This is a genomic window from Streptomyces sp. NPDC024698 (assembly GCF_055559015.1).
In genome coordinates this window covers 380,310-436,385 of sequence record NZ_JBVHLK010000003.1, presented here as the reverse complement: position 1 = coordinate 436,385, position 56,076 = coordinate 380,310, and the positions used below count along the sequence as shown (strand labels likewise).

Annotated in this window: 52 protein-coding genes and 1 pseudogene (1 of these 53 cut by a window edge); 27 read left to right on the top strand and 26 right to left on the bottom strand. The window is 72.3% G+C overall.

The annotated features are described in order from the left end of the window. Positions 1-1,187: the 3' portion of an ABC transporter ATP-binding protein gene (locus tag ACZ4AA_RS09810; protein WP_467598276.1), read on the top strand. Its footprint begins 646 nt before the window's first position; the window shows 1,187 of its 1,833 coding nt (coding positions 647-1,833); its start codon lies beyond the left edge, outside the window; its stop codon occupies positions 1,185-1,187. 44 nt (positions 1,188-1,231) lie between these two features. Next, positions 1,232-2,071: pseudogene (gene mltG / locus ACZ4AA_RS09805) on the top strand (endolytic transglycosylase MltG); the annotation flags it as partial. Between the two features lie 209 nt (positions 2,072-2,280). Here mltG and ACZ4AA_RS09800 read toward each other — a convergent pair. Then, entirely contained in the window at positions 2,281-3,354 is a 1,074-nt protein-coding gene (locus tag ACZ4AA_RS09800; RefSeq protein ID WP_467598273.1) for an NAD(P)-binding domain-containing protein, read from the bottom strand. Between the two features lie 164 nt (positions 3,355-3,518). Between ACZ4AA_RS09800 and ACZ4AA_RS09795 the strand changes: the two genes are divergently transcribed. Continuing rightward, on the top strand, positions 3,519-3,941 hold the full coding sequence (locus tag ACZ4AA_RS09795; protein WP_467598270.1) for a secondary thiamine-phosphate synthase enzyme YjbQ: 423 nt from the start codon (positions 3,519-3,521) through the stop codon (positions 3,939-3,941). A 107-nt stretch (positions 3,942-4,048) separates the two neighbouring features. Here ACZ4AA_RS09795 and ACZ4AA_RS09790 read toward each other — a convergent pair whose 3' ends face one another. The 3 genes from ACZ4AA_RS09790 to ACZ4AA_RS09780 form a co-directional block, all read right to left on the bottom strand. Continuing rightward, the gene (locus ACZ4AA_RS09790) at positions 4,049-5,629 is read right to left on the bottom strand and encodes a multicopper oxidase family protein (protein ID WP_467598267.1); all 1,581 of its coding nucleotides are present in this window, start codon (positions 5,627-5,629) and stop codon (positions 4,049-4,051) included. Between the two features lie 411 nt (positions 5,630-6,040). Beyond that, complete coding sequence (locus tag ACZ4AA_RS09785) at positions 6,041-7,810, bottom strand: SpoIIE family protein phosphatase (RefSeq protein ID WP_467598264.1); 1,770 nt, start codon at positions 7,808-7,810, stop codon at positions 6,041-6,043. A gap of 51 nt (positions 7,811-7,861) precedes the next feature. Further along, positions 7,862-8,542, bottom strand: coding sequence for a class I SAM-dependent DNA methyltransferase (locus ACZ4AA_RS09780; RefSeq protein ID WP_467598261.1), 681 nt, complete (start codon positions 8,540-8,542; stop codon positions 7,862-7,864). 563 nt (positions 8,543-9,105) lie between these two features. Here ACZ4AA_RS09780 and ACZ4AA_RS09775 point away from each other — a divergent pair. Both ACZ4AA_RS09775 and ACZ4AA_RS09770 read left to right on the top strand, forming a co-directional pair. Beyond that, a complete protein-coding gene (locus ACZ4AA_RS09775) occupies positions 9,106-10,170 on the top strand; it encodes an NAD(+)/NADH kinase (RefSeq protein ID WP_467598258.1) in 1,065 nt (354 codons plus the stop codon). 163 nt (positions 10,171-10,333) lie between these two features. Then, positions 10,334-10,963, top strand: a complete 630-nt coding sequence (locus tag ACZ4AA_RS09770; RefSeq protein WP_467598255.1) for a dihydrofolate reductase family protein — start codon at positions 10,334-10,336, stop codon at positions 10,961-10,963. Positions 10,964-11,024: 61 nt separating this feature from the next. On the opposite strand, the gene ACZ4AA_RS09765 is transcribed toward ACZ4AA_RS09770, so the two are convergent. Both ACZ4AA_RS09765 and ACZ4AA_RS09760 read right to left on the bottom strand, forming a co-directional pair. Next, the gene (locus ACZ4AA_RS09765; RefSeq protein ID WP_467598252.1) at positions 11,025-11,663 is read right to left on the bottom strand and encodes a TetR/AcrR family transcriptional regulator; all 639 of its coding nucleotides are present in this window, start codon (positions 11,661-11,663) and stop codon (positions 11,025-11,027) included. A gap of 299 nt (positions 11,664-11,962) precedes the next feature. Further along, on the bottom strand, positions 11,963-12,439 hold the full coding sequence (locus ACZ4AA_RS09760; RefSeq protein WP_467598249.1) for an Lrp/AsnC family transcriptional regulator: 477 nt from the start codon (positions 12,437-12,439) through the stop codon (positions 11,963-11,965). A gap of 240 nt (positions 12,440-12,679) precedes the next feature. On the opposite strand from ACZ4AA_RS09760, the gene ACZ4AA_RS09755 reads away from it, so the two are divergent. After that, positions 12,680-14,179, top strand: a complete 1,500-nt coding sequence (locus ACZ4AA_RS09755) for an FUSC family protein (protein ID WP_467598246.1) — start codon at positions 12,680-12,682, stop codon at positions 14,177-14,179. A 366-nt stretch (positions 14,180-14,545) separates the two neighbouring features. After that, entirely contained in the window at positions 14,546-15,592 is a 1,047-nt protein-coding gene (locus ACZ4AA_RS09750; protein ID WP_467598244.1) for a lactonase family protein, read from the top strand. Between the two features lie 136 nt (positions 15,593-15,728). Here ACZ4AA_RS09750 and ACZ4AA_RS09745 read toward each other — a convergent pair whose 3' ends face one another. The 4 genes from ACZ4AA_RS09745 to ACZ4AA_RS09730 form a co-directional block, all read right to left on the bottom strand. Beyond that, positions 15,729-16,649 carry a sirohydrochlorin chelatase gene (locus ACZ4AA_RS09745; protein ID WP_467598241.1) on the bottom strand — a complete coding sequence of 307 codons (921 nt, stop codon included), beginning with the start codon at positions 16,647-16,649 and terminating at the stop codon, positions 15,729-15,731. A 145-nt stretch (positions 16,650-16,794) separates the two neighbouring features. Further along, positions 16,795-17,826, bottom strand: a complete 1,032-nt coding sequence (locus ACZ4AA_RS09740; RefSeq protein ID WP_467598238.1) for an N-acetylglucosamine kinase — start codon at positions 17,824-17,826, stop codon at positions 16,795-16,797. 47 nt (positions 17,827-17,873) lie between these two features. Beyond that, positions 17,874-18,551, bottom strand: a complete 678-nt coding sequence (locus ACZ4AA_RS09735) for a uracil-DNA glycosylase (RefSeq protein ID WP_467598236.1) — start codon at positions 18,549-18,551, stop codon at positions 17,874-17,876. 256 nt (positions 18,552-18,807) lie between these two features. Beyond that, a complete protein-coding gene (locus tag ACZ4AA_RS09730; protein WP_467598233.1) occupies positions 18,808-19,893 on the bottom strand; it encodes a WD40/YVTN/BNR-like repeat-containing protein in 1,086 nt (361 codons plus the stop codon). 284 nt (positions 19,894-20,177) lie between these two features. On the opposite strand from ACZ4AA_RS09730, the gene ACZ4AA_RS09725 reads away from it, so the two are divergent. Beyond that, the gene (locus ACZ4AA_RS09725; RefSeq protein WP_467598230.1) at positions 20,178-20,756 is read left to right on the top strand and encodes an Rv1733c family protein; all 579 of its coding nucleotides are present in this window, start codon (positions 20,178-20,180) and stop codon (positions 20,754-20,756) included. Positions 20,757-21,096: 340 nt separating this feature from the next. Here the strand turns inward: ACZ4AA_RS09725 and ACZ4AA_RS09720 are convergent, their stop codons facing one another. The 3 genes from ACZ4AA_RS09720 to ACZ4AA_RS09710 form a co-directional block, all read right to left on the bottom strand. Next, positions 21,097-23,163, bottom strand: a complete 2,067-nt coding sequence (locus tag ACZ4AA_RS09720) for a HEAT repeat domain-containing protein (RefSeq protein ID WP_467598228.1) — start codon at positions 23,161-23,163, stop codon at positions 21,097-21,099. A 310-nt stretch (positions 23,164-23,473) separates the two neighbouring features. Further along, positions 23,474-25,342 (bottom strand): phosphatidylglycerol lysyltransferase domain-containing protein, encoded by a 1,869-nt coding sequence (locus ACZ4AA_RS09715; protein WP_467598225.1) that lies wholly within the window; start codon positions 25,340-25,342, stop codon positions 23,474-23,476. Positions 25,343-25,531: 189 nt separating this feature from the next. After that, the gene (locus tag ACZ4AA_RS09710) at positions 25,532-25,882 is read right to left on the bottom strand and encodes a hypothetical protein (protein ID WP_467598222.1); all 351 of its coding nucleotides are present in this window, start codon (positions 25,880-25,882) and stop codon (positions 25,532-25,534) included. A 206-nt stretch (positions 25,883-26,088) separates the two neighbouring features. Between ACZ4AA_RS09710 and ACZ4AA_RS09705 the strand changes: the two genes are divergently transcribed. Together ACZ4AA_RS09705 and ACZ4AA_RS09700 are read left to right on the top strand one after the other, a co-directional pair. After that, the gene (locus tag ACZ4AA_RS09705; RefSeq protein ID WP_467598219.1) at positions 26,089-26,913 is read left to right on the top strand and encodes a hypothetical protein; all 825 of its coding nucleotides are present in this window, start codon (positions 26,089-26,091) and stop codon (positions 26,911-26,913) included. A 131-nt stretch (positions 26,914-27,044) separates the two neighbouring features. Beyond that, positions 27,045-27,746: a sigma-70 family RNA polymerase sigma factor gene (locus ACZ4AA_RS09700; RefSeq protein ID WP_467598217.1), complete on the top strand. Its 702-nt coding sequence runs from the start codon at positions 27,045-27,047 to the stop codon at positions 27,744-27,746. 128 nt (positions 27,747-27,874) lie between these two features. On the opposite strand, the gene ACZ4AA_RS09695 is transcribed toward ACZ4AA_RS09700, so the two are convergent. Next, a complete protein-coding gene (locus ACZ4AA_RS09695) occupies positions 27,875-28,954 on the bottom strand; it encodes an NADH:flavin oxidoreductase/NADH oxidase (protein ID WP_467598214.1) in 1,080 nt (359 codons plus the stop codon). 166 nt (positions 28,955-29,120) lie between these two features. Between ACZ4AA_RS09695 and ACZ4AA_RS09690 the strand changes: the two genes are divergently transcribed. Continuing rightward, a complete protein-coding gene (locus ACZ4AA_RS09690) occupies positions 29,121-29,477 on the top strand; it encodes an ArsR/SmtB family transcription factor (protein WP_467598209.1) in 357 nt (118 codons plus the stop codon). A 73-nt stretch (positions 29,478-29,550) separates the two neighbouring features. Here the strand turns inward: ACZ4AA_RS09690 and ACZ4AA_RS09685 are convergent, their stop codons facing one another. Then, positions 29,551-30,900, bottom strand: coding sequence for an FAD-dependent oxidoreductase (locus ACZ4AA_RS09685; RefSeq protein ID WP_467598206.1), 1,350 nt, complete (start codon positions 30,898-30,900; stop codon positions 29,551-29,553). 228 nt (positions 30,901-31,128) lie between these two features. Here ACZ4AA_RS09685 and ACZ4AA_RS09680 point away from each other — a divergent pair, with 228 nt between their 5' ends. Next, on the top strand, positions 31,129-31,599 hold the full coding sequence (locus tag ACZ4AA_RS09680) for a DUF6214 family protein (RefSeq protein ID WP_467598948.1): 471 nt from the start codon (positions 31,129-31,131) through the stop codon (positions 31,597-31,599). Between the two features lie 85 nt (positions 31,600-31,684). Here ACZ4AA_RS09680 and ACZ4AA_RS09675 read toward each other — a convergent pair whose 3' ends face one another. From ACZ4AA_RS09675 to ACZ4AA_RS09655, 5 genes are all read right to left on the bottom strand, one after another. After that, positions 31,685-32,362 carry a TetR/AcrR family transcriptional regulator gene (locus ACZ4AA_RS09675; RefSeq protein WP_467598203.1) on the bottom strand — a complete coding sequence of 226 codons (678 nt, stop codon included), beginning with the start codon at positions 32,360-32,362 and terminating at the stop codon, positions 31,685-31,687. Between the two features lie 180 nt (positions 32,363-32,542). Then, complete coding sequence (locus ACZ4AA_RS09670; protein ID WP_467598200.1) at positions 32,543-32,770, bottom strand: hypothetical protein; 228 nt, start codon at positions 32,768-32,770, stop codon at positions 32,543-32,545. 187 nt (positions 32,771-32,957) lie between these two features. Then, a complete protein-coding gene (locus ACZ4AA_RS09665) occupies positions 32,958-33,662 on the bottom strand; it encodes an HAD family hydrolase (RefSeq protein WP_467598197.1) in 705 nt (234 codons plus the stop codon). A gap of 113 nt (positions 33,663-33,775) precedes the next feature. Next, positions 33,776-34,711 (bottom strand): M56 family metallopeptidase, encoded by a 936-nt coding sequence (locus tag ACZ4AA_RS09660; RefSeq protein WP_467598193.1) that lies wholly within the window; start codon positions 34,709-34,711, stop codon positions 33,776-33,778. Between the two features lie 124 nt (positions 34,712-34,835). Next, complete coding sequence (locus ACZ4AA_RS09655; protein WP_467598190.1) at positions 34,836-35,384, bottom strand: DUF5134 domain-containing protein; 549 nt, start codon at positions 35,382-35,384, stop codon at positions 34,836-34,838. Between the two features lie 232 nt (positions 35,385-35,616). Between ACZ4AA_RS09655 and ACZ4AA_RS09650 the strand changes: the two genes are divergently transcribed. Beyond that, positions 35,617-37,260, top strand: a complete 1,644-nt coding sequence (locus tag ACZ4AA_RS09650) for an FUSC family protein (protein ID WP_467598187.1) — start codon at positions 35,617-35,619, stop codon at positions 37,258-37,260. A 278-nt stretch (positions 37,261-37,538) separates the two neighbouring features. Continuing rightward, a complete protein-coding gene (locus ACZ4AA_RS09645) occupies positions 37,539-38,042 on the top strand; it encodes a MarR family winged helix-turn-helix transcriptional regulator (protein ID WP_467598945.1) in 504 nt (167 codons plus the stop codon). A 31-nt stretch (positions 38,043-38,073) separates the two neighbouring features. On the opposite strand, the gene ACZ4AA_RS09640 is transcribed toward ACZ4AA_RS09645, so the two are convergent. After that, positions 38,074-38,838 (bottom strand): VOC family protein, encoded by a 765-nt coding sequence (locus ACZ4AA_RS09640; protein WP_467598184.1) that lies wholly within the window; start codon positions 38,836-38,838, stop codon positions 38,074-38,076. Between the two features lie 186 nt (positions 38,839-39,024). Further along, entirely contained in the window at positions 39,025-39,411 is a 387-nt protein-coding gene (locus ACZ4AA_RS09635; protein WP_467598183.1) for a VOC family protein, read from the bottom strand. A gap of 181 nt (positions 39,412-39,592) precedes the next feature. Here ACZ4AA_RS09635 and ACZ4AA_RS09630 point away from each other — a divergent pair, with 181 nt between their 5' ends. Further along, positions 39,593-40,156, top strand: a complete 564-nt coding sequence (locus tag ACZ4AA_RS09630; RefSeq protein WP_467598180.1) for a GNAT family N-acetyltransferase — start codon at positions 39,593-39,595, stop codon at positions 40,154-40,156. Positions 40,157-40,184: 28 nt separating this feature from the next. Here the strand turns inward: ACZ4AA_RS09630 and ACZ4AA_RS09625 are convergent, their stop codons facing one another. Then, positions 40,185-40,868 (bottom strand): glycerophosphodiester phosphodiesterase, encoded by a 684-nt coding sequence (locus tag ACZ4AA_RS09625; RefSeq protein WP_467598173.1) that lies wholly within the window; start codon positions 40,866-40,868, stop codon positions 40,185-40,187. Positions 40,869-41,389: 521 nt separating this feature from the next. Here ACZ4AA_RS09625 and ACZ4AA_RS09620 point away from each other — a divergent pair. The 4 genes from ACZ4AA_RS09620 to ACZ4AA_RS09605 all read left to right on the top strand — a co-directional run bounded on the left by ACZ4AA_RS09620 (position 41,390) and on the right by ACZ4AA_RS09605 (position 45,302). After that, a complete protein-coding gene (locus ACZ4AA_RS09620; RefSeq protein ID WP_467598169.1) occupies positions 41,390-42,787 on the top strand; it encodes a DUF6421 family protein in 1,398 nt (465 codons plus the stop codon). A gap of 41 nt (positions 42,788-42,828) precedes the next feature. Next, a complete protein-coding gene (locus ACZ4AA_RS09615; protein ID WP_467598164.1) occupies positions 42,829-43,584 on the top strand; it encodes an SDR family NAD(P)-dependent oxidoreductase in 756 nt (251 codons plus the stop codon). Next, complete coding sequence (locus tag ACZ4AA_RS09610; RefSeq protein ID WP_467598161.1) at positions 43,581-44,654, top strand: threonine aldolase family protein; 1,074 nt, start codon at positions 43,581-43,583, stop codon at positions 44,652-44,654. The genes ACZ4AA_RS09615 and ACZ4AA_RS09610 overlap by 4 nt, the downstream gene beginning before the upstream one ends. A gap of 75 nt (positions 44,655-44,729) precedes the next feature. After that, complete coding sequence (locus ACZ4AA_RS09605) at positions 44,730-45,302, top strand: transglutaminase domain-containing protein (RefSeq protein WP_467598158.1); 573 nt, start codon at positions 44,730-44,732, stop codon at positions 45,300-45,302. Positions 45,303-45,341: 39 nt separating this feature from the next. On the opposite strand, the gene ACZ4AA_RS09600 is transcribed toward ACZ4AA_RS09605, so the two are convergent. Together ACZ4AA_RS09600 and ACZ4AA_RS09595 are read right to left on the bottom strand one after the other, a co-directional pair. After that, a complete protein-coding gene (locus ACZ4AA_RS09600; protein WP_389401701.1) occupies positions 45,342-46,070 on the bottom strand; it encodes a lysophospholipid acyltransferase family protein in 729 nt (242 codons plus the stop codon). Positions 46,071-46,255: 185 nt separating this feature from the next. After that, positions 46,256-46,672, bottom strand: coding sequence for a DUF4395 domain-containing protein (locus ACZ4AA_RS09595; RefSeq protein WP_467598153.1), 417 nt, complete (start codon positions 46,670-46,672; stop codon positions 46,256-46,258). Positions 46,673-46,747: 75 nt separating this feature from the next. On the opposite strand from ACZ4AA_RS09595, the gene ACZ4AA_RS09590 reads away from it, so the two are divergent. The 5 genes from ACZ4AA_RS09590 to ACZ4AA_RS09570 all read left to right on the top strand — a co-directional run bounded on the left by ACZ4AA_RS09590 (position 46,748) and on the right by ACZ4AA_RS09570 (position 51,511). Beyond that, positions 46,748-47,161 carry a TlpA family protein disulfide reductase gene (locus ACZ4AA_RS09590; protein WP_467598150.1) on the top strand — a complete coding sequence of 138 codons (414 nt, stop codon included), beginning with the start codon at positions 46,748-46,750 and terminating at the stop codon, positions 47,159-47,161. Positions 47,162-47,449: 288 nt separating this feature from the next. After that, on the top strand, positions 47,450-47,959 hold the full coding sequence (locus tag ACZ4AA_RS09585) for a flavin reductase family protein (protein ID WP_467598147.1): 510 nt from the start codon (positions 47,450-47,452) through the stop codon (positions 47,957-47,959). 231 nt (positions 47,960-48,190) lie between these two features. Next, on the top strand, positions 48,191-48,976 hold the full coding sequence (locus ACZ4AA_RS09580; protein ID WP_467598144.1) for an electron transfer flavoprotein subunit beta/FixA family protein: 786 nt from the start codon (positions 48,191-48,193) through the stop codon (positions 48,974-48,976). Positions 48,977-49,075: 99 nt separating this feature from the next. Further along, the gene (locus tag ACZ4AA_RS09575) at positions 49,076-50,038 is read left to right on the top strand and encodes an electron transfer flavoprotein subunit alpha/FixB family protein (protein ID WP_467598141.1); all 963 of its coding nucleotides are present in this window, start codon (positions 49,076-49,078) and stop codon (positions 50,036-50,038) included. Between the two features lie 168 nt (positions 50,039-50,206). Continuing rightward, positions 50,207-51,511 carry a DUF6986 family protein gene (locus tag ACZ4AA_RS09570; protein ID WP_467598138.1) on the top strand — a complete coding sequence of 435 codons (1,305 nt, stop codon included), beginning with the start codon at positions 50,207-50,209 and terminating at the stop codon, positions 51,509-51,511. 200 nt (positions 51,512-51,711) lie between these two features. Here the strand turns inward: ACZ4AA_RS09570 and ACZ4AA_RS09565 are convergent, their stop codons facing one another. Next, positions 51,712-52,776 (bottom strand): LacI family DNA-binding transcriptional regulator, encoded by a 1,065-nt coding sequence (locus ACZ4AA_RS09565; protein ID WP_467598135.1) that lies wholly within the window; start codon positions 52,774-52,776, stop codon positions 51,712-51,714. Between the two features lie 254 nt (positions 52,777-53,030). On the opposite strand from ACZ4AA_RS09565, the gene ACZ4AA_RS09560 reads away from it, so the two are divergent. The 3 genes from ACZ4AA_RS09560 to ACZ4AA_RS09550 all read left to right on the top strand — a co-directional run bounded on the left by ACZ4AA_RS09560 (position 53,031) and on the right by ACZ4AA_RS09550 (position 55,778). Beyond that, a complete protein-coding gene (locus ACZ4AA_RS09560) occupies positions 53,031-53,984 on the top strand; it encodes an ROK family protein (RefSeq protein ID WP_467598132.1) in 954 nt (317 codons plus the stop codon). Positions 53,985-54,386: 402 nt separating this feature from the next. Then, positions 54,387-54,584, top strand: a complete 198-nt coding sequence (locus ACZ4AA_RS09555) for a hypothetical protein (RefSeq protein WP_467598128.1) — start codon at positions 54,387-54,389, stop codon at positions 54,582-54,584. A gap of 153 nt (positions 54,585-54,737) precedes the next feature. Continuing rightward, positions 54,738-55,778: an NUDIX hydrolase gene (locus ACZ4AA_RS09550; RefSeq protein WP_467598942.1), complete on the top strand. Its 1,041-nt coding sequence runs from the start codon at positions 54,738-54,740 to the stop codon at positions 55,776-55,778. Positions 55,779-56,076: the final 298 nt, after the last annotated feature.

Genomic DNA, 56,076 nt, shown 5'->3' with positions numbered 1-56,076 from the left:
AGAAGCAGATGGCGGTGATGGCCGCGACCGTCACCGAGTCGCTCTCCGTCAGCGGCATCCTGCTCGGGCGCACGATGGGCCGGGCCGACTCGCTGACGAAGTCCTTCGCGGAGGAGTCCGAGGGCCTTGTCGACCTCGAGGTGAGGTCGAACATGGCGGGACGCTGGCGCATGTCCGTCATCGGCATCGTCATGGCCGGCATGCCCGCCGTCATCTACTGGGCCGCGGGCGTGGCCCTTCAGCTCGGCGGCCCCTCCATATCGGTCGGCACGCTCGTCGCCTTCGTCTCGCTCCAGCAGGGCCTGTTCCGGCCGACGGTCAGCCTGCTGTCCACCGGTGTGCAGATCCAGACCTCGCTCGCGCTCTTCCAGCGCATCTTCGAGTACCTCGACCTGCCCATCGACATCACCGAGCGCGAGAACCCCGTCCACCTGGACCAGGTCAAGGGCGAGATCCGCTTCGAGGACGTCGAGTTCCGCTACGACGACAAGGGCGCCCCGATCCTCGAAGGCATCGACATCACCGTCCCGGCCGGCGGCAGCCTCGCCGTCGTCGGTCCCACCGGCTCCGGCAAGTCCACGCTCAGCTATCTGGTGCCCCGGCTGTACGACGTCACGGGCGGACGGGTGACCCTGGACGGGGTCGATGTCCGTGACCTCGACTTCGACACCATCGCGCGCGCGGTCGGCGTCGTCTCCCAGGAGACGTACCTCTTCCACGCCTCGGTCGCCGAGAACCTGCGCTTCGCCAAGCCGGACGCCACCGACGAGGAACTGCACACCGCGGCGCGAGCCGCCCAGATCCACGACCACATCGCGTCGCTGCCCGACGGGTACGACACGGTCGTCGGCGAACGCGGGCACCGGTTCTCCGGCGGCGAGAAGCAGCGCCTCGCCATCGCGCGCACGATCCTGCGTGACCCGCCCGTGCTCATCCTCGACGAGGCGACCAGCGCCCTGGACACCCGAACGGAGCACGCCGTCCAGGAGGCCATCGACGCCCTGTCGGCCAACCGCACCACGCTCACCATCGCGCACCGGCTGTCCACGATCCGCGGCGCCGACCAGATCGTCGTCCTGGACTCGGGTCACGCGGTCGAGCGCGGCACGCACGAGGAGTTGCTGGCGGGGGAGGGGCGCTACGCCGCACTCGTCCACCGGGACGCCCAACTGGAGCCGACAAGATGACGATATGCCGGGTTTGCGGGCAATAGCGCGTTACCGTGCCCGTTATGCAGACGAACACTCCGCCACGGAGCACGATCCGACTGACGCGCCGGGGCCGGGTCGCCCTCATCGCGACCGGCGCCGTCGTGGCGGCCACCGCCGTGGCGGTGCCGCTGCTGAGCACGGGGGACGACGACGGGCGGCCGACATCGCTCGTCGTCCCGGAGGGCTGGCGTTCCGGACAGGTCTACGCGGCCGTCGACAAGGCCCTCGGAATTCCCGCGGGCACGACCAGGAAGTCCCTGGCGAAAGCCCACCTCAAGCTCCCGAACGACGCCGGGGGAAACCCTGAGGGCTACCTCTTCCCGGCGACGTATCCGATCGGCACGAAGGCGACTCCGGAGTCCCTGCTCACGTCCATGGTCGACACCGCCGGGAAGAAGTTCAACGGGGCGCCGATCGCGGCGGGCGCGCAGCGCAACGCCATGAACGTCTATCAGGCGGTCACCGTCGCGAGCATCGTGCAGGCGGAGGCGGCGACAGCGGCGGACATGGGCAAGGTGGCCCGGGTCGTCTACAACCGTCTGGAGCGCGGTATGCCGCTCCAGATGGACTCGACCCTCAACTACGCGCTGAACCGCTCCACCTTGAGCACCAGTGAGGCCGACACCAGGCTCGACAGTCCCTACAACTCCTACCGGCGCATGGGCCTGCCGCCCACCCCGATCGCCAACCCCGGCGAGGCGGCGATGCGTGTCGCCGTCAACCCGCCCGCGGGCGACTGGCTCTACTTCGTCACGGTCAAGCCGGGCGACACCCGCTTCACGTCAAGTTACGAGGAACACCAGCGCAACGTGGCCGAGTTCAACCGGCTCCACCACAAGGGCGCGTCCCCCGCCGCCTCGGCCACGGCCTCTCGGCCGGCGTCTCCCGCGGTCACCCGGGCGGCCACTCCCACGGTCTCCCCGGCCACCAGCCCGGCAGTCCCGTCCGCGGCCTCGGCCGCCACCGCTCCCGTCGCGTCACCCACGGCTCCGCCCGTCGCCTCGACGGCCGTCACACCCGCGGAGACCCCCACCGTCATTCCCACGAACTGACGGCCGCGCGCGGGGCGTCACACGGCGACCGGTTCCTTCGCCAGCAAGTGACGGATGTCCCGTACGGCTGCCCGGCCGGCCCGGTTGGCGCCGATCGTGCTCGCCGATGGCCCGTAGCCGACCAGATGGATGCGCGGATCCGCGACCACGCGCGTCCCCTCGACCCGGATGCCGCCGCCCCGCTCGCGCAGCCGCAGCGGCGCCAGATGGTCGATCGCGGCCCGGAACCCTGTGGCCCACAGGATGACGTCGGCCTTCACGCGGGTCCCGTCCGCCCACTCCACGCCGTCCGGGGTGACGCGGTCGAACATCGGCCGCCGGTCCAGCACGCCGTCCGCCAGCCCCTGCCGGATCGCGTCGTTCAGCGGCAGCCCGGTGACCGAGACCACGCTGCGCGGCGGAAGGCCCTGCCGGACCCGTTCCTCGACGAGAGCGACGGCGGCCCGCCCGAACTCCTCGGTGAAGGGCCCCTCGCGGAAGACCGGGGGACGCCGGGTGACCCAGGTGGTCCCGGCGGCATGACCCGCGATCTCCATCAGATGCTGGGTGCCGGACGCACCGCCGCCCACGACGATCACGCGCCGCCCGGCGAACCACTCGGGTCCCGGGTACTGCGCCGTGTGCAACTGCCGTCCCCTGAAGGTCTCCTGGCCCGGGTAGCGGGGCCAGAACGGGCGGTCCCAGGTGCCCGTCGCGTTGATCAGCGCCCGCGTCGACCAGCTGCCTGAGTCGGTCTCCACGAGCAGCCGCCCGCCGCTCCCCTCCCGGACAGCCCTGACGTCGACGGGCCTTCGCACCCGCAGGCCGAAGGCGCGCTCGTACGCCTCGAAGTACTCCGCGACGACCTCGGAGGACGGACGGTCCGGGTCGGCGTCCGTGAGGTCCATCCCGGGCAGGGAGTGCATCCCATGGACCTTGCCGTACGTCAGTGACGGCCAGCGGAACTGCCAGGCCCCGCCCGGACGCGGCGCGTGGTCCAGCACCACGAAGTCCCGCTCGGGCTCGAAGCCCGTGCGCCGCAGGTGGTAGGCCGCCGCCAGACCGGCCTGCCCGGCTCCGACGACGACCACATCGACCTCGCGCGCACTCACCCCGGTGTCGTTCACGCCTCTGTGAACCGGGCCGGGGCCCTGGATCTTCCCGGCGGGCACCCACTGTGAGCCACCCGACCAACCCGTGCGCAGGACGAGCCGCCGCCGGATGTCGGGTGCCGTCGCCACAAGCCGGGAACCCGCGTATGGGAGAGGATCGAGGCATGTCCGATGCCTTCACCACGCAGGTCCTGAACATCTCCTCCGGCAGCTCGGAGACCGTCGTCGACCTCACGCGCGACTGCGAGGCCTTCCTCCGCGAGGTCGCGGCGGGCCGCGACGGTCTCCTGAACGTCTTCGTGCCGCACGCCACCGCCGGGATCGCCATCATCGAGACCGGCGCCGGCAGCGACGACGACCTGCTGACCGCGCTGCACTCGCTGCTTCCCGCTGACGACCGCTGGCAGCACCGCCACGGCAGCCCCGGGCACGGCCGCGACCATGTCCTCCCCGCCATCGTCCCGCCGCACGCGACCTTGCCGGTGGTGGACGGGCGTCTGGAGCTCGGGACATGGCAGTCGGTGTGCCTGGTGGACACGAACCGGGACAACCCGAACCGCCAGGTCCGCCTGAGTTTCCTCGGCTGACCCGCCGGGCCGCCACCGTCCGCCGGACCTCCGCGGCCCGGCGGGCCTCCACGGTCCAGGTCCGCCGGGCCTGCGGGACAGCCCGCCGGATCCCGACCCCGCCGGGGTCAGGCCCCGTACGCCAGCAGGGCCATCATCCCGGCCTCGCTGTGGTAGGCGTTGTGACAGTGCAGCATCCACTGCCCGGGGTTGTCGGCGTCGAAGACGACGGACACCTTCGACCGGGGCAGCACGATGGTGGTGTCCTTGCGCGCGCCGGTGTCGCCGAGCTGGTAGGTGTGTCCGTGCAGATGCATCGGGTGCCACATGTTCGTGGAGTTGACGAAGTCGAGCTGCACCCGCTGGCCCTCCTGCACGAGCAGCGGGTTCGAGGTCGGGTCGGCCATGTCGAACCGCCTGCCGTTGATGGCCCAGTCGTACTGGCCCATGCTGCCGGTCAGTTTGACGCGGACGACCTGATCGGGATCCTTGGCCTCCAGCCGTACGCCGTCGCTCGCGCGCAGCTGGTCGGCGCTCACCGTCCGGCCGTCCAGTTCGCCCGGCCGTACCGCCGGATCGGGCAGGGCCCCGGACCCGGTCCGCACGAGGGCCATGCCGGAGACGTCCTTGCCCTCGGCGAGCGCGACGAGCGGGAAGACGCCGGCGTCGAGGGTGACCAGCACGTCGTACCGCTCGCCCATGGCGACCAGTACGGCGTCGACCTCCTCGTGCTCGACGGGGAAGCCGTCGGTGTGGGTGATGGTCAGTTTGTGGCCGCCGAGCGCCACCCGGTACGCGGTGTCGGCGCCCGCGTTGACGATCCTCAGGCGGACACGGCTCCCCGGCTTGCCCGAGTAGACGGCCGGATCGGTCGCCACCCGCCCGTTGACCAGGTGGTACGGGTAGTTCACGTCCCCGGCCTCACGGCCCAGCAGAGGGCTGGCGGCGCCGAAGAGCCGGAACCGGGCCGACGCCCGGTCACCGGCGGAGGCGGACGGGGACGCGGGCGCCGACGGGTGCGCCGAGGACGCCGTCCCGCCCGATTCCGTGCTCTTCATGCCCATGCCGGACATCTGGTGGCTGAGCTCGGCGAAGACGTCGTCGGGTGTGCCGCTCACACCGTCGAGCCAGTCGTCGAGGACGACGACCCACTCGTCGTCGTACGACAGCGGCTCCCGGGGGTCCTCGATGATCAGCGGTGTGTACATGGCCCGGTCGACCTGGATGCCCACGTGCGGGTGGAAGAAGTACGTGCCGGGTTTGTCGGCGACGAAGCGGTACGTGAAGCTGGAGCCGGCCCGTACCGGGCTTTGCGTGACCGGCGGTACGCCGTCCATGTCGCTGCGCAGAGAGATGCCGTGCCAGTGGATGGACGTGGTGGTCGATCCGGGCAACTGGTTGGAGAGCTCGGCGGCGATCGTGTCGCCGACGGAGACGCGGACCTCCTTGCCGGGGATCTCCCCGTTGAAGGCCCAGGACTTGGCGCGGACTCCGCCGCCCAGGTCCAGGGTGGCCGGCGCGGCGGTCACGTTCAGGCTCCGGACCTTGCCCGTGGAGCCGCGCTTCTTGTCCACGCGGTCGACCTGGGAACCGTTCGGGCTGAGCAGTGCGGGGGTGTCGGGGGCGTTCCTGCCGCAGGCGGCGAGCAGGCCGGCGGTGCCTGCCGCTCCCAGTCCGGCGAGGACGGTGCGACGGTTGATGCTGTTCACGAGGAGTCCTCTTCTCGATGCGCGACACGCGGTTCGGGACGGTCCCCACACGGCGGACGGCGTCAGAGGACGCGGAGAGCCGTGGGGACGCTGCCTATGTGCGCGGCGGAGAGAGGAACGGCGGTCGGGGCGAGCGGTTCCGGCACGGTGCGGGCTGGAGTCACCGGCGCCGCTGCCGCGGAGGGGCAGGGGATCTCGTGACGCAGGGCTACGGCGGCCACGGGACACGGCGGCACGGGCAGACCGTGGACCCGGCGGGCGGCGCCCTCGAACCGGGCCCGGGGCAACTCTCGTACCGTCATCAGGGGAGTCCGCACTTCCTGCGAGCTAGGACCGCCACCATACCCTTCACGGGTATGCGAGCCCCGGAGGCGTCGATCAGGAATCAGCCGCTTGCGGACCGGGCGGCCCCTACTTGGGCGGGATCTTCTGCTCGAACCAGACGACCTTGCCGCTGCTCACTCGTGTCGCGCCCCAGCGCAGGGCGAGTTGATTGACCAGGCAGAGGCCGCGACCGCTCTCGTCCCCGGGTCCGGCCTGCCGCATCCTGGGGACCTGGGGAGAGTCGTCGGTCACCTCGCAGCGGAGCACATCGGTGCGCAGCAGGCGTAGCGAGAGGGGCCGCGAGGCGAACCGCACGGCGTTCGTCACGATCTCGCTGACCATGAGTTCCGTCGCGTCGACCAGGGAGTCGAGCCCCCAGCGGCGCAGGGCCCTGCGGGTCAGCCGACGCGCCTGGCCCGCGGTCATCGGGTGCGGGGCCAGGAACCAGTAGCCGACGCTGTCCGGCGGGAATCCCTCGAACCGCGCGGTCAGCAGGGCGATGTCGTCGTCCCGGTTTCCCGGACCGAGGGTTCCGAGGACGTCGTCGCAGAGGACCTCCAGCGAGGTCAGCCCACGGGCGGTGCCTTCGAGGCGGGTCCGCAGCGCCTCGACGCCGCTTCCGATGTCCGTGTCGCGGGACTCGACGAGTCCGTCGGTGTACAGCACGAGGGTCGCGCCGGTGGGCGCGGCCATCTCGACCGACTCGAAGACGACACCGCCGACGCCGATCGGGGCCCCGGGCGGGACCCCCAGCACCTCGGCCCGGCCGTCCTCGTACAGCAGGACGGCGGGCGGGTGGCCGGCGTTCGCCATCAGCAGGCGGTGCGAGATGGGGTCGTAGATCGCGTAGAGGCAGGTCGCGATGTGGTCGCTGCCCAGCCGTTGGGCCTGCTCGTCGAGATGGTGCAGGACCTCGTTGGGCGGAAGGTCGAGTCCGGCGAGCGTCTGCACGATGGTGCGCAGCTGGCCCATGATCGCGGCCGATGTCATCGAGTGGCCCATGACGTCGCCGACGATCAGGGCGACGCGGTTGCCGGGGAGGGGGATCGCGTCGTACCAGTCGCCGCCGACCTGGGCGGTCTTCGAGGCGGGCAGATAGCGGCTGGCCAGCCGGACACCGGTGGGTTCGGGCAGCGACGAGGGGAGCATCGTGTGCTGGAGGGTGTCCGCCACGGCGGCCTCGTGCCCGTACATCACCGCTTTCTGGACCCCGAGCGCGGTGTGCGTGGCGAGCTGGGACGCGACGAGCAGGTCGTCGCCGGTGAAGGCGGGTCGGTCCGCGCTCCGGAACAGGAGGACCGTGCCCATGACGTGATGGCTGCCGTGCAGCGGGGCGATGATCAGGCGGTGGCCCGGGGGCGTGTCCGGTGGGCGGGTCCCGGGCGCGAGCAGTTCGGCGACGGCCGGAGCGTTGCCCGGCGCGTCACCGAACGCCGGGCGCCCGTCCCGCAGCAGCTCCGAGAGCCGGCCGCTGCCGGCCGGCTCGACCCGCTCGGCGACCTCGGGGAGCGGCGGCGGGGCGGTGCCCGCCCGCGGGACGGCGTCGGCGCGTTCCGGTGCCGGCAACGCCCTTTCGGAGCTGTGCAGTTGAAGCACGACCGGAGCGGCCGAGCGCTCCGCACCCATGGGCAGCGGATCGTCGAGGTGGATGAAGACCGCGTCCGCGAACGCCGGCACGGCCGCCCGCCGCAGTTCCCGGAGCGTCTCGTCCAGATCCATTCCGCGGGCGATCCGCCGCGTCGCCACATCGAGATACCGGAGGCGGTCGGTCTGGGGCGCACGGCCGTCCGCCACGACGGCAGGCGGGAGGAGGCCCTGTGGCGGGGCGTCGGCCTCGTGGGTGGGGTGCTCGGTCACGCGTTCTGTCCCGTCGGTGGTGGCGCGGTCCGCGGCTCGGACTCGGCCTCCTCACTCACTCCGCCGGCAGCACAGGAACACCTGCTCCTCGGGCGGTACGTCGCTCACCGAGGGGGCGTACGTGTACGAGGTGTCCTCGACGATCTCGAAGCCGGCCTCCTCGATGACCTTGTGCAGGTCCTCCCGCAGATAGCCGGAGACCCGGATCGTGTTCCCGAGGAACGGGATGGCGAAGTCGTCCACGTCGGCCTCGACCATCGACAGGACGAACAGGCCCCCGGGCGTGAGCAGATGACGGATCGTCCGCAGGGCGAGGGGAATCTCCGCGCGCGGCAGCATCAGCAGCGAGAAGAAGGCGGCGACGCCGTCGAAGCGCCCGAGGTCGCGCGGGCCGTCCGGGCGCAGGTCGGCGAGGTCCAGCTGATGGAACGTCGCGCCGGGTACGTAGGCGCTCGCGAGTTCCACCATGCGGGCGGAGAGGTCGACCCCCACGACCTCGAACCCGGCGGCCGCCAGCTGGCGTGCGGTCGGCACCCCCGTGCCGCAGCCGAGATCCAGGACCCGCGCTCCCTCGCTCAGCGACCTGACCAGCCAGTCGCCCGCGGTGACCTGGCCTTCCTTGTGCGGAAAGGCCTCGTCATAGCGGTCGCCGATGGCGTCGAAGGCTTCGGCCTGGCCTTTGCGGTCGAGCAGGACGCTCTCGTAATCGGCCCCGTGGTTGCTGTTGATCACGAAAGGAACCTTTCATGGGGGTGGTCGAACCAGTCCGCAATGCGGATGAAAGCGGACGTGACGGGACCTCCGAGCCATGTGGATCGCTCAGGAGTCGTCAATTCGAGACGATAGTCGTTCAGTGTTCGGCAGGGTGCCCAAGTGTCCGAAATTGTTCGACCGGCGGAACGGCTCCCGTGAGGACTGCCCGGCTGCTGACGACGTACGAACTCGGCCCGAACGGAAGCGAGTTGCACTTCCCGGAAGACGCCGACACGGCTGGAATGCGTCCGGCGGAAGAGGGGAGCGGGAGCGGGGTGTGAGAGCGGGGCGTGCGGGCAACTCGGTTGCACCATGGGAGAGATGGTGAACTGCGCCTGGCGCGAGCCGAGTTGAGGCCGGTTCCTGGGACCCGTGCGCCGGGGCCCGGAGCGGTGCCGCGCGGTGACGTGTCGCGGGCCGGTGGCTCCTCCTGGGCCGAAGCGGCGGAGCGGTCAGCCCCCAGCCCCTCTCCTCCGTACCGAAATGTCGTATTCGTGGAAGGATCGAGTCGTGTCCCGGGCCCTACGTGGGTGGAGGTTGCCGTGTCCGTGCGTCGCGTCGGTCTGGTCGTCCACCAGGGAAGGTCGGCGGCCCAGGATGTCGCCCGCGCCGTGCACCGCTGGTGCGACGAGCGAGGTATCCGGTGCACCGACATCGACGTCTGGGCCAAGGACCAGAGGCGTCGCGGCGGACGCGCGGAGGCGGAGGCGGCGGGCAACCCGGATCTCGTCGTCACGCTCGGCGGGGACGGCACCTTCCTGCGCGGCGCCCGGATCGCGGTCAAGAGCGGCGCGACCGTGCTGGGCGTGGATCTCGGCAAGGTCGGGTTCCTGACCGAGGTGCCGGCCGCCGACGTCACCCGGGCCTTGCAGGAGGTCCACGAGGGGAAGGCCACCGTCGAGGAACGGATGACGCTGACCATGCGCGCCTCCCGGGCGCTGGAGGTCCCCGGGGGAATCGAGGCGGCGCTCTGCTACGGACGGGGGCCCGCCCTTCCTCCGCCGCAGGTCAGGGCCGAGTCGACGGACGGCGACGGCTGGGGGGTGGCGCTGGACGTCACGGCCCTGAACGATGTCGTCCTGGAGAAGCTGGCCCGGGACCACCAGGTCAGCGTCGGCGTCTATTTCGCCGGACGACGACTGGCCTCCTACTCGGCGGACGCCTTCGCCGTCGCCACCCCCACCGGATCGACCGCCTACAGTTTCGCCGCCGGCGGTCCCGTGCTCTCACCGCACATGGACGCCGTAGTCTTCACCCCCATCGCCCCGCACATGACCTTCAACCGCAGCGTCGTCGCCGCGCCGGACGAGCCCGTCGCCCTGCGGGTGCTGCCCCACTCGGGTCAGGCCGCCGTCAGCATCGACGGCCAGCTGCGCGGGGTCCTCGGACCCGGCGACTGGATCGGTGTCTTCCGGGCCCCGCGGCGGGTGCGTCTCATCCGGCTGCGCCCCACCGACTTCTACGGCCGGCTGCGCGACCGCTTCCGCCTCACCGACGCGCCGGCCACGGCGGCCGACACCGAACCCGCCCCGTTCTTCCGCCCCGACAACCCCGTCCCCCCGGACCTGGCAGGACTGCGCCTTCCGCCTCCCTCGGCCGCCCGCTGACGACGTCCCGCCGCCGAGGCGCTCCGGGGGATGGAGGCCCGCTGACGGCGGTGGCCGTGTCGTCCCGCACGGCCGGGGAACTTCGGGGAAGCTGTCGATCCAGGCACGTCCCGTTCGACGCACAGGTGAGAGAGCGGGAAACCACGGACCTAGGAGTACGGCCATGCCCAAACTGCGCGGACACAACATCACCGTCTCGTTGGACGGCTACGCCGCCGGCCCCGGCCAGTGCCTGGAGCACCCGCTCGGAGTGGGCTTCGAGGGCATGCACGAGTGGATGTTCGCCGCGATGCGCGACCTCGCCGACGGCAAGGAGGGGATCGACGTCGAGTACGTCCGGCGGAGCGAGGAGAACATCGGCGCCACCATCATGGGCCGCAACATGTTCGGGCCTCAGCGCGGACCGTGGGAGGACGAGTCGTGGACGGGCTGGTGGGGTCCCAACCCTCCGTACCACAACGATGTGTTCGTCCACACGCACCACCCGCGCCCGGAGGTCGCCATGGAGGGCGGAACGACGTTCCACTTCACCGGCGAACCCGTCGAGACGGTCCTCGCCCGCGCCTTCGAGGCGGCGGAGGGCAAGGACGTCCGGCTCGGCGGAGGAGCGTCCACCGTCCAGCAGTATCTGCGCGCGGGACTCTTCGACGAACTGCACCTGGCACTCGTCCCGCGGCTCCTGGGGCGCGGCGAGCGCCTCTTCGACAACCTCGGGGACGGGATCGACGGCTACCGGGTGGCCGAACTGGTCGGATCTCCCGCCGTGACCCACGTCCGGCTGGTCCGCCGCTGAGCGCCCACCGCCTTCCGGAGCGGTCCGGAAGGCGGTGACGAAAGCGCGGTTCCCCGCCGGCTCAGTCCTCCGGTACGGGGGCGGCCGGCCCCGGCGCGCCCACGCGCAGGCCGTCCGTCACCAGGTCCAGCAGACGGCGGGCGTCCGTCGGCCAGTCCCCGTGGCGGTCCAGGTGCCAGAGTCCGGCCACGGCGAGCAGGAAGTCGTCCGGAGTCACCCCGGGCCGAATCGTGCCCGCCTCCTCGTTGGTCCTCAGCAGGAGGGCGACGGCCGTGTGCACGGCTCCGTGGTCGAGCCTCGTGGTGACGTCCCGAGGGGTGCCGGTGGCCGTGCGCAGGGCCGCGGTCAGTCCCGCCTCGGCCATCGCGAACCGCGCGAGACGGTCCGTCCACTCCCGCAGTGCCCGGTCCGGTGGGCGGGTGGCGAGCAGGTGCGCCGCCGCGTCGGTCACCTGCCGCACCTCGTGGCGGTGAATCTCCGCGATGAGGGCCTCGCGGTGGTGGAAGTTGCGGTAGAAGGTCCCCTGACCGACCCCCGCCTTCCTCGCTATCGCGCTCAGCGGGGTGTCGGCGGAGCGGGTCAGCTCCGCCAGGGCCACGGCCAGGATGCGCTCGCGATTGCGTCGCGCGTCCGAGCGCAGCGGCCCGTCCGGACGTCTCGGCGCTCCCGGGCCCGCGGATGCGTCCTCGTCGGGGTGCACGCGTACTCCTTCCGGAACGAAGGCCGGACTCCTCCCGGCGGCGAGCCCGGACAGACCACCCGGGGCGCGACCGGACACCTGTCCACGGGCCGGGCGGCCTCGGACAACGGTCCGCTCGGGGTCCCCTGAATCCGCCGGCCCGCTCCGTGGAGCCCGAACCGTTCCGCGCGGTGTCCGGAACCTCTCGCCGACCGGCATTCTGGCGTACCCGGCGGAGTTACGGTCGGGGTCTTGGGAAGTGGCCGCCGGGCGCGTGCCGGCTCAGGAACGCGGGGCCTCGTGATCCGCCCGCGCCGTGCTCAGCGCCGTGCCGCCCGCCCGATCGACTCCACCAGCGGCAGCAGCCGGAACGGGACGCGTTCGCGCAGCGCCACCTCGGTGCGGGTGCGGACCACGCCCGGCAGGCTGATCAGCGCCTGGATCACGTCCTCCAGATGCGCGTTGTCACGCGCCGCGACCCGGGTGATGAGATCGCCGCCGCCGGTGATCGAGAACGCCTCGATGATCTCCGGTACGGCGGCGAGCGCGTCGCCCACGTCGTCCAGATGACCTTGCGTGACCTCGATGTGCACGAAGGCGAGCACGGGATGGCCGAGGGCCGCGGGGGACAGGGCCGGGCCCGTCCCGGTGATCACTCCGTCCCGCTCCAGCCGGTCGAGCCGGGCCTGGAGCGTGCCGCGGGCCACACCGAGCACCCGGGCGTACTCACGGACGCTGGTGCGCGGCCGCTCCAGGAGCAGCCGCAGGATGCGGGTGTCGAGCTCGTCCACGGGCATGGTCCGTTGGCCTCCTTGTGGCTGATGACGATCGCCTTCGACTGTACCAATGGCCCAGTCGATACCGCACGAGTTGAGCCAGTTCGCGGCCGCCGCGTACGTTGTCCGTATCGATGGCGCTGCGCAGCGCCGGACGGCAAGGACGCCGTACCGGACCCGCGGCGCCTTTCGCATGCGCGCCGCGCATGCAGACATCCGTGTTGAACGCGAAATGGGGGCGGGCCGCCGACGGTGAAGAAGATGTTCATGGCGCCGGATCCGGGACTGTTCCGGCTGCGGGTCTCGCTCCGGGCGGTTCTCGGTATCGGACTCGCGGTCACCGTGTGCCGGCTGGCCGGACTCTCGCTCCCCGCCTCGATCGCGGGCGGGCTCGCCGCGCTCCTCGCGCTGTTCACGGTCGGCGACCCGACCGTGCGCGGCCAGGCCGGCACCACCGCGCTGCTGCCGGTGGTGGGTTTCCCGGTCCTCGCGGCCGCGACCACCCTGCACGGGGCGCCGCTGCTGCGGGACGCGACCTGGCTCGCCGTCGTCTTCGCCGGGGTGTACGCCCGCCGCTTCGGCCCGCGCGGGCACGCGCTGGGCATCTTCGCGTTCATGATGTTCTTCACGACCCAGTTCCTGCACGCCGTGCCAGGCCAGCTCCCCCAGCTGTACGCCGCCGTCGCCCTGTCACTGGCGACGTCCTCGGCCGTCCGGTTCGGCGCCTGGTGCATCGAGCGGCGCAGCCCTCTGCCCGCGGCGCCGCTGCCGCTTGAGGGACGCGGACTGGCCCGCCCGGCCACCCGCCAGGCCTTCCAGGCGGCCGCGGCCTGCGGCTTCGCGCTCGCCGCGGGCCAGCTGATCTCGCACGACCGCTGGTACTGGGCCGTCGGCACCGCGTGGTGGATCTTCGTGAACACGGCCTCACGCGGGGAGACGCTGGTCCGCGGGTTCCGCCGGGTGGTCGGCACGCTCGTCGGGATCGTGGCCGGGCTCCTCGTGGCCGTACCGCTGCACGGAGCACCGGCACCGACCGCCGTCCTCGTCGCGGTGAGTGTCTTCGGGATCTTCTACACGGCCGCGCCCTCGTACAGCTGGATGATGTTCTTCGTCACCGTCATGGCGGGCCTGCTCTACGGGCTGCTCGGCGTCCTGCACCCGGGGCTGCTGGTCCTCCGGCTCGCCGAGACCGGTGTCGGCGCGCTCGGCGCCGCGCTCGCGGTCGCGCTCGTCCTCCCGATCACCACGCACACGGTCACCGACCGCTGGATCGAGCGCGCCCTGCACGCCGTGCACGGCTGCACCTCGGCCGCGGCCCGGCGGCTCGCGGGCGACGCCCAGGCCGACCCCGCCCCGCTCGCGGGGGAGCTCGAAGCGCTTCTGGGGCGGGTGCGGATGGCTCTCGCACCCCTGGTGCATCCGCTCAACCCGATGCGGCAGCGCAAGGAGCGGGCCCGGGCGATCCTCGCCCTGCTGGACGACTGCGCCCGAGAGGTACGAGGCCTCGCCGCCGTCGCGGCCGACCCGGACGCCTCGCACGACGTCCGTCTCACGGCGGCCTGCCGACGGGTCGAGTCGGCGATGGAGTCCCTGGTCGGCGCCGTGCCGGGCGGTCCGTCGGTGGCCCACCACGGCGTCCCCCGTCACCACCCGGGCGCCGAGCAGGCCCTCGTGCATCTGCACGGTCTGGAGCGGGCGCTCGTCGACATGGCGACACCGCTGCGCGGACCGGCACGCGACGCCCGGCTCGTCGGCGTCTGACGGCCTCCGGCGAACTCCGGCCGGGGTCCGGCTGCGAACCCGAGCCGTGTCCGGCCGCGTCCGGAGCCGGCGGTCCCCGGCCCTCCGGCCCCTGGTGTGCGATCCCGCGCCCGGGGGCCGTTCTCGTCAGAGCGGGCGGCGATCCTCCTGAAGATCCACTACGAGGCCTGGACGCCCGCTGGGCCGCCTCGGAGCGGCCGCCGTCACCCAGCTCCGACGCGCGCCGGCGAGGCCCGTGGTGACCGTCCTGAGGGCTTCGGACTCCGACGACCCGCCTGCGGCGGGCGGCCTCTCCTTTTGGTCTAGACCGCAGCGTCGTGACTGCTACCGTCGCCCCGACGCAGCGGGATCGAGAGGGGACGAAAAGTGGCGCAGGGCGACGGGTGGCGACAGCGGGCGTTCATCGGCTCGTTCACGGCGGCGGGAGGCCTCGGCGTCCTCACGGCGGCCGTGGATCCGGACAGTGGCGCACTGACCGTGCTGAGCGCGGTCGACGACGTGCCCGACCCCTCGTATCTGGCCCTCGCGCCCGAACGTGACGTCCTGTACGCGGTCAGCGAGACCGACGAGGGCGCGGTGGCCGCCTTCCAGGTGCACGGCGACAAGCCGGAACTGACCGGTCCGCCGACTCCGACGGGCGGCAGCGGCCCCACCCACCTCAGCGTCTTCGCCGGACACGTCCTGACCGCCGACTACGGCTCGGGCAGCGTCAGCGCGGTCCCCGTCCGTCCGGACGGGGGACTGGCGCCCGTCGCCTCCGGCGTGCTCCGCCACAGCGGCTCCGGTCCGCACGCGCGGCGGCAGCAGGCCCCGCACGCCCACCAGGTGCAGCCCGACCCCACCGGCCGCTGGGCCGTCAGCGTCGACCTCGGCACCGACTCGGTCCGGGTCTGCTCGCTCGACGGCGGAACGCTCACCCTGCACCGCGAGACCGCCCTGCGTCCCGGCTCCGGGCCGCGCCATCTCGCCTTCCACCCGCGGGGCGGGCACGCCTACGTCCTCAACGAACTCGCCCCGACGGTCACCGTCTGCCGCTGGGACGGCGAGGAGGGCTCGCTGCGGCCCGTCGGCGAGACGCCGGTCCTGTCCGGTGTCCCGGACGGCGACGCGTACCCCTCGGGCGTCGTCGTCTCGCCCGACGGCCGCTTCCTGTGGACCGCCGTCCGGGGCCGGGACACCGTCTCCGTGCTCGGCGTCGACGCGTCGGGCGAGGGCCTCGCACTCGTCGCCGAGGTGCCCTGCGGCGGTGTCTGGCCCCGGGCGCTCGCCCTCGACCCCTCGGGGCGCTTCCTGTACGTGGCCAACGAGCGCTCCGGCGACGTGACCTGGTTCGACGTCGATCCCGACACCGGCGTCCCGCGCCGCGGCGGTTCGGTCGAGGTGCCCGCCGCGTCCTGCGTGGTCCTCGGCTGACCCGGCCGGCCCGGCACGCCCCCGGGGGTGGGCCTGGCCGGCTTCCGCGCGCATGGGAAAGGGCCCCTCCTGACTCAGGAGCGGGCCCTTTCGGTGTGCGGGTGGTACGGGTGCTGCCTTCGCGTGCGGCGGCCGGCTAGAAGGCCGGCGCTCCCTGGTTCTGCGGCGGCGCGATGCCCAGCGCCGACGTGTACTGGGAGAGCGCGAGCTTGCCGATCGCCGGGTACGGGCCGAGGGCCTCGGCGGCGCTGCACCCGGCCTCCTTGGCGGCCGCGTCCAGCAGACCGGCGTCGAGCTCGGGACCGATCAGGTACGGCGCGAGCGCGAGCTGCTGCGAACCGGAGCCACGCAGCTGCTCGGCGATGGCCGCGATGGAGCCTTCCTCGTCGAGGGCCGCCGCCATGACCGGCACGGCGAGCCGCGCGGCGAGCAGCATGCCGGTGATCCCGGCCGCCTGCACCGCGTCCTCGCCGCCGACAGTGGCGAGCACGATGCCGTCCGCGGCGGTCGCCACGGTGAACAGCCGGGCGCGGTCGGCGCGGGCCAGACCGGCCTCGGAGAGGCGCACGTGCAGCGCCTCGGCGAGCAGCGGGTGCGGACCGAGGACGTCGGTCAGCTCGGCCGCGACACGGCTTTCCATGACCGCCTGGCGGATCCGGCGCAGCAGGGCGTTGTCCGGACCGGCGAGCAGCGGCACCACGATGCCGACCGGGCCGTCGGGGGCGGAGGCGTCGGAACCGGCGGCGCGGGCCTGCTCGAAGCGCGCGGTGCGCTCCTCGGCGGCGTGGCTCAGCACGGACTGCAACGTGGGGAACTCGTCGTCCCCGTCCAGGTAACCGATGCGGGCATCGAGGCCGGGGAGCTCGGAGCGGGCGATGCTCACGACCTCCTCGGCGAGGCTGCGCGTGGCGGCGCTGGGGGTGCCCGGCACCGCGAGGACGAGCGCGGGCGCGCCCTCAGGAGCCGCCAGGGGTTCCGGACGGCGGTGCCGCCCGGCTTGGCGGGGTCGCGGCATTCGTACTGGCAGGCCGGACGCGGGCCCAGTGGGGGAGCTCATGGCGCCGCATGTTACTGGTTTCCCGGGTTCCCCTGTTCGGGGAGGGTGCAGGTGAGCGGTATCCGTCCGCTTTTGTCTGATGAGTTACGTACAGATCAGAAATGGTCAGTAGAAGCGGAGTTGTCGCTCCTGCGGCGAATTCAGGTCATGGGTCGGCCGATACGGCTTTTTCGGTCACCACAGACAGCATCCGCCCGTCCAGGGGCAGCGCGAGCCGGCCGTCGGCCAGGCCGGCCGCGATCCGGAGGGCGCCGTCGAGCGGGTCGCCCGCGGCCGGCACCTGCCGGGCGTGCGGCAGGTGCCGGGCCAACTCCTCGCCCAGGGGCCCGAGGAGCGCGGTGCCCAGGTTGAACAGGCCGCCGGTGAGCGCGAGATGAGGCTCGTCCCCGGCCGGGCACACCGCGGCGGCCGACTCGGCCAGCTGCCGTGCGGCGGCCCGCAGGATGTCCTCGGCCACGGGGTCGCTCCCGGAGAGTCCGGCGACCTCGGGCGCGAAGGAGGCGAGTACGGCGGCCCGGTCCGTACGCGGATACAGCAGGCCGGGGAGTTCAGGCATCGGCCCGAACACCTCACACGCGCGGGCCAGCAGCGCGGCCGAGCCGCCCGGGCGGCCGTCGAAGGCGCGCAGGGCCGCTTCCAGGCCCGCACGGCCGATCCAGGCCCCACCGCCGCAGTCGCCGAGGAGATGACCCCACCCGTCGGCCCTGCGCCACGACGTGAGGTCGGTGCCGATCGCGATCATGCCGGTGCCCGCCGCGATCACGGCACCGGCGCGGGTGCCCAGGGCGCCGGTGTACGCGGTCACCGCGTCGGCCGCAAGGGCGAGCCGGCGTACGCCCAGTTCACGCTCCAGCGCGCCCGGCAGTTCGTCCCGCAGCTCGTCGCCGAGCGTGGCGAGTCCCGCCGCGCCGACGGCGGCCGCCCCGAGTCGCACGACGCCTGCCTCGGCCATCAACCGGCGTGCCATCGGCAGCAGTTGATCCAGCAGATGACGGGCGGAGATCCCGCGCGGACCGGTACGGACCGGTTCGCGCGAGGTCAGCGGGGCGCCGAGCGCGACCGGGGCGGTCGACGGAGCGGCCGCGCGGCCTGCGGGAGCGGACTTGTCGTCCGGCCCCGCGTGCGCGGCGAGCGCCACGCGCAGTCCCGAGCCCCCGGAGTCCACGGCCAGCACCACGGCGGGGCTCCACCCGTTCCGTGGCCCGCCGCGCACCCCGTCGGGCGTCACGGCAGGCGCCAGTCCACCGGCTCGGCTCCCTGCTCGGCCAGCAGGGCGTTGGCACGGCTGAAGGGACGTGAGCCGAAGAAGCCGCCGTCGGCCGACCGCGGCGAAGGGTGCGCGGACTCGACCGCCGGAAGACCGCCCAGCAGGGGGCGCAGATTGCGGGCGGGGCGACCCCACAGGACGGACACCAGCGGGCGGCCACGGGCGGCCAGGGCCCGTATCGCCTGTTCCGTGACCTCCTCCCAGCCCTTGCCCTGGTGCGCGCCGGAGCTGCGGGGTGCGGTGGTGAGCGTCTTGTTGAGCAGGAGCACGCCCTGCTCGGTCCAGGGGGTGAGGTCACCGGTGGACGGCTGGGGCGTGCCGAGGTCGTTCCTCAGCTCGGTGAAGATGTTGATCAGGCTGGCCGGCAGGGGGCGTACCTCAGGGGCCACCGAGAACGACAGGCCCACCGCGTGTCCCGGGGTCGGGTAGGGGTCCTGCCCGACGATGAGGACGCGTACCTCGTCGAAGGGCAGCTGGAAGGCCCGCAGGACATTCGCCCCGGACGGGAGGTAGGTGCGTCCGGCGGCGATCTCCGCACGCAGGAAGTCGCCCATGCGGGCGATCTGTCCTGCCACGGGTTCGAGGGCTTTCGCCCAGCCGGGTTCGACGATCTCATGCAACGGTCGTGGTGCCACGGGCGTCACCCTACTGCCGTGCACATGGCCGAGATCAAACTGGTGGGCGTCCGGCGACCGGGGATGACCGATTCGTTGCCGAATCGGACGTGTCCGGGCACAAGACGCCTGTCGGCGCTGGCTGTTGGGACCGAGGGACGACCGGACGGCGTCGACCAGACAGCGGCGACCGGACAGCGTCGACCGGACCGCGTCCGCTCGACCGCGTCCGCTCGACCGCGACGACCGGGCCGCGACGACCGGAGCGCGTCGGCGTTCAGGCCGTCACCGCCGCGCGGACGCACAGCACGTCCGGCAGATGCGAGGCGAGCTGCTGCCAGCTGTCGCCGTCGTCCGCCGACGCGTACACCTCGCCGTTGCGGTTGCCGAAGTACACGCCCGACGGGTCCGCGCCGTCCGTGCACAGAGCGTCGCGCAGCACCGTGCCGTAGTGGTCCTCGCTGGGCAGCCCGGCCGTCAGCGGTTCCCAGGTCATGCCCGCGTCGTCCGTACGGAAGACCCGGCAGCGCCGGTCGGCCGGGACCCGGTCCGCGTCGGCGTTGATGGGGAAGACATAGGCGGTGTCACCGCGGTGCGGATGCGCCGCCACCGTGAATCCGAACGTGGACGGCAGGTCGGCGCCGATGTCGGTCCACCGCCCGGCCCCGTCGTCACTGCGGTACACGCCCCAGTGGTTCTGGAGGTAGAGCCGGTCCGGGTTCACCGCGTCGCGTGCGACCTTGTGCACGCACTGGCCGAACTCCGGGTTCGGATCCGGCAGGAACACCGCGGAGACACCGGAGTTGGCGGGCTCCCAGCTCGCGCCGCCGTCGGCGGTACGGAAGACCCCGGCCGTGGACACGGCGACCGTCACGGCCCCCGGGTCGCGCTCGTCGGTGAGGATGGTGTGCAGCCCCTCACCGCCTCCTCCGGGAACCCACCGGGAGCGGGTGGGGTGTTCCCACAGAGGGCGTACGAGTTCGAAGGACTCGCCCCGGTCCTCCGAGCGGTACAGCGCGGCCGGCTCCGTCCCCGCGTACACCACGTCCGGTTCGGCGGCCGCGGGATGCAACTGCCACACCCGCTCCAGCGAGGCTCCCGTGTCCTTGGGGAACCTGACGGCGGGCCGGGCGGGTTCGGTCCACGTACGGCCCAGGTCGTCGGAGTGGAACACGGAGGGGCCCCAGTGCGCGCTGTCCCCGCCGGCCAGCAGCCGCGGCCGCTCGCCCCGGGAGTCGATCGCGACCGAGTACACGGCCTGCGCGTTGAAGTACGGGCTCTCGTCGAACTCCCAGGTGCCGCCGCGTCGTCGCCCGATGAAGAGTCCCTTGCGGGTGCCTACCGTGAGCAGTACGTCGGCCATGACCGGCCACCTCCGCGACGTCGTTGTCTGCGCTACGGGCCAGTCTGCACCCGGGCACCGACAGTCTCCCTTCGGCCCGGCGTCCGCGCAGGTCGGAAGGGTCGTGTCGCCGCGCGACGCGTGCTCGCGGGACCGCCCGGGAGGCCGTCCGCCGGGAGGGCCGACGGGCTCCCGACCGCCCGCGTCGGACAGCCGGCGGGGACCGGGCGTGAGCATCGCGCGGAGCGCGCGCGTAAGGAATGGAGATGTGGCGTGTCCGTGCGGTCGTGAGGAGGATGCCCCTGATGGCGGCGTTCCGTGGTCCGAAGGTCTGGCTGTGGCGGTGGCGGCGCAACCCGCTGCGACGGCGGAGCGATGTCCTGGAGGCCTGGATCATGCTCGCGGCCTGGGCGTTCGCGGTGCTGGGCGGCGCCGTCGCGGGCCTGGTGACCGTCTGCGGCGTGGAGGACACGCTCGCGCGCGAGCGTGCGGAGTCACGCACCGTACCCGCCCAGCTGGTCGCGGACGCGCCGGCCGCGGGAGCCGGCGAGCCCGCCGGGCGCGTCGTGTGGACCGAGGTCCGCTGGACGGCACCGGACGGCAGGGCTCGCTCCGGCCGGGTACGGGTCGCGGCCGGCACCTCGGCGGACACCCCGGTCCTGGTGTGGACCGACGCCGACGGCCGCCTCGTCACCCGTCCGCCCTCCGTCGCCGTGGCCCGGCTGCGCGCATGTCTGATCGCTGTCTTCGCGGCCGGGGGTGTGGCGGCGGGGCCCTTCGCCGTCGGCCGTCTGCTCAGGGGGCGGCTGGAACGGCGGCGCGTGGACCGCTGGGACGCGGAGTGGGAGCGGATCGGACCGCTGTGGGGCCGGATGACCAGCTGACCGGACGGCACTCTGCGACACCACCGGCACACCCCGCGCCATCGAGCCTCGCGCCGCCGGTCGCCTCCCGCCTCCGCCCTCCTCGGGCCCGCAGCCCAGGGCGGATCCGGCGCCGGCGTGCGCCGGCGGGTCCGTGCCGCCGGCCCCGGCGGACCCGCTCCCGAGCAGATCCGGCGCCGGCGTGCCCAGGTGCCTTCGCGCCGCTCGGACCCGGCGGACTCACCCCGAAACGCTCCGAAGACCCCCCGCCCCGTCCCGCGTCGCTCAGCCGTGGTCCTCCCGGTGCCCGCTCGGCCCCGCTTCGTCGAACACACCGCTCGGATCCCCGGACCTCGGCCCGTCAGGCGGCCTCCAGGACCGCTCGGCAGTTCCGCAGCAGCAGTTCGTCCTCGAGTACGTCGTGGCTGCCGTGGCCGCCGGAGCGGGCCCGGTGACGTCTGGGCGAGGCCAGTTCCGTACGGATCAGGTCATGGACGGGTGCGCCCGCGCCGCCCATCCGGACGAGGCACGCGGTGATCGTGCCGCGCGTGTACGCGTTCAGGCGCCAGACCTCGCGGAACACCGGCAGGACGGGTTCCGGGTCTCCGGCGACGTCCCACAGGGCACACGCGGCGGCCGTCCGCTCCCACACCTCGGCCGAGCCCGCCAGGCGACGCAGTCCGGGCAGCGCGGGAGCGGCGACGGCCCCGATGCGGCCCAGGGCCTCGGCGGCCGTCCGGCGACCGCCCGCGTCCCGCTCCGGGGCCAGCGCCCCGAGCAGCGCCGGAAGGACCGCCTCCGCGTCCCCCTCCACGGCCCGCAGCGCGTCGGCCGCCACCACGGCGTGCTCACCCGTCAGCAGGTCCCGCAGCGTCGGTACGGCCGCGCGCGCACCCGGCCCGAACGCGCCGAGCGTCCTGGCCAGCGCGTTCACCAGGGCGTCCCGGAGTCGCAGTTCGCGTGGTGCGCCGTCCAGCAGGCGGAGCACTTCCGGTACGGCCTCGGTGTACCGGAGTGTGCCGAGGGCGTGCAGAAGCGGGGCCGCGCGGTCGTAGGTGTCCGGAGAGTCGAGCGGGACAGCGGCCAGCCGTTTCCGCAGCAGGGGAGCGAGGGGCGCCGCGGCCGGTCCCAGATGTCCGATCGCGTAGCCGGTCTCGTTCGGCACGGCCGGACGGCGCAGCACCTCCGCGAGGGCCGGTACCGCTCGGGCGTCCCCGCACCTGGCCAGGGCCTTCAACGGGCGGTCCAGCGTCGCCGTTCCGTGTCCCCCGGACGTGGAGCCCGACTCCACGAGGGCGGCGAGCCGGTCGGCCGCCGGAGCCGCCAGGGTGAACAGGAACTCCAGCACGGACACCGCGGCGGAGCGCAACCGCTCCTCGTCCGAGGCGAGTTGCTCGCCGATCAGGGCGACCGGCTCCTCGTACGCGCCCCGCCACTCACGGAACAGCCCCGCGGACATCCACACGGCGTTGCACCGGTCGGCCGTGTTCCGGCTGCTCAACTGGCCCTTCAGCAGGGCTATCCGGTCCTCGGTGCGGGCGCCGAGCGCCTGGTGCAGCGTCCGGAGCAGCCGCGCGCCCTCCTCGTCCGCGGGCCGCATGCGGCGCAAGCTGCCGATGAGGGTGTCGGAGGACGTCCGGACGGGCTCACCGGCCGGCCGGAGCCGCTGTGACCTGGTGTGCAGCAGGCCGACGACCGTGGGTACGAGGTCGGCGGGGAGCCGGTCGGCGGCGCACGAGGCGAGCTGTCCGAGCGCCGCGAGCCGCAGCCCCGGGTCGTGGGGCGGGCCGCACAGGGACACCAGACAGTCCACCGCGGGGGCCACGGAACGGCCGTACAACCGCGCGAGGAGCCCGATGCTCTCGACCAGCGCCAGCCGGACGGCGTCCTCCGGTTCGTCCCGCAGCCGCTCGCTCAACAGGGCCAGGACACGCGGCGGTTCGCCATGGAAGCGTACGAGTGCCGGTGGCGCCGCGCGGCGGACCTCCGGGTCCCCGTCCGTGACGAGCTCCAGGAAGAGCCCGGCACCCGCCCGGACCGCCGCGCGCGCCATCGCGTGGTTGTCGCCTCCGGGTTCCTCGGGGTCCCCGGGGCTCAGGGGTTCCTCGCCGTCCCCGGTGTCGTCCGCTCCGTACGCGATGTCGTCCGCGTCCTGCGATCCGCCGATGCTGGCGAGCAGTTCGACGATTCCGCCCCGGTCGGGGAGCTCCGTCCGTCCGGCGAGCGTGAACAGGAAGGGGATGGACGCGAGCGTCGAGTCGTACACGTCGCCCTGGTGGTGCACCGCTCCGTACATCCCGTCGAGCGCGGTCTCCCGCTCCTGGGGGAGTGGCGAGGCGAGTCCCCGCAGCAGCTCCGGCACGTCCGCGGCGCTTCCGTAGGCATGCTCCATCGAGGCCCAGTCGACCTCGTCGATCCCCCTGAACACGGTGTCCTCCCCCTGCGTACGGCCATTTGATCGTGAGTGTGCACCACGGCACTGACAGTGACGCCCGTGAACCGTCACGTCGATGGCGTAGGTCCAGCCAACTCCCGCATGAAAGGCCGTTTTCCGACGGTCGGGCGGGGCAAAGCCGTCGCTGGGACGGCCCGGCCGGGGGCGCGGAGAGGGCGGGCACGGCGCGGTCGACGCGGAGACGACGCAGCCGGGCACCCTGGGTGGGTGCCCGGCTGTGTGCCGAAGAGGGCGTGGCCGTCGCCCGGGACGCGGAGGGGGCCCTGTCCTGACTGGTCCCGCCCTAGTCCTTCGCCGCGGACGACGCGGGACTGCCGGAGACGGCCGGGGGCGCCGTCTCGGCCGCCGCCGACGGCCGGCGGTCGGGGTGCGCCGGGCGCCGGGAGGCGAACCGGGGCAGGGCCGGCGGGGCGAGGAAGCCCTCCGCGCGGGCCGCGGCGATGCCGATGCGAGGCAGGTCGGCGCTCTTCTCGAAGAGGAGGTAGCGGGGCTCCCAGACCGGCCGGTACTTGGCGTTGGCCCGGTACAGCGATTCGAGCTGCCACCAGCGCGAGAGGAACGTCAGCAGCGAGCACCACAGCCGCAGCACGGGTCCCGCGCCCAGCCGGGTGCCGCGCTCGAAGACCGACCGGAACATCGCGAAGTTCAGCGAGACCCGCTCGACGCCGAACTCCTCGGCGTTCAGCAGCAGCTCGATCACCATGAACTCCATGAGCCCGTTGTCGGAGTTCCGGTCGCGGCGCATGAGGTCGAGCGAAAGCCCCCGCTCACCCCACGGCACGAAACTCAGGACGGCTCGGGGTTCCCCTTCGCTGTCATGGCACTCCAGCATCACGCAGCGTCCGTCGGCGGGGTCTCCCAGGCGGCCGAGCGCCATGGAGAAGCCGCGTTCGGTCTCACCGTCGCGCCACTGGTCCGCCTTGTCGGTCAGGTCGGCCATCTCGGGCTCGGGAATGTCCTCGTGCCGGCGGACGCGCACCGTGTAACCGGCCCGCCGGACGCGCTTGTGCGCCTGCCGGACGCCCCGCATGGCGCGTCCCTCCAGGGTGAAGTCGGACCGGTCCACTATGGCTTCGTCACCGAGTTCCAGAGCGTCCAGGCCGTGCCGGGCGTAGACGGTCCCGGCCTCCTCGCTGGCGCCCATCACCGCGGGCGTCCACGCGTGCCGTCGTGCCTCCCGCAGCCAGGCGTCGATCGCGCCGGGCCAGGCCTCCGGGTCGCCGATGGGGTCCCCGGAGGCGAGGGTCACGCCACCGCGGACGCCGTACGCGATCGCCGCCTTGCCGCTCGGGGACCAGATGACCGACTTGTCACGGCGCAGGGCGAAGTAGCCGAGCGAGTCGCGTTCCCCGTGCCGTGCCAGCAGCGCACGCAGCCGGGTCTCGTCCTCCTCGCCGAGGAGTTCGAGACCGCGCGGTGAGCGGAAGCAGGCGTAGAGCACCAGCAGGAAGGTGGCGGCCGTCAGGACGTTGACCAGGATGTCGACCCAGCGGGGTGCGACGACGGTGTCGAACCGGTCGGCGAGCGGGCCGACACTGATGCCGCGCAGCAGTGTGTACGCGATCCGGTCGCTCAGCGGGGTCCCGGAGACACGGTTGGTGGCGCTGACGAGCAGGGTGCCGAGGGTGGCGCTGACGAGCAGTCCGCCCGCTCCGACGGCGAGCGCGAGCCGGGGGTTCGAGCGGTCCCCTACGGCGTGGAACTCCTTGCGCCCCAGCAGGAGGGCGACGACGAAGAGGGCCGTGAGAAGGGCCGACACCCAGTTGAAGACGTGCCGTTGGTAGCGGTCCTGGGTCAGGGCCACGACGTAGAGCGCGAGGAGAGGCCCGGCGAGCAGCAGGTTGAAGATCCAGGCGGCTCGTTTGCGGCGCCGCATCACGAGCGCGAGGAACAGGGCCAGCGCCGCCGAGATCAGTCCGGCGGTGGCCAGATACGGGGTGAAGAACTCACCTCCGTTGTGCTCGTGCACCTCCTCGCGGAACGGCAGCGAGATCACCGCGACGATGTTGAGGAGGGCGAGCAGCCGCAGGTACCAGACCGTGAACGCGGCGGCTCGTGGCCGGATTCCGTCGCCCGCTCGTCCGGACCGGGCCCCGCGGCGCGAGTTCGCGTTCCGCTGCTCCGGGATGAGCGCTGACTGTTGTACGGACACCGTGGAGCATCACCTTGAGGAGAGGCCGGGATAACCGGTGGGGACAGAGGCCGGAACACTACATCTTGTAAGGAAGAGTGGGGTTATGGCCAGACAGGGGTGACGTGAAGAGGTAAGGAGGTGTTGAGAATACGGACCACCGGGCGCGGGCACACCCGTCCGACGGGTAAGAATCTCGCCCCGGATCGCTCAGCGGCGGGGTGAAGTCCCCCGGTCGCGGGCCGAATTCCCGAAATGTCCGCCCGGGCGCGGGTTTCCGCTGTCACCGAGCGCGCGGTCGCGCCGGGTCGCCCACCAGAGGAGGTCACCGAGCGCCGCTCCCGCCAGGACCAGGGCCGTGATCACCCCGGCCATGGTCAGTCCGTCGCCGAGGTGTGGTCGTCCGTGCAGGGCGTGCAGGTCGAAACCGCACAGGTGGTACACACCCAGCGCGGCGATCCCGAGACTCGGTACGAGCAGTGCCAGCACGGACGCCGGTCCGCGCACCGCGCTCCCGGCGGCACGTTCCTTCACGGGCTCCCCCTGATGTACGACGCTCACCGCGGGGACCCTACAGTACGTAGGGTGGCCCTGTCCTGGCTGTGCTTCGACGGTGCTCCGGCGGCTACCCCGGTCCGCCCCCGACATGCGGGGCCGGGCCGCGCGGGCCGCGTGATCCGGATCACGGGCGCGTCACCCGTCCGGTGTCCGCCCGTTTCCGTACCCCTCCATACCGTCCTGACCCCGGATGCGAGGATGAGGGCCGTATGACTGCCGGGTGGTGCACGCGGATGCTGCGGGCCGTGATGTTCGCGGCCGTCTCCGTGGTGCTCGCCGCCCTGGGGCACGTGATGATGTCCGGCTCTCCGGTGGCCTGGTGGGCGTTGGCCGGGGCGGGAGCGGGCACGGCCGGGGCGGGCTGGTGCCTGGCCGGCCGCGAGCGCGGGCTTCCGCTCGTCGTGTCCGTCGTGGTGATCGCCCAGACCGCGCTCCACACCGCGTTCTCGACCGCGCAGTCTTTGGCGCTCGCGGCGGGGACGGGCACCGGCCCGGCGGCCGGACCGGGTCGCCCGGGTACGGATGTCATGGACGGCATGGTCATGAGAGCCATGGGGTCGGCGACCATGGGCTCCATGGATCTCACGGGTATGGGATCCATGGGTTCCGGATCAATGACTGGCTCCGGATCCACAGGTATGAGTCCCATGGGGGCCGGGTTCATGGGGTCCGGGTCCGTGGGCATGGGGACCATGGGCGGGGAGTCCATGGGTTCCGGGACCATGGCACATCTGTTCTCCGGGGGAGCCGGGGCCGGCTCGCTCTCGGCGCTCGGCATGCTCGCCGCCCATCTCCTCGCGGCGCTGCTCTGCGGCCTCTGGCTCGCATACGGCGAACGCGCCGCGTTCCGCGTCCTGCGGGCGCTGGCCACCCGGCTGGCCGCGCCCCTGCGCCTGCTGCTCGCCCTTCCGGTGCCGCCGTACCGGCCGATCGTCCGGCTGCGCCGACGCTCCTCGGACCGCGCCCCGCGCCTCCTCCTTCTCGTCCACGCCATCACTTCCCGGGGTCCGCCCGTGGGGACCGCTGTCGCCTGAGACAGCCGGTTCCCCGAAGCGCCTCCTGAGCGCTTCGGGCTTCGGCCGTACCTCCGTACGGCCGCTCTCCCCTCACCGGACCCATGGCCTCGCGCCGGTCCGGATCACGGACGACCCGAGAAGGACACCTGGTGATCACTCCTGCCCTGTCCGCCCCGCCCGCGCCGAGCCACGGCTACGGCCACGGCCACGAGGGGCGGAACGAAGACGACCGAGCGGTGTCGGCCGACGCGTCGGCGACCGCCTGGGCGCTGGCCGCCCGCGCCGGTGACCCGGCCGCCGTCGAGCACTTCGTCCGCGCGCTGCACCGCGATGTCGTGCGCTATGTCGCCCACCTGTCCGCCGATCCGCACGCCGCCGAGGACCTCGCACAGGACACGTTCCTGCGGGCGCTGGGCAGTCTGCACCGGTTCGAGGGGCGCTCCTCGGCACGCACCTGGCTGCTGTCCATCGCCCGCAGGGCGGTGATCGACAGCCTGCGGTACGCCGCCGTCCGGCCGCGCTCGGCCGGCGCCGCGGACTGGCAGGCCGCGGTGGAACGCGCGCAGCCGCTCGGGCTGCCCGGCTTCGACGACGGAGTCGCCCTGCTCGAACTCCTCGACATGCTCCCGGGCGAACGGCGCGAGGCGTTCGTCCTCACCCAGATGATGGGCCTGCCCTACGCGGAGGCCGCCCAGGTCAGCGGCTGCCCGGTCGGAACGGTCCGCTCCCGCGTGGCGCGCGCCCGCGCGACCCTGCTCGCGCTGCTCACCCAAGCGGAGACCGAGGTGACGCCGAAGGCGGAGGTGACGGTCGAAGTGCGAACCAAGGGGGCCGTCCCGAGTGCCGTCTGACCATGCGGCCGTCTGACCCTATGAGCGTCTGACCGAGTGACACGGGGGTCCGGCGTCGGCGTGGAGGACGGAGAGACACGTCAACCACCCCGCGCCGGGCCCCACTTCGCCCCCCGTTGGTCAGGCGGCTACACCGACCGGTGGTACTGCTCGGGTACGTGCACCTCGGCCCCGAGTTCGCGTGCCGCGAGCCGGGCGAAGGACGGGTTGCGCAGCAACTCCCTGCCCAGCAGCACCGCGTCGGCCTCCCCGTTGGCGACGATCTTCTCGGCCTGTTCCACGTCGGTGATCAGGCCGACGGCGGCGACGGCCATCGGGGTCTCCTTCTTCACCCGTGCGGCGAAGGGGACTTGATAGCCCGGTCCGACGGGAATGCGGACGCCGGAAGCGTTCCCGCCCGTGGAGACGTCGAGCAGGTCCACGCCGTGCTCGTACAGCTCGGTGGCGAAGCGGACGGTGTCGTCGGCGCTCCAGCCCGCGTCCTCCAGCCAGTCGGTGGCCGAGACGCGGAAGAACAGCGGCTTCTCCTGCGGCCAGACCTCCCGTACGGCGTCGACGACTTCGAGGGCGAACCGGGTGCGGTTCTCGTACGAGCCGCCGTACGCGTCGGTGCGGTGGTTGGAGTGGGGGGACAGGAACTCGTTGACGAGGTAGCCGTGGGCGCCGTGGATCTCGACGATCTCGAAGCCGGCGGCCAGGGCGCGACGGGCCGCGTCCGCGAACTGGCCCACGATCTCCCGGATTCCGGCGACCGTGAGCTCGTCGGGAACGGGATGATTCCCGTCGAACGCGAGCGCGCTCGGAGCGAGCGCCCGCCAGCCGTGGGCGTCGGGGCCGACGGGGGCGCCGCCCTTCCAGGGGCGGTCGGTCGAGGCCTTGCGCCCGCCGTGGCCCAGCTGCACGGCCGGCACCGTGCCCTGCGCGACGAGGAAGTCCGTGATGCGGCGGAAGGCCTCGACCTGGGTGTCGTTCCAGAGGCCCAGGTCGAACGGGGAGATCCGGCCCTCGGGCGAGACGGCGGTCGCCTCGACGATCACCAGCCCGGTCCCTCCCGTGGCGCGGGCCGCGTAGTGGGCGAAGTGCCAGTCGTGCGGGGCGCCCGCCGAGGGGCCGTCGGGCGCGGCCGAGTACTGGCACATCGGGGGCATCCACACCCGGTTGGGGATGGTGACTTCGCGCAGGACGCAGGGCTCGAAGAGAGCGCTCACGACCGACTCCGTTCGTCGCAGGACCGAGATACGCCTCGTACGATAAACCTCGTAGTACGTCGAGTGTCAAACTACGACGACTCTCGTACAATGACAGGCGTCGGGTGAAGCCGCCGGACGCCGCCGAACGGGACCGGACCAGGTCCCCGGACGAAGTGGAGCCGACGTGACGACCGCCGCCACCGCCGCCAGTGGCCGTGATCTGCCGCATCCCGTGCGGGAGGAGATCCGGCTCGAGTCGGTGCTGCACGCGCTGTCCGACCCCATGCGGCTGCGGATCGTCCGCGAGCTCGCCGCCGAGGGCCGTGAACTCTCCTGCTCGGACTTCGTGCTGCCCGTCACCAAGTCCACGACGACACACCACTTCCGGGTGCTCCGGGAGAGCGGGGTCGTCCGGCAGGTCTACCGCGGTACGGCCAAGCTGAACGGCCTGCGCGCCGACGACCTCGACGCGCTCTTCCCCGGACTGCTCGGCCGGGTCCTCGAAGCCGCCGCCCGGCAGGCCGACCGACTGGCGCCGTGACGAGGCACGACAGCCGCTGACCCACCGGGGGCCCGGGGCGACTCCGTCCCCGGCACGGCCGTCGGTGCCGCCCTCAGGCCTCCGCGGTCCGCGCCGCCGTCCACAGCGCGGCCCAGTCGGGCAGCTTGACCACCTCGCGGCCCAGTGCGGCTCCCAGTTCCGCCTCGGCCCGTTCGATGGACAGCCATCCGGCCCATTCGACGGGCCGGACCCCCTCGGCCCGCAGGGCCGCGAGCGGATCGTCCAAAGCCCCGCGCCCTTCGAGGGCGGGGGCGTCCTCCAGCAGGGAGGTCACCGTCTCCTTCGCGCAGGGGCGATTGGTCCCGATGACCCCGGTCGGGCCCCGCTTGATCCAGCCCGCCACGTACTCCCCCGGCGCGACCACACCCTCCCGCAGGACGCGTCCCGCCCGCTGCGGCACCGTGCACCGCTCGGGGTCGAACGGCATCCCGTCCAGCGGAACCCCCCGATAGCCCACCGAACGCAGCACCAACTGGGCCTCGATCTCCTCGAATCGGCCGGTGCCCCTCACCCCGCCCGCCCCGTCCGGCACGGTCCGCTCGAACCGCACGGCACCCACCCGGCCGCCGTCGGCGAGGAGTTCGACGGGCCGGAGGAAGAAGCGCGGGCGGATGAGACGCGGACGGCCCAGCGGCGCGGCTGAGGCCCAGCCCCTCAGGACCTCCACGTTGCGCCGCTGCGCGGCGGGCAGTCCCGACGGATCGAGGTAGGCGGGATCGAGCGCCAACTCCGCCTCGTCCACGCCGATGTCGGCCTCCGGCAGACCGCCCAGCTCGCGCAGCTCCTTCGTGGTGAAGCGGGCCTGCGACGGCCCGCGCCGCCCGACCATGCTGATCTCGGCGACCTCGCTCGCGGCCAGCGCGCCGAGCGCCGCCTGCGGTATGTCGGTGGGACGCAGCTCGGGCTCGGTACGCGCGAGGATCCGGGTGACGTCGACGGCGACGTTCCCGACGCCGATGACGACGGCCGAGCGCACTCCGGCCACGAACGCGCCGGCCGTGGAGTCGGGGTGCGCGCTGTACCAGGACACGAACTGCGTCGCCGACCAACTGCCGGGCAGGTCCTCGCCCGGAATGCCGAGATGCCGGTCGGTGGCGGCGCCCACGCAGTACACGACCGCGTGGTAGAGCTCGCGCAGACGCGTCACGGACACTCCGCCGGGCCCCACCTCGACGCCGCCGAGGAAGCGCACGCGCTCGTCCGTGAGGACGGTCCGCAGATTGTTCTGGAGCGACTTGATCTTCTCGTGGTCGGGTGCCACGCCGTAGCGCACCAGGCCGAACGGGCAGGGCAGCCGGTCCAGGACGTCGACGCGGACGTCGGGAGGCCCGCTCCGCTGGACCAGACCCTGCGCGCTGTAGACCCCGCTGGGTCCCGAACCGACGACGGCGACACGCAGCACGCGGAACTCCTCACCCGAGGGATCAGGAAGATCGCTGACAAGGACATCGCTGACAGGACATCGCTGGTGCTCCCAGGATCGCACCACCAGGTGCTCGGCTGACAGGGTGCGGCGCGTGCCGGTCGCGCGCGTGTCCGTTCGTATGGAATGTGATGATGCGGTTACGTTCCGTATGTGCTAGACGCGTCGTTTCTCAATCTGTCCGACCGCTGCCGCACGGACGGCGAGGTGTCCGTGCGGCCCGCCTGGGAGGTACGGGAGTCCGGGGCGGGCGTCACGGCGTGGTTCGACGTCCGGCTGGCGTTCACGGACGGTGCCCGGGTCGACCTGCTCGCCGTGGTCTCGGAGACGTCCCTGTCGATCGAGGACGTACGGGCGGAGCCGCCCCTCTCGCTCGACGACCTCGCGGTGGTCGCCGAGTGGATCGAGGAACCGCTGTCCGAGGTGTGCGGGAGCCGCCTCGGCCCGGCCCGCGACCAGGGCGGGGAGAGCCAGGCGCGGCGCGCCCGCCCCATCTGGCCGCGCGGCGCCGAGGGCCGTCTGCTGGTGGCGCGGGAGTACCGGATGGCGCAGAAGGAGGGCCTGGACCCGGTGCTCGCCGTCATGGACGCCACCGGCCACAGCCGCCGCAAGTCGCTGAGGCTGATCGCAGGGGCGCGTGACGCCGGGTTCCTGACACCACGTCACGTCCGCCGCTGAGGGCCGGGCGCGCTCCTGTCGCCCGGCGCCGTGAGCGCGGTCGCGAGGTCCGACGGAAATCCGCCGAACGTCCTTGTACGGAAGGCTACTTGGCCTGGCCGCCCTCGGGTTCCGGACCGGTCGCGAAGAAACGGGACAGATCCGTCTCGCGCGGGACGGCCGGAGCCTCGGGGTCCGGCGGCACCCCCATCTCCCAGTCGAGGCGGTAGCGCTTGAAGAGTTCGGCCCGCAGCACCGGGACCCTCATCGGCACGCCCGGCACCAGCGCCGAGTAGACCGCTCCCATCAGCAGGGCGCGCAGCATCGGGTAGTCGGCCGAGATCTGCTGGGAGCCGTACCGCGCGACGGTGTCCCCGAGGAGCTCGGAGAGCCGAACCTGTTCGGGGCACTGGATGAATCCCTCGGCGTGGAGCAGCCCGGCCATGTGCTGTCGCATCAGCACCGGCTGGTCCTGGGTGAGGCCCAGGATCGCGTCGATGGCCCGCGCCATCCGCTCCCGGCCGTCCTCGCTGCGCGGCTCGCGGTCGAGGGCTTCCTCCAGGGTGCGGTACATCAGCCGGTGCACCGCGGACTGGAGGAGCTGGCGCTTGCCGGGGAAGTAGTACGAGACGAGCCCGCGCGCCGACCCCGCGCGATCCGCGATGTCCCCGAGCGTCGTGGCCTCGTAACCACGCTCGCTGACCAGCTCGACCGCGGCTTGCAGCAAACGTTCCCGGGAACGTCTCCGCAACTCTTCATTGACCGAGGCGCTTCTCGGGGACATGCTGTAACTCCTGCGTTGACTGGCTGCCAGCCAACTATACTCAACGCATCCGGATCCAGGCCCTCCGCGGGTCGGTTCCGGGCTGCCCCCGACCTGGGGCGACGCGGGGGATCGCCTCAGGTCGGACGCGCGGCGGCAGGCGCCGGGGGAGTGCCGGCCGCGCGAGGGCGGCCTCCGTCCTCATCGACGCCCGTCGCGCACCTCGCACATCTCGCCCTGACGTGGGCGCCGTTGTGCGGCGAGGTAGGCGCGTCGCCAGTTGGTCACCATGTACCAGCCGACCGACAGACTCAGCAGCACGTTGCCGACGAGCGTTTCCCTGTCGTCGCTGCGCGCAGTGTTGTGGAGGGCGGTGGCGGTGACGTACGTGAGCAGGCCGGCGAGGAGGATCCAGAGCGCTGTCTTCATGGGGGACCTCAGGATGGGGTGGGCGGGGGCGCCAACGTAGCCACGGATCCCGAATTGCGAGGCGTTTGGCCTTTGTTGGCCAAAACTTGACCATGGGGGCCCGGTCGGGATCGGACGTCACACCTTCCGTGGCGGAATCCCCTACGGCGAGCGGTCCCGGGGAGTCGAACGGCCGTTTCTGGTGACGTCAGTCCGTGTCCACCAGGCCGAGCACCGGCCGCAGTCCGTCCGGCCGGTCGGTCGCCGGCAGATGGTCGACGAAATGGACCGCGCAGCCCAGCGCCGCCGCGCCGCCGTCCGCCCTCCGGTCGTCGCCGACCATCAGGGTGTCCTGCGGGGCGATGCCGAGTGCGGCGCAGGCGGTCGCGAAGAGCCGCGGATCCGGCTTCTGGACGCCGTGCTCGTAGGACAGGACGTACGTTCCGATGTACGGGTCGAGCCCGTGCTCGCGGAAGACGGGCCGCAGGTCCCAGCCGATGTTGCTGACCACCCCGACGGCGAGACCCCTCTCGCGCAGCGTGCCGAGCACCTCGGCGGCGTCGGGATAGGGCGTCCACGCGGCGGGCCGCATGTGACGGTCGTAGAGAGCCTCGTACAGAGCGGGATCGGGCAGCGGCACCTGCCGGGAGACGCCGGTGAAAGCGGCCCGGTGCTGCTCGGCACTGTGGTCGCGCTCTTCCCACGCGGCGAGGAGGTGATCCGGCACCGGCCGCACCGGCCGGGCCCCGCCCGCGAGCGCGCCCACCGCGTCCAGGTCCCGCGCCTTCCGCGTCAGCTCCCCCTCGGGGAGCGCGTGACCGCTCTCCGCGAGCACCGCGCGCAGCCACGACTCCGTGTCCTCGACGCGGAAGAGGGTCCCGGAGAAGTCGAACAGCACACCCTTGAAGGTCATACGAGAGATCTTTCGCGGCGGATTCCGTGCCGGTCAAGGCGGCCCTGCCCGATGAACCCCTACGAGAGGCCCGTACGCGCGAGAACCGGCCGACGGCCGAGCGGCGCCGGGGTCTAACCCAGTGCGCGCAAGCCCGGCACGAACGCCACGAGGACCGGCACCACCGGCACCAGCGCCGCCGCCGCCGTCAGTTGCAGCCGCCGGGCCGTCGTGAGCCGGTCCCGGGGAGTCAGAAGGCGGTCCACCCGCTGCGGGACGCACGCGCCCGGGGCCTGTCCGGGCCCGAACACGCCCCGGTCCTCGTTGAGTTCGACCAGGGCGAGAGCGACCGTGAGCCGGCCGAAGCGACGCGAGGCCATGTCGTCGGCGGCGAGTTCGACCAGCCGGTGCATCTCGTCGCGGAACGCGGCGAACACCGGCACCTGCGGAAACCCGTTGGCCAGCGCCCCCGAGCAGTGCAGCAGCCAGTCGTGCCGGGCCCGCGCGTGCCCCTGCTCATGGGCGAGCACGGCATCCAGTTGCCGTCCTTCGAGACGGCGCAACGCGGCTGTGGTGATGACCAGCCGGGGAGCGGTGCCGGGCAGCCACCAGGCGTCGGGGCGCTCCCCCTCCAGCACGACGAGACGGCCCGATCCCGGCTCCTCGCCTGGCAACAACGGTGCGCGCAGAACGAGTTCGGACCGGCTCTGCCGACGCCGCAGCCGCGCCCTGACGATCTCGCGCGCCAGCATCGCCGCGGTCCAGGCGCCGCCGCACGCGAGCACCACGGCCGTGGCGGCGGCCCAGCGGGCACCCGCGCCGTGCGCGTAGGCGTCGACGACCCGGGCCGGCGCGCCGTCGAAGACATGACCGCGCACCGCCACCCAGGCGGCGGACGCGCTCAGGGTCATCGACAGCACGCAGCACAGCAGGACGGCCGCCACCACGCACTGCCACACCCACAGGGCGACCACGGGTTCCCGGTCCGGCCAGTCGGCCCGTGCGAGCAGTCGTGGAGCGACCACGGAGGCAAGGGCGCCGAGCAGCAACAGTGCCGCGGGGACCATCATGGCCGAAGCCTATGAGCGGGGCCCGCCGGTGGATACCGGCAGCGACCCCAAGTGACGTACGCCACGGGTTCGTGTCACACCCGGACTCCCTTGAGGCGCAGCCGACTTCGGAGCGTGAATGGCGTCAGAGGGTGACCAGCATCGCGAGCATCCCGATCCCCATCGACAGGCGGCAGGCCTGGGAGAGCTCGGGACGGTCGCCCCAGCCGACCGTGCGGGCGGCCGGACCCGGAGTGACGGCCACGGGCAGCAGACGGGCGCCCGAACGGAGCACGTACCCGGTGAAGTACAGCAGGAGCATCCCGGTGAGGACGGGGACGCCGGTGCCGCCGTGGACGTGATGGGCCGGAGCGGTCGTCATCACCGCCGCCATGTAGACCATCGCGACCGTGCCCATCAGATGGTGCAGATGATGTCGGCCGCCGCGGGCCGCCACCAGCGCGCGCAGCGCGGCGACGCCGAAGACGGCCGTGCAGGCGAGCCAGACCCAGTGCGGAGGGGTCACCACGGCCGCCGGCACGGCCATCGCGGCCATGCCGAACCCCATGAGCGCCTCGCCGCCCGCGGTGCGGCGCTGTTCCTCGACCGGACTGCGCATCCGCAGCAGGCAGTAGGCCCCGGTCGCCGCGCACAGCGCGACGAGCAGCCAGCCGGGTGAAGCCGGTCCGTGCACCGCGTACCTCCCGCTCGACGACGTCGGACACGCGACGCGGGACACGCGACGCCGGGCAGGAGGTGCCGGGCAGCGGTGCCGGACATCGCACAGTCGGTCAGGGCATGCCCCGGGTGGCCGGGGCGCATACGAGCGCAGGGTTGTAAACGGGGGAGCGTGCGGGAGTGCACCGCAGGTGGGAGCCGCCCGGAGAGACTAATTTACAGGTAAAACACCTGCTAAGGTTTTAGCCATGAGCAGCGTGAACCCTCCCGGCCCCTCCCGCGCACGCCGGCTTCCGCTGGCCGGCACGCTCCGGCTCGGCAGGCCCTCGGACATCTGGTTCAAGCCCGCCCTGAGCGTCGTGGTCGCGGTCGCCCCGCCGAACCTGATCCTGCTGGCCCTCGGCCGGCTGGACCTGGCGATGTACACCATGGCCGGATCGCTCTGCGCCCTCTACGCCCACAGCCGCCCCTACGCCGCACGGGCCCGGGTCCTGGCCTGGGTGGTGGCCGGGATGCTCGGCGGCCTTGGCGTCGCGCTCGTCACGGCCTCGCTCACCACGAACGCCGTCGTCCTGGTCACCGTCGGCGCCCTGCTGGCCGCCGCTCAGAAGACTCTGTGCGACGCCACGCGCATCGGCCCGCCCGGACACGTGGTCCTCGCCTTCATCTCCTCGGCGTCCCTGTTCGTGCCGCAGAGCCTCGGCCAGGTTCCCGGCCACCTCGCGCTGGCCGCCGCCGCGGGAGCCTGGGCCTGGATCGTGGGCATGGCCCCCGGGCTCGTCCGTCCGCACGGTCCGGAGCGACGTGCCACCGCCCACGCCCTGAACGCGGCCGCGGCCTGTGCCGGCGCCCCGGACGACGCCCGTGCCCGTGCCGCCGCGGCCGCCGCGGTCCACGGTGCCTGGCAGTCGCTCCTGTCCACGGGAGCCCGTTCCGCGCCCCGGCGCGCTCTGGAGCGCCTCGTCGTACGGGCCGAGGTCGCGCTCGCCGCACCCGCCGACACCGACCCCGAGCGGCTGCGCGGCCTGGCCCGCGACCTGTCCGGCACCGGCCCCGTTCCGCCTCCCGGCGGTCTCGGCGACGCCGCGGACGAACTCCTCGGCGTCGAGGCCGCGCTCGCCTTCGGGGAACCGCCCCTGCTCCGCCGCCTGCGCCCGCTCGCCCCGATCGCCCTGCGCACCGCGCTCGGCTGCGCCCTCGCCGGATACGTCGCGCTCGCGCTCGGCGTCGGCCGCCCCTCCTGGGCCCTGGTCACCGCCGCCTCCCTCTATCAGGCCAACGTCACCCTGACCTGGAGCCGGAGCGTCCAGCGGGTCACCGGCAATCTCCTCGGCGTGGCGGTCTTCGCCGTCCTCGTCCCGCTCGCCCACGCCGGACCGGCCGCCCTCGTCCTGTGCTGCCTGGCCCTGAACTTCGGCGCCGAGGCGCTGATCGGCCGCAACTACTGGCTCGGCAGCGTCTGCGTGACCCCCATGGCCCTGCTGATCACCGAGTTCGCGCACGCCCAGCGGCCGGGAGAGCTGATGACCGACCGGGTTCTGGACACCCTGGTCGGCGCGGTGGTCGGCTTCCTCGCGGCCGTCGCCGTGACCGACCGGCGGGCCGGGGACCGTATCGAGGACGCGCTCGCCGCGGTCGGACGGGCCCAGGAACACGCCGCGGGACTCCTCGTCCAGGAGCTGCCTCCGCCCGGCGAGCTGGAGTCGGCCCGCCGCGGTCTGTCCGCCGCCGTCGTGCACCTGCGGTCCACCGCGGACGCCGCGGCCGGCGAATGGTGGCGGCGCGCCCTGCCGGAGGAGCGGGTGATGCGGGCCGAGCAGGCCGGACACCGTACGCTCGCGGCGACGGTACGACGCCAGGGACTGCACTGCTGGGAGGGCGCACAGGCATGACGACAGCGGACGGGCCGAGAACGGCGGACGACGACCCGACACCGACCGACGCGACCACACCGAGCGACATGACCACACGGGCCGACGCCACGACACCGGCCGGTGATCCGACCCCGGCCGACGGCATCACACCGGCCGACACCACGAGACGGGCCGACGTCACGACATCGGCCGACGTCACCCCTCCGGCCGGTGATCCGGCACCGGCCGACGTCACCCCGCCGACCGACACCACGACACCGGCCGATGTCACCACACAGGCCCCCCGTGATGCCGTAGTGGTCGACACCGTGGCGGCCGTCGTGCGGCAGTGGGAGGCCGTGCGGCCCGATCTCGACACCGGGCCCATGGAGGTCATCGGCCGGGTCAACCGCTGCGCCGCTCTCCTTCAGCAGGCGGAGGACGCGCCGCTGCGCCGGGCCGGGCTCACCCGCCCCGAGTTCGACGTGCTGGGAACCCTGCGCCGCACCGGGCACGAGCTGACCCCGAGCGAGATCGCCCGCGAGACCTTCTCCTCGGGCGCCGCCGTCACCAAGCGGCTCAAGCAGCTGACCGAACGCGGCCTGGTCGAGCGGCGCGGGGACACCCGTGACCGCCGCGTCGCGCACGTCCGGCTGACCGACGCCGGACGCGAGCTGGTCGACTCCGTCCTCCCCGATCAACTCGCCTACGAGACAGGGGTCCTGTCCGGAGTCGACCGCGAACGCCAGCGTGAACTGGCAGGTCTCCTGGGCGAGTTGCTCGGTCAGCTGGAAGGCAGGCTGCGACTCCCGCGCGCCTGACGCCGGCCGGAGAGCGGGCCGCCCGCCCGAATCAGTGCTTCCGACCCTCCGCGTAGATGCCGAAGGCCGCGCCCTGCCGGTCCCGGGCGACGGCCAGGCGCCGCCCGTTGGGCTGTGAGACGGGTTCCATCAACAGGTGGCCGTCCGCCATGAGGACCGCGTTCGCCGTCTCGTCCACGTCCTCGACGGCGAAGTAGGGCAGCCAGTGCGAGGGGACCTCGTGCGCGAAGTTCTCGTCCATCGTGATCATGCCGCCGAAGTCGGCGCCGTCGACGCCCCACTGCGGGTAGTGCGGCGAGGGCGTCACGGTCCAGCCGAACACGGTCGTGTAGAACTCGGTCACCCGGTCCGGGGCCCGGGTCAGCAGTTCCACCCAGCCGAGCGCGCCCGGCGCGTTGAACAGCCCCGCCCCGGAGAAGGCACGTGCCTGCCACATCTGGAAGGCGGCGCCGCCCGGGTCGAAGGCGACGGCGAAACGGCCCACGTCGAGCACGTCCATCGGAGCGAGGACGATCGTTCCCCCGGCGGCCTGGACGGCCGCCGCGGTCGCGTCCACGTCGGCGACGGCGAACGACACGTTCCAGGCGACGGGCTGCGACTCCTGGTAGACGGGGGAGATCCCCGCGACGGCCGCGTCCCCCAGATGCGCGACGGTGTACCCGCCCGCCTCCTGACGCGGGTCCGTCTCCGGGCGCCAGCCGAACAGATCGGCGTAGAAGCCCTTGGCACCCTCCAGGTCGTCGGTCCCGAGCTCCGTCCAGCAGGGTCCGCCGATCACCGGCCTGTCGAGCTTCATGGCATCCCTTCCGCAGCGATCCCCCTGAGCACGCTAAGCCTGGAGCGGATCACCGGCCATCCGGACGTACGGGCACCGCCCTCGGGCGCCGGCTCCCGGCCCCGCGCCCGGACGCCTGCTCCGGGCACCGCCCGAGGGCGACGGTTCCGCGCGGTATCGGCCCGAGACGCCCGGCCGTTCGCGCCGTCAGGGCCTGTACCGCAGCGGATGATCCGCCGGGATCTCGACGATCACGATCTCGGTCCCGTCCGGGTCCGCGATCCACATCTCGATCAGCCCCCACGGCTCCCGCACCGGCCCGCGCACCACCTCGACACCGGCGTCCGTCAGCTCCTCGTGGGCCGCCGCGACGTCCGCGACCTGGAGCCACAGCTTCAGCGCGGGGGAGGGCGGGACCTCGGAGCGTCCGGCGACCTCCAGGAAACCGCCGCCGAGGAAGTACACGGTCCCGCGCTCGGGCCCCGTACCGAACTCGCGGTAGACCGCCAGGCCGAGCTGTTCCCCGTAGAAGACGCGCGAGCGTTCCGGGTCGGTCGGCCGCAGCAGGGTCCGACCACTCAGTACATGCACCATGCGCCCGGAGCCTAGTGGGAGCGGTGCGTCCGGTCCCGGCGGCGACACGGGGTACGGGGTCCGCCGCGGCGACCGCGAGGGCGTCCCGCCTCGGCATGCCCATGGCTGCCGGCTGGCGGGTCAAGGGAGGGCGTTACGCTCGGGCGTGCCCAGCCGCGCCACTGATCGGAGAACCGCCCCCATGGAAACCGCCGCCGCCACCGGACTCACCTTCCGCGACGCCGTCGACACCGACGTGGACGCCCTGGTCGTGCTGATCGAGTCGGCGTACCGAGGGGAGTCCAGCCGGGCCGGCTGGACCACGGAGGCGGACATCCTCGAAGGCCGGCGGACCGACGCCGAAGGGGTCCGCGCGGTCGTCGAGGCGTCCGACAGCCGGCTCCTGGCCGTCGAGCGGGACGGCGTCCTCGTCGCCTGCTGCCAGCTGGAGCATCGGGGCGACCACGCGTACTTCGGCATGTTCGCGGTCAGTCCGGCGCTCCAGGGCGGCGGACTCGGCAAGGTGATCATCGCCGAGGCGGAGCGGACCGTGCGCGAGGCATGGGGCGCGACGGAGATGCACATGACGGTGATCTCCGTACGCGAGGACCTCATCGCCTGGTACGAACGGCGCGGCTACCGCCGTACGGGACGGATGACGCCGTTCCCGTACGGCGATGAGCGCTTCGGCATCCCGCAGCGCGACGACCTGCGCTTCGAACTGCTGGTCAAGCCGCTCGGCGAGGGCCTTCCGGACAGCCTCTAGACATGTCTGGTCGTCGTCCGGGCGCCGGTCACGCCGTGAAGCGGCCCGTGCGCTTGATCTCGGGGTAGTCGGTCGTGGCGCCGTCCAGCTCCAGCGCGCGCACCAGCCGGAGCTGGTCCTGGGTGTTGACCACCCAGCCGATGATCTTCAGGTCGGCCTTGCGGGCCCGCTCCACGACCTCCAGGCTCAGCCTGCGGATGTTGAGGCACACGGTCGCCGCGCCGGACTCGACGGCGCGGTCCACCACGTCGGTGCCGTAACGGCTGGCGATCAGAGCGGTGCGGACCCCCGGCACCAGCCGCGCGATCTCGGCGACCGCCTCGTCGTGGAACGAGGACACCTCCACCCGCCCGATCAGATCCTTGCGGTGCATCACCTCGGCCAGCGCCCTGGCCGCGGCCACATCCTTGATCTCGGCCTGCAACGGCGTCCTGACCGCCTCCAGGACCTCCTCGAAGACGGGGACGTGCTCACCGCGCCCCGCGTCCAGGGTGCGCAGCTCCGCGAGCGTCTTGTCGGCGATCTGCCCCGTGCCGTCGGTCGTCCGGTCCACGTCGGCGTCGTGCATGACGACGAGCGCGCCGTCCTTGCTCAGATGCAGATCGAGTTCGATGAGGTCGAGGCCCGCGTTCTGGGCGGCGATGAAGGAACGGAGGGTGTTCTCGGGTTCGACACCCATCACTCCGCGGTGACCGATGGTGAGGAAGTTCAAGATTCGACTCGCTTCCGTCGACGGCGGCTCGGCTCGCGCGTGGTTCCGAGGGGGTGGCCACGCGGCAGGCCGCAGCCTAATGGCCTGGCTGTGCTGTGTACCCGTTCCTACGCCGTGCAATGGGAGTGTCGGATTCACATGGCGCGGCGCGAGCGCGGAGCCCGCGCGCGGCTCCGGCTGCGCGCACCCGGGAAGAGGCCCCATCATCTCCAGTGTGACGTGGGCCACGCGTACGCCGTCCGGCCGAGGGAAGCCGAGTCGCGGGGCCGCGGGGAGCCGTGGCCCGGCCGGCCCCGCGGATCCCTTGGAATTCAAGGGGTCCCCGCCCTCCCGGGGCTCGGCGCCGACGCCCGTGCCGCTCGGGAGGCTGTGGTGCATGTCATCGCATGGACGGTGTCAGACAGGAAAAAGAGCGGTGAAGCTGCGGGTGCGCAGGATAATCTCCCGGGTTCCCTCTTGCGTAACGGAACCTCGCATACATACGGTGTCCATACGCGAGGTTTTCCTGTGGAGGATGGGACATGACGGAAGTTCTTGAGCAGGTGGGTTCGGAGGAGCGGGTTCCTCCCGTGGCCAGGGTGGTGGATCACCCGGCATGGCCTGTCCTCAAGGCTGCCGTGGAGGAGATCCGTCCCTGGCAGTCCAAGGACGGCTCCATCGACTTCGCGGCGGACGGCGCTCCCGTCGCCGCCGACGTCGAGGCGGTCGTGCGCCGTGTGGCCGAGGCGATAGACGCGCTCTCGCCGCTGGTGCCCCACGACACCGAGTACCACGAGGCGCTCGTCAAGGACCTGCGCCGCTGGGCCGACGGCGGCTTCGAGGTGCCCGACTTCCTCGACTCGCTGCTGGCCTTCCAGCCCGCCGCGCACCGCGAGGACGGCCTCCAGCACCTGGTCGTCTTCCCGATGTACACGCAGAACGGCAACCTGGACCGCAACTTCGAAGCGGTCGTGCTGCGCATGGTGTGGCCCGAGTGGCTGGCCGAGCTGGAGCGCACCCGCTACGACAACCCGCTGTTCTGCGGCATCACCTTCGAGGACTTCACCGCCGGGTACGACACCAACTCGGCCGTGCTCTTCCCGGAGACCATCGCCGTGCGCGAGGCGCCGGAACGATTCTCCTGGGGTGGCATCTTCTGCGACCGCGAGGCCGCGCGCTTCCGTGCCGTCACCGAAGCCGCCGTGGACACCCTGGGTCTCGAACTGCCCGAGGACATCGCCGCCATGGTCCACGACCAGGAGCGCTGCGAGAAGGCCTTCGTGCTCTGGGACATGGTCCACGACCGCACCCACAGCCACGGCGACCTGCCGTTCGACCCCTTCATGATCAAGCAGCGCCAGCCGTTCTGGATGTACGGCCTGGAGGAGCTGCGCTGTGACCTCACCGCCTTCAAGGAGGCCGTGAAGCTGGAGTCCGAGGGCAACGCGCACGGCCGCGACGTGCAGTACGCCGTGCTCTTCGACCGGATGTTCCGCTTCCCGCTCACCGGCGACCGCGTCCGCAACTACGACGGTCTCGGCGGCCAGCTGCTCTTCGCCTACCTGCACAAGCACGACGTCGTCCGCTGGACCGACAACAAGCTGCACATCGACTGGCAGCGCGCCCCGCAGGTCACCAACCAGCTGTGTTCCGAGATCGAGGAGCTCTACCGGGCCGGCATCGACCGCCCCAAGCTCGTCCACTGGTTCAAGGCCTACGAGCTGGTCTCCACCTATCTCGCCCCGCACCCGGGCTCCCGCTGGGCCAAGGGTCCGGACGCCCTCGACCTGTCGCAGCCGCCGCGCAAGCTCGTGGACGACGTGCTTCCGGACGAGTTTCCCCTGAGCATGTTCTATGAGGCGCTCTCCAAGAAGCTGAAGAACGTGATCGCCTCCACCAAGGGCATCACCGCGGCCGGCTCCGAGCGGGTCGCCGCGTGACCGACCGCGGTAGCGAGAACATTGCTCAGGAGGCGAAGACCATGGGGAACGGGGCTCTCAGCGGTGCGGTGATCGCGGTGGCGGGTGCGGGCGGACCCGCCGGCCGCGCGGCGCTGCTCCGGCTCGCCGAGGCGGGCGCGACCGTGATCGGCGCGGACAACGACGCCGAGCGCCTGGCGGAAGCCGTGGACGCGGCCCGCTACGCGCACGGCGGCTCCACCGTCGTCGGTGACACCGTCGACCTGCTCGACCTCCAGTCCACCCGGGACTGGTCGGCGCGCATCCAGAAGGACTTCGGCCGGGTGGACGGGCTCGTCCACCTCGTCGGCGGCTGGCGCGGCAGCGAGACCTTCACCAAGACGGTGCTGGACGACTGGGACCTGCTCGAACTCCTGCTGATCCGTACGGTGCAGCACACCACGCTGGCCTTCCACGAGGCGCTCCAGGCCAGCGACCGCGGCCGGTACGTCCTGATCAGCGCGGCGGGCGCGAGCAACCCCACCGCCGGCAACGCCGCCTACTCCGCGGCCAAGGCCGCCGCCGAGGCGTGGACCCTGGCCATGGCGGACTTCTTCCGCAAGGCCGGGATCGCCGAAGGCGCGGACGGCGCGACCTCCGCCGCTGCCATCCTGGTGGTGAAGGCGTTGGTGCACGACGCGATGCGCGCCGAGCGTCCCAACGCGAAGTTCGCGGGCTTCACGGACGTCATGGAACTCGCCGAGTCCATCGTCGGTGTCTGGGACCAGCCCGCCGCCGAAGTGAACGGAAAGCGCCTGTGGCTGACCGAGAAGCCGTGAACCCTCCGAAGACCGACGCCCGGCGTCATCACGACCCGGACGTCCGCGGTTTCGCCAGTGACAACTACGCGGGGGCCCACCCCGAGGTGCTCGCCGCCCTGGCCCTGGCCAACGGCGGGCACCAGGTCGCGTACGGCGAGGACGACTACACGGACAACCTCCAGACGATCATCCGCAGTCACTTCGGTGCCGGCGCGGAGGCCTTCCCGGTCTTCAACGGCACCGGCGCGAACGTGGTCGCGCTCCAGGCGGTGACCGACCGCTGGGGCGCGGTGATCTGCGCGGAGAGCGCGCACATCAACGTCGACGAGGGCGGCGCGCCCGAGCGCATGGGCGGCCTCAAGCTGCTGACCGTGCCCACGCCCGACGGCAAGCTCACGCCCGAGCTGATCGACCGGCAGGCGTACGGCTGGGACGACGAGCACCGGGCGATGCCGCAGGTCGTCTCGATCACCCAGAGCACCGAGCTCGGCACCCTCTACACGCCGGACGAGATCCGCGCGATCTGCGAGCACGCCCACGCGCACGGCATGAAGGTGCACCTGGACGGGTCCCGGATATCCAACGCGGCCGCCTCCCTCGACGTCCCGATGCGGACGTTCACCAACGCGGTCGGCGTCGACATCCTGTCCCTGGGCGGGACGAAGAACGGCGCCCTGTTCGGCGAGGCGGTCGTCGTCCTCGACCAGGACGCCGTCAGCCACATGAAGCATCTGCGCAAGCTGTCGATGCAGCTCGCCTCCAAGATGCGCTTCGTCTCCGTACAGCTGGAGGCGCTGCTCGCCAAGGACCTGTGGCTGCGCAACGCCCGGCACGCCAACGAGATGGCCCAGCGCCTCGCCGAGGGCGTCCGCGCCGTGCACGGGGTGGAGATCCTCCACCCGGTCCAGGCCAACGCGGTCTTCGCCCGGCTCCCGCACGAGGTCACCCTGCGGCTCCAGAAGCGCTACCGCTTCTACTTCTGGGACGAGGCCGCGGGCGACGTCCGCTGGATGTGCGCCTTCGACACGACCGAGGACGACGTCGACGGGTTCGTCGCCGCGCTCAAGGAAGAGATGGCCCAGCAGTAGCACGCAGTGCATAGATATGCGACCGCTCGAAAAGTCATTGACTATCGGGCGGTCGCATTTCTATGCTCTACGGGCATGGAGCTGATCCAGGAAACCAGCGACCTGTCCGCCTATCTGGCCGCCGACGACGTGGTCGACCATCACCATCCACGCGTCCGCGAGACGGCCGCACGTCTCGCCAGAGGGTCGGCCGACACGTATGCCTATGCACGGTCGGCGTTCGAGTTCGTGCGGGACACCATCCCGCACTCGGTCGACTCCGGCGACCCGCGGGTCACCTGGCGCGCCTCCGATGTACTGGAGCGGCGCACCGGCATCTGCCACGCCAAGGCCCACGCCCTGGCCGCGCTCCTGCGGGCCGAGGACATCCCCACCGCGTTCTGCTACCAGAGGTTCGAGGTGCTGCACGGTCTCGTCGCCGTACGTCTCGACGGCGCCTGGCACCGGCAGGACCCCCGGGGAAACAAGCCGGGGGTGGACGCCCGCTTCTCCCTGGACGGCGAACGGCTGGCCTTCACGCCCGACCCGGAGCTCGGTGAACTGGACCATCCCTGGCTCTACGCCGAACCGCACCCGGGCGTCGTCGACGCGATGAAGGTCGCTCCCGGGTGCGCGTCCCTGCTGCGGACGCTTCCCCTCGCCCTGTGAGGCGAGGGAGAGCGACACGGACGAGGGGGCGGGAAGGGGTCAGCGGGCCTCGGCCGCGCGCACCTCTTCGGGTGTCGGCGCCGTACCGCCGAGGTGGGCGGGCATCCACCAGGTATCGTCCGGCCCCTTGGGGCGCACGGGATAGGCGCGCTGGGCCGATTCGAGCAGCTCCTGGACGCGCTCGCGCAGCCGCCGGCTGATGGCACCCGCGTACTGGTCCTTCGGGGCCTCCACCGGCTCGCCGACCCGGATGGTGATCGGGGTGTGGCTGCGCTTGAAGTTGCGCGGATGCCCCTTGGTCCACAGCCGCTGCGTGCCCCACAGGGCCATGGGGATGAGCGGGACGCCGGCCTCCTGGGCCATGCGTGCGGCACCGGACTTGAAGCTCTTCAGCGTGAAGGACTGCGAGATGGTCGCTTCGGGGAAGACGCCGACGATCTCGCCGGAACGCAGCGACTCCAGCGCGTGCTGGTACGCCGTCTCGCCCTGGGCGCGGTCCACCGGGATGTGCTTCATGCCCCGCATCAGCGGACCGGAGATCTTGTGCCGGAAGACCGACTCCTTCGCCATGAAGCGCACCAGGCGCTTCTGCGGAAGGGCGGCCAGGCCGTCGAAGATGAAGTCCAGGTAGCTGATGTGGTTGCTGACCAGCACGGCGCCGCCCGAGCGCGGAATGTTCTCCGATCCCTGCAAGTCGATCTTGAGGTCCCACGCCTTGAAGAGCGTTTGGGCGAGTCCGACGACGGGACGGTAGACAAGCTCAGCCATGGACGGGGTGGACCCTTCTCTCTGCCTGGGAAGGGGTCTCCCGGCGGGAAAGTTACGCAGCCGTAGGTTTACGGCAATGCGCAGATCGTGCCCGAAGAACGGACGGGAGGCCAGTCCCGGTGCCATGGAACGGCGAGATCCTCGTCACGTCGCCCCTTGATCCACCTCGGGGTTTTAACTCACCTTTACTTTGCGCGTACCGTCACACGCCGTACGAGCAGGTACATCTCACATCCGAGGCAGTACCCGAACGCGGCATTGAGAAACGCCGCCGCGAGGGCGCACGCGGTCGCCGCCGAGCCCAGCCACGCGGGTCCGAGGGTCCAGCCGATCAGACCCACCACCGCGAAGCCGAGCCCGACCGCCTGCGCGAACCGCGGGGGCTCCGGCGCCTCGAACTCCGTCGGGGGGCCGAGCCGGGGCCGGACCGCCTTCCTGAAGACCCAGCCGTACGGCGAGCGCGTCACGCCGCCCGCCGCGCCCAGGGCGAACGCCAGCGTCTGCCACGCCAGCAGCCAGACGCTCCCGGTGATCAGCGTGACCGCCAGGACGACGGCCGTCACCGCCGCACCGAACCGCGGGCCTCTTGTGTCGATGTCCATGGTTCAAGCATTGCGTACGCGGGACGCCGGAAGGACCCGGGAATCTTTGCGGTCTCATGAATGCTTGTCCAGGTGATGAACGGTCTTGTGTTGTGCGTGGCGGTGCTCGTGGCGGCGAGTGTGTACGGAGTGCTGCACCGGTGGCGGAGCGGGAGGGTGCGGGTGAGCGGGCGCGACGGCGAGAAGCGGCTCGGCGCGGCGGAGCTGGGGGAGGCCCTGGGGGAGCGGGCCACGCTCGTCCAGTTCTCCAGTGCCTTCTGTGCCCCCTGCCGGGCCACCCGGCGGGTGCTGGGCGAGGTGGCGGGCATGGTCCCCGGCGTGTCGCACGTGGAGATCGACGCCGAGGACCAGCTCGACCTCGTACGGGATCTCGGCATCCTCAAGACGCCGACCGTGCTCGTGCTCGACGCCGGCGGCCGGATCGTGCGCCGGGCGACGGGACAGCCGCGCAAGGCGGACGTCATCGCGGCGATCGGAGAGGCGGTCTGACCGCAGGGCCGGGCAAGCCGTCCGACCCGCGCCCGGGGCCGTCCGGCCCGTGGCGATCATGGTGAGGCATCTCCCACATGCCCGTACGCCCTTGACTGCGCCCGTCGCCTCTCGTCAGCCTGACCGTATGTCATCGCACAGCCTTCTCCCCGAGCTCGCCGACACGGACCCGCCCCGCACCGCGGGCGCGCGCGGTCCGGGCTGTTGACCGGCCAAGGACCGTCTCACGCCCCCGGTTCCGCCCGCGTGGCCGGAATCCCACGTCGGCTCTCGCAGAAGGACAGTTCCATGACGGCCACACCCGGCCTCGGCGCCCCGCGGCCCGCCTCGCCCGAGCTGCTGCGTTCCGTGTTCAGGCGGCACGCGGCCGGCGTGGCCGTGATCACCGCCCGGGGTGCCCGCGGTCCCGTCGGATTCACGGCCACCTCGCTCACCTCGGTCTCCGCCGAACCCCCGGTCGTCTCGTTCGGCATCGGTACCGGCGGCTCCAGCTGGCCCGCGATATCCGAGGCCGGCCATGTCGGCGTCCATGTGCTCGGCGAACACCAGCGGGAGCTGGCCGCCACGTTCGCCCGCAGCGGCGCCGACCGGTTCGGCGCGCCCACCCGTTGGCGTAGAGGGCCCGAAGAAGTTCCCGTGCTCGACGACGTCCTGGCCTGGCTGGTGTGCCGTGTGGTCGCGCGCGTACCCGCGGGAGACCACCGCATCGTGCTGGCAGAGGTCGTGCAGGGTGATCACTCGGACGCGGGCAGCCCCCTCCTGTACCACCAGGGCCGGTTCAACGGCCTGCGCGACTGAACCCGTCGGCCGGGGGCAGCAGGATTGCTACTCGCCGGTTCTACTCACCGGTTACACAGCGTTGCGAAGGTCACAGTCCAAAGCGCTTGCTTAGTGGGCGCCCAGTGGGTGTACTGGTGAGTAATATTTCGGTCGGAGCGCGCGCCGCCCCGACCGGGATCGGCCGCTTCAGGCGCCTATGCTGCCTGAAAGAAGGCAGCCCAGACATGACGATGCAGTAGGAGAGCCGGCGTGAGCTTGAGGATCGTTGTCACTGTGAAGTACGTGCCCGACGCCACTGGCGACCGGCACTTCGCCGATGACCTGACCGTCGACCGTGACGACGTGGACGGCCTGCTGTCCGAACTCGACGAGTACGCCGTCGAGCAGGCGCTTCAGATCGCCGATGCCGCGGACGACGCCGAGATCACCGTGCTGACGGTCGGTCCCGAGGACGCCAAGGACGCGCTGCGCAAGGCGCTGTCCATGGGCGCCGACAAGGCCATTCACGTCGAGGACGACGATCTGCACGGCACCGACGCCATCGGCACCTCGCTGGTGCTGGCCAAGGCGATCGAGAAGGCCGGTTTCGACCTGGTCGTCTCCGGCATGGCCTCCACCGACGGCACCGCGGGCATCGTCCCGGCGCTGCTGGCCGAGCGCCTCGGTGTCCCGCAGGTCACCCTGCTCTCCGAGGTCTCCGTCGAGGACGGCGTGGTCAAGGGCCGCCGCGACGGCGACAGCGCCTCCGAGCAGCTGGAGGCCTCCCTCCCCGCGGTCGTGTCGGTGACCGACCAGTCGGGCGAGGCGCGTTACCCCTCCTTCAAGGGCATCATGGCGGCCAAGAAGAAGCCGGTGCAGTCCTGGGACCTGTCCGACCTCGACATCGAGGCGGACGAGGTCGGTCTCGAGGGTTCCTGGACCAAGGTCGACACCGCCACCGAGCGTCCGGCGCGCACCGCCGGAACGATCGTCAAGGACGAGGGCGAGGGCGGCAAGCAGCTCGCTGAGTTCCTCGCGGGCCAGAAGTTCATCTAGTCGCCGAGGGTCCGGGGCGCACCCCCGGACCGTCGCAGCGGCCACGGCCCACCCCGCTTACCGCCCCTCAGACTTCGCAATCCGCAGGAGAGCATTCCCATGGCTGAAGTTCTCGTCTACGTCGACCACGCGGACGGTGCCGTCCGCAAGCCCACCCTCGAACTGCTGACGCTGGCCCGCCGTATCGGCGAGCCCGTCGCCGTCGCCCTCGGCTCCGGTGCCGAGAACGCCGCCGCCGCGCTGGCCGAGCACGGCGCCGTGAAGGTCCTCACGCACGACGCCGCCGAGTACGCCGACTACCTGGTCGTGCCGAAGGTGGACGCCCTCCAGGCCGCGTACGACGCCGTCTCCCCGGTCGCCGTGCTGGTCCCGTCCTCCGCCGAGGGCAAGGAGATCGCGGCCCGCCTCGCGGTCCGCATCGGTTCGGGCATCATCACCGACGCCACCGACCTGGAGGCCGGTGACGAGGGTCCGGTGGCCACGCAGTCCGCGTTCGCCGCCTCCTTCACCACCAAGTCCCGTGTCGCCAAGGGCACTCCGGTCATCACGGTCAAGCCGAACTCGGCCGCCGTGGAGGCCGCCCCGGCCGCCGGTGCCGTCGAGGCCCTCGCGGTCACCTTCTCCGAGAAGGCCACCGGTACCAAGGTCACCGCCCGTACCCCGCGCGAGTCGACCGGCCGCCCCGAGCTGACCGAGGCCGCGATCGTCGTCTCCGGCGGCCGTGGCGTCAACGGCGCCGAGAACTTCTCGGTCATCGAGAACCTCGCCGACTCGCTCGGTGCCGCCGTGGGCGCCTCGCGTGCCGCGGTCGACGCCGGCTGGTACCCGCACACCAACCAGGTCGGCCAGACCGGCAAGTCCGTCTCGCCGCAGCTGTACATCGCCTCCGGTATCTCCGGTGCCATCCAGCACCGCGCCGGCATGCAGACCTCGAAGACGATCGTGGCGATCAACAAGGACGCCGAGGCCCCGATCTTCGACCTGGTCGACTACGGAGTGGTCGGTGACCTCTTCGACGTCGTCCCGCAGCTCACCGAGGAGATCAAGGCCCGCAAGGGCTGATCCCCCCAGTGCCGTACGAGGCCCCCGCGACCGGAACAGGTCGCGGGGGCCTTCGTTCGTTCCTGGGTGTCCCGCGGTCCACGGGGGTGTTGACCCGCGGGAAGCGTGCCGGATAACTTCGTTCAACAGATTGTTGATTCCGTACTGCGGAAAGCGGAAGGGTGTCGCATGGGTCAGGGTCAGCAGGAGAAGGTGCCGACGAGCCTGCCGGGCGCCGTCACCGAAGCCGTCAGTGCCTCTCTCGCCCCCGTCGACGCCGAACTGGAGCGCCGCTACCCGGGGGACCCCGGCACCCGCCAGCCCGTCCACACCGTGTACGTCCCCGCCGACGTGTTCACCGCGGGAACCGTCCGCGCCTGGGGCGACAGCGCCCTCGCCGCTCTCGACGAACACGCCCCCGACGCCGCCTCCTTCGCCGCCGTCCTCGGCCTGGCCGACGACCTCGCCGGGCCCGTGTACGACCGCGTACGGGCCAAGCTGGAGCGCGAACCCGTCGAGGACCTGCGGGTCGACTTCGAGGACGGCTACGGCCCGCGCCCCGACGCCGAGGAGGACGCGGCGGCGGCCCGCGCCGCCCGGCTGATCGCCGAGGCGTACGCGAACGGCACCGCGGCCCCGTACACGGGCATCCGCATGAAATGCATGGAGGCGCCGGTCCGCGACCGGGGCATCCGCACCCTCGACATCTTCCTGACCGGCCTGATGGAGGCGGGCGGCCTGCCGGACGGCCTCCTCCTCACCCTGCCCAAGGTCACGTACGCCGAACAGGTAACCGCCATGGTCCGGCTCCTGGAGGCGTTCGAGAAGGCCCGCGCTCTGGAGCCCGGCCGCATCGGCTTCGAGATCCAGATCGAGACGAGCCAGGCGATCCTCGCCGCCGACGGCACGGCCACCGTCGCCCGGATGATCCAGGCCGCCGAGGGCCGCGCCACCGGACTGCACTACGGCACCTTCGACTACAGCGCCTGCCTCGGCGTCTCCGCCGCCCACCAGTCGAGCGACCACCCGGCCGCCGACCACGCCAAGGCGATCATGCAGGTCGCGGCCGCCGGCACCGGTGTACGGCTCTCCGACGGATCCACCAACGTCCTGCCCGTCGGCCCCACCGAGAAGGTCCACGACGCCTGGCGCCTGCACTACGGCCTCACCCGCCGCGCCCTGGCCCGCGCCTACTACCAGGGCTGGGACATGCACCCCGCCCATCTCCCGACCCGCTACGCGGCCGTCTTCGCCTTCTACCGCGAGGGCTACGCGCAGGCGGCGGCCCGTCTCTCCCGCTATGCGGGGCGCGCCCCGGGCGACATCCTGGACGAACCCGCCACGGCCAAGGCCCTCAGCGCCTACCTCCTGCGCGGCCTCGACTCCGGCGCCCTGGACACCGCCGAGGTGTCCCGCGCGTCCGGCCTGACCCGCCACGAACTGGAGGGGTTCGCGAGGCCGCGACGGGGGGATCTGACCGGTTCCGGTCAGTAGACACGACGGGGGGATCTGACAGCTTCCGGTCAGTGGACACGACGGAGGTATCTCACCGCTTCCGGTCAGGGGAAGTGCGGCGCCGGACCCCGTTCCGCCGCGTCCTGGCCGCTCCCACGGACCCGCGTGTCCCGCAGACGCCGGGGCCCGAGCCGGGCGTGCGCCCCGAGCCGCCGGAGGACGGTGGGGCGGCCGATGGCTCAGCGCGCCGGCGGCAGTTCCCCGGAGCCTCGGGTGATCAGGCGGGTCGGGAGTTCGATGCGCTCCGGGGCGATGAGGTTGCCGTCGAGCTGGCTGAAGAGGCGCTCGGCGGCGGTGCGGCCGAGCGCGGCGGCGTCCTGGGCCACGACGGTGACCCCCGGCTCCAGGAGGTCGGCGAGCTCGAAGTCGTCGAAGCCGACCAGGGCGACCGGGCGGCCGCACTCCGCGATGACACGGACGACCGTCACGGTGACACGGTTGTTGCCGGCGAAGACCGCCGTGACCGGCGAAGGACCGGACAGCATGGCCTCGGCCGCCTTGCGCACCCGCTGCGGATCGGTGACCCCGAGCGACATCCAGCCGTCCTCGACCGGTATCCCTGCGTCCTCCATGGCGGCCCGGTAACCGCGCAGCCGCTCGGCAGCGGTGTGGATGCGGGGCATGTCGCCGATGAAGCCGATCCGGCGGTGGCCGTGGGCGATCAGATGGGCCACACCGTCCCGGGCGCCGCCGAAGCTGTCCGACAGGACGACATCGGCGTCGATCCGGGCGGCCGGACGGTCCACGAAGACCGTGGCGACGCCCGCCTTCATCTCCGGTTCCAGGTACCGGTGGTCGTCGCCGGCCGGGATCACGACCAGCCCGTCCACGCGCCGCGCGCACAGCGCCAGGACCAGCTCCTGCTCACGGTCCGGGTCCTCCGCGCTGGAACCGTTGATCAGCAGAGCCCCGTGCGCCCGCGCCACTTCCTCGACCGCGCGGCTCAGGGGGCCGTAGAACGGGTCCGCGAGATCCTCGAGGACCAGTCCGATGCTCGCGGTGCGGCCCTTGCGCAGGACCCGGGCACTGTCGTTGCGGCGGAAGCCCAGCGCCTCGATCGCCTCCTGGACACGCCGCTCGGTGTCCGGGGTGACCCCGGGCTCGCTGTTGACCACACGGGAGACCGTCTTGAGACCGACTCCCGCACGCGCCGCGACGTCCTTCATGGTGGGACGGTTTCCGTAGCGGTTCTCGGATCGGCGGGCGGTCTCGGCCACGATGTGCTGTCCTGTCCTGTCGTCCACGGGATGCGTAGGTCCATGGGGTTGTATGAGGATGTGGCGTCGAGCATAGAGCCTGGACAACGTTGTCAGATGCGGGAGACACTGTCCACCGCAATCTCCGGCCTGCGCCTTCCCCAGGGCGCGCGGTCCCGGTGGTCCGCCGGCGTACTCCGCGTGGCGTACGACAGGGCCCGGTTCCGCCCGTTCCCGGGCGGAGGCCCCGGACCCGCGGCGCGGCGGGCCCGTCACGACACCCTTTGGGAGACCTGACTCTGATGCACACCGACCTCGTGGCCGCGCTCGACATCGGCGGTACCAAGATCGCCGGAGCGCTGGTGGACGGCCACGGCCGGATTCTCCTGCGCGCCCAGCGCCCGACGCCCGCACAGGAGGACGGCGGCACCGTGATGCGTGCCGTCGAGGACGTCATCGGTGAGCTCGTGGTCTCCCCGCTGTGGAGCAGGGCCGGAGCCCTGGGCATCGGCAGCGCCGGTCCGGTGGACGCCTCCGCGGGCACGGTGAGCCCGGTGAACGTCCCCGGCTGGCGGGGCTACCCCCTGGTCGAGCGCGTCTGCGAGGCCGCGGGCGGACTCCCCGTCGAGCTGATCGGCGACGGCGTGGCCATCACCGCGGCCGAACACTGGCAGGGCGCCGCCCGGGGCCACGACAACGCGCTGTGCATGGTCGTCTCCACCGGCGTCGGCGGCGGCCTCGTCCTGAACGGACAGCTGCACGCGGGTCCCACCGGGAACGCGGGCCACATCGGACACATCAGCGTCGACCTGGACGGCGATCGCTGCCCCTGCGGCTCCCGGGGCTGCGTCGAGCGCATCGCCAGCGGCCCGAACATCGCCCGCCGCGCGTTGGAGGCGGGCTGGCTGCCAGGACCCGACGGCGACACCTCGGCCGCCGCGGTCGCCGAAGCGGCCCGCGCCGGCGACCCGGCGGCCGTGGCCTCCTTCGAGCGGGCCGCGCAGGCCCTCGCGGCGGGCATCGCGGCGACCGCGACCCTGGTCGAGATCGACATCGCCGTGATCGGTGGGGGAGTGGCCAAGGCGGGCGAGGTCCTCTTCGCGCCGCTGCGCCGGGCGCTGGCCGACTACGCCACGCTGTCCTTCGTCCGGCGGCTCACCGTGACGCCCGCCCAGATGGGCACCGACGCGGGCCTGGTGGGCGCGGCCGCGGCGGCACTCGCGCGGAGGTCGCAGACGGCTGGGGCTCGGGTCTGAGCGGGGGCTGAGGGGCGTCCGGTCAGGGGTTGATCGGGGTATTGCGAAGGCCGGGTCGGTTTGGATGGTTCCGTCGGGCGGCGGATTCGGCCTTGCTGCCTGGCGGCCCGTTCCAGGCGGCGGAGATAGGGCGTCTGATGCCTGACGCCCTACAGCGGGTTCCGAAAATGAGACGTGGGACGCCTGATGAATGGCGCCTGGTGTCGGATGCCTCGCGCCATGCTCCCGATGCCCGGCACGGGACGGCGGGCACCAGGCACGGGACGGCGGGCACCAGGCACGGGACGACGGCCGGCAGGCAGCTCGCCGGTCAGATCCAGGCAGAGATGGCGGACGGAGATATCGGGATGAACGTGTCCGGTCCACCCGTGACCCCGTCCGGGCTTCGTAGTTGAACCGGGCATGAAGAAGCGCAGCATGCTCGCCATCGCCTCCCTCGCCACCGGGTTCGTCGTCGCGGCGATCACCCCGTCCCACGCCCTGAGCGGGGACAGCCTGAGCGATCTGAACGTCAACGACACGCTCAGCACGGTCGATCACACCGTCGGCACCGACAACCTGGCGGTCGACGAGAGCGCCCTCGGCGGCCACAACGGCTGAAGGACCTCCGTGCCGCGCCGGTGTCCCCGCCCCGGGGCACCGGCGCGGCCGTGTCCGGACCCTCATGGCCGCCGTGCCGGTGCCCTCATCAGCGGCTGGTTTCCGTGGCAGGGTGGAGCGGGCAAGCCCAAGGGGGCCAACAGAAGAGGGGGAATCGTGATCCTCTGGATCAACGGTGCGTTCGGTGCGGGGAAGACCACCACCGCACGGGAACTGATCGAGCTGATCCCGAACAGCACGCTCTTCGACCCCGAGATCATCGGGGGCACACTCACGCAACTGCTGCCGGCCAAGCACCTCGCCGAGGCCGGCGACTTCCAGGATCTGCCGATCTGGCGCCGGCTCGTGGTCGACACCGCGGCCGCCATGGTCGCCGAGCTCGGCGGCGTCCTCGTCGTCCCCATGACCCTGTTGCGGCAGGAGTACCGCGACGAGATCTTCGGCGGGCTCGCCGCGCGCCGGATTCCCGTACGCCATGTGCTTCTCGCCCCGGCGGAAACGATCCTGCGGGAGCGAATAGCCAGGCGGGAGGTGCCCCCGGACCTGCCCGACGGCGAGATGCGTGTGCGGCAGTGGTCCTACGACCACATCGAGCCCTACCGTGCCGCGCTCCCCTGGCTGGCCGCCGACGCCCATCCCGTGGACACCGGCACGCTCACACCGTACGAAGCCGCCCTGCGCGTCGCCGAGGCCGTACGCACCGGCGAGGCACCCGTCTGCGACATCGTGCAGACCCCCGAACCCACCGCCGAGACCGTCGCCGCCGGAGTGCTCCTCTTCGACGAGAACGACCGCGTCCTGCTCGTCGACCCGACGTACAAGGCGGGTTGGGAGTTCCCGGGCGGAGTCGTCGAGGCCGGCGAGGCCCCCGCGCGTGCCGGGATGCGCGAGGTCACCGAGGAGACCGGCATCACCCTCGACGAGGTGCCCGCGCTCCTCGTCGTCGACTGGGAGTCGCCCGCACCGCCCGGATACGGCGGACTGCGGCTCCTCTTCGACGGCGGACGCCTCGACGAACAGGCCGTCAGGGGGCTCCTGCTCCCCGGACCCGAACTGCGTGGCTGGCGCTTCGTCACCGAGCAGGAGGCGGCCGACCTGTTGCCGCCCGTGCGCTACGAACGGCTCCGCTGGGCTCTGCGGGCCCGCGAGCGCGGCGCGGCGCTGTACCTGGAGGCCGGAGTGCCGCTCGGCTGACACCGGCCGGTTCGATCGGCCCGCCGGCCCTCTGTCCGTCCTGCCGTCCGCGTGCGGCCGGGCGTTCGCGCGACCGGGCGGGGCGGTTTCCCCGCCGCGCTGACCGGCAGGGATTGATTTCAGCGCGACCGGTGACGGGACAGGACCGATTCCGTCGCGGTCGACGACCGGACGGGATCGATTCCATCGCGTTCGACCAACGGACGGGATCGATTCCATCGCGTTCGACCAACGGACGTGGGCGGGGGGCGCGCCCTCGCTGGGCGGGCCCGGCGCGCAGCGGGGAGCGTCGGTGAGA

What these genes read in the sequence shown, in the direction of transcription:
- ACZ4AA_RS09705 (WP_467598219.1), top strand. Translation starts at nt 26,089, where the DNA reads ATGACTGCCGGGTGGTGCACGCGGATGCTGCGGGCCGTGATGTTCGCG.
- ACZ4AA_RS09590 (WP_467598150.1), top strand. Translation starts at nt 46,748, where the DNA reads ATGAACGGTCTTGTGTTGTGCGTGGCGGTGCTCGTGGCGGCGAGTGTG.
- ACZ4AA_RS09770 (WP_467598255.1), top strand. Translation starts at nt 10,334, where the DNA reads ATGCCCAAACTGCGCGGACACAACATCACCGTCTCGTTGGACGGCTAC.
- ACZ4AA_RS09620 (WP_467598169.1), top strand. Translation starts at nt 41,390, where the DNA reads ATGACGGAAGTTCTTGAGCAGGTGGGTTCGGAGGAGCGGGTTCCTCCC.
- ACZ4AA_RS09725 (WP_467598230.1), top strand. Translation starts at nt 20,178, where the DNA reads ATGGCGGCGTTCCGTGGTCCGAAGGTCTGGCTGTGGCGGTGGCGGCGC.
- ACZ4AA_RS09730 (WP_467598233.1), bottom strand. Translation starts at nt 19,893, where the DNA reads ATGGCCGACGTACTGCTCACGGTAGGCACCCGCAAGGGACTCTTCATC.
- ACZ4AA_RS09600 (WP_389401701.1), bottom strand. Translation starts at nt 46,070, where the DNA reads ATGGCTGAGCTTGTCTACCGTCCCGTCGTCGGACTCGCCCAAACGCTC.
- ACZ4AA_RS09665 (WP_467598197.1), bottom strand. Translation starts at nt 33,662, where the DNA reads ATGACCTTCAAGGGTGTGCTGTTCGACTTCTCCGGGACCCTCTTCCGC.
- ACZ4AA_RS09555 (WP_467598128.1), top strand. Translation starts at nt 54,387, where the DNA reads ATGAAGAAGCGCAGCATGCTCGCCATCGCCTCCCTCGCCACCGGGTTC.
- ACZ4AA_RS09650 (WP_467598187.1), top strand. Translation starts at nt 35,617, where the DNA reads ATGAGCAGCGTGAACCCTCCCGGCCCCTCCCGCGCACGCCGGCTTCCG.
- ACZ4AA_RS09760 (WP_467598249.1), bottom strand. Translation starts at nt 12,439, where the DNA reads ATGCCCGTGGACGAGCTCGACACCCGCATCCTGCGGCTGCTCCTGGAG.
- ACZ4AA_RS09635 (WP_467598183.1), bottom strand. Translation starts at nt 39,411, where the DNA reads ATGGTGCATGTACTGAGTGGTCGGACCCTGCTGCGGCCGACCGACCCG.
- ACZ4AA_RS09755 (WP_467598246.1), top strand. Translation starts at nt 12,680, where the DNA reads ATGTTCATGGCGCCGGATCCGGGACTGTTCCGGCTGCGGGTCTCGCTC.
- ACZ4AA_RS09640 (WP_467598184.1), bottom strand. Translation starts at nt 38,838, where the DNA reads ATGAAGCTCGACAGGCCGGTGATCGGCGGACCCTGCTGGACGGAGCTC.
- ACZ4AA_RS09660 (WP_467598193.1), bottom strand. Translation starts at nt 34,711, where the DNA reads ATGATGGTCCCCGCGGCACTGTTGCTGCTCGGCGCCCTTGCCTCCGTG.
- ACZ4AA_RS09560 (WP_467598132.1), top strand. Translation starts at nt 53,031, where the DNA reads ATGCACACCGACCTCGTGGCCGCGCTCGACATCGGCGGTACCAAGATC.
- ACZ4AA_RS09615 (WP_467598164.1), top strand. Translation starts at nt 42,829, where the DNA reads ATGGGGAACGGGGCTCTCAGCGGTGCGGTGATCGCGGTGGCGGGTGCG.
- ACZ4AA_RS09575 (WP_467598141.1), top strand. Translation starts at nt 49,076, where the DNA reads ATGGCTGAAGTTCTCGTCTACGTCGACCACGCGGACGGTGCCGTCCGC.
- ACZ4AA_RS09585 (WP_467598147.1), top strand. Translation starts at nt 47,450, where the DNA reads ATGACGGCCACACCCGGCCTCGGCGCCCCGCGGCCCGCCTCGCCCGAG.
- ACZ4AA_RS09670 (WP_467598200.1), bottom strand. Translation starts at nt 32,770, where the DNA reads ATGAAGACAGCGCTCTGGATCCTCCTCGCCGGCCTGCTCACGTACGTC.
- ACZ4AA_RS09630 (WP_467598180.1), top strand. Translation starts at nt 39,593, where the DNA reads ATGGAAACCGCCGCCGCCACCGGACTCACCTTCCGCGACGCCGTCGAC.
- ACZ4AA_RS09675 (WP_467598203.1), bottom strand. Translation starts at nt 32,362, where the DNA reads ATGTCCCCGAGAAGCGCCTCGGTCAATGAAGAGTTGCGGAGACGTTCC.
- ACZ4AA_RS09605 (WP_467598158.1), top strand. Translation starts at nt 44,730, where the DNA reads ATGGAGCTGATCCAGGAAACCAGCGACCTGTCCGCCTATCTGGCCGCC.
- ACZ4AA_RS09570 (WP_467598138.1), top strand. Translation starts at nt 50,207, where the DNA reads ATGGGTCAGGGTCAGCAGGAGAAGGTGCCGACGAGCCTGCCGGGCGCC.
- ACZ4AA_RS09795 (WP_467598270.1), top strand. Translation starts at nt 3,519, where the DNA reads ATGTCCGATGCCTTCACCACGCAGGTCCTGAACATCTCCTCCGGCAGC.
- ACZ4AA_RS09595 (WP_467598153.1), bottom strand. Translation starts at nt 46,672, where the DNA reads ATGGACATCGACACAAGAGGCCCGCGGTTCGGTGCGGCGGTGACGGCC.
- ACZ4AA_RS09745 (WP_467598241.1), bottom strand. Translation starts at nt 16,649, where the DNA reads ATGAGCTCCCCCACTGGGCCCGCGTCCGGCCTGCCAGTACGAATGCCG.